The 55199-nt window shown below is 70.8% G+C and carries 57 protein-coding genes, 3 tRNA genes and 1 pseudogene (1 of these 61 running past the window's edge); 21 read left to right on the forward strand and 40 right to left on the reverse strand.

All coding sequences use genetic code 11. From position 1 onward, the window contains the following. Positions 1-64 precede the first annotated feature (64 nt). Positions 65-577 (forward strand): annotated as a pseudogene (locus tag FFS51_RS09155) (transposase); the annotation flags it as partial. Between the two features lie 469 nt (positions 578-1046). Here the strand turns inward: FFS51_RS09155 and FFS51_RS09160 are convergent. The 5 genes from FFS51_RS09160 to FFS51_RS09180 all read right to left on the reverse strand — a co-directional run bounded on the left by FFS51_RS09160 (position 1047) and on the right by FFS51_RS09180 (position 4077). Beyond that, positions 1047-1280, reverse strand: a complete 234-nt coding sequence (locus tag FFS51_RS09160; RefSeq protein WP_212742803.1) for a hypothetical protein — start codon at positions 1278-1280, stop codon at positions 1047-1049. Between the two features lie 172 nt (positions 1281-1452). Then, positions 1453-1529, reverse strand: a tRNA-Met gene (locus tag FFS51_RS09165). A gap of 24 nt (positions 1530-1553) precedes the next feature. Next, positions 1554-1625: transfer RNA gene (locus tag FFS51_RS09170), tRNA-Thr, on the reverse strand. An 81-nt stretch (positions 1626-1706) separates the two neighbouring features. Further along, entirely contained in the window at positions 1707-3044 is a 1338-nt protein-coding gene (locus tag FFS51_RS09175) for a M23 family metallopeptidase (protein ID WP_137878148.1), read from the reverse strand. Between the two features lie 232 nt (positions 3045-3276). After that, complete coding sequence (locus tag FFS51_RS09180; RefSeq protein ID WP_056519350.1) at positions 3277-4077, reverse strand: inositol monophosphatase family protein; 801 nt, start codon at positions 4075-4077, stop codon at positions 3277-3279. A 75-nt stretch (positions 4078-4152) separates the two neighbouring features. Between FFS51_RS09180 and FFS51_RS09185 the strand changes: the two genes are divergently transcribed. Continuing rightward, entirely contained in the window at positions 4153-5718 is a 1566-nt protein-coding gene (locus FFS51_RS09185) for a phytoene desaturase family protein (RefSeq protein ID WP_137878149.1), read from the forward strand. Between the two features lie 105 nt (positions 5719-5823). On the opposite strand, the gene FFS51_RS09190 is transcribed toward FFS51_RS09185, so the two are convergent. The 5 genes from FFS51_RS09190 to FFS51_RS09210 form a co-directional block, all read right to left on the reverse strand. Next, positions 5824-6786 (reverse strand): hypothetical protein, encoded by a 963-nt coding sequence (locus FFS51_RS09190; protein WP_137878150.1) that lies wholly within the window; start codon positions 6784-6786, stop codon positions 5824-5826. Positions 6787-6906: 120 nt separating this feature from the next. Next, a complete protein-coding gene (locus FFS51_RS09195; protein WP_137878151.1) occupies positions 6907-7488 on the reverse strand; it encodes a YdeI/OmpD-associated family protein in 582 nt (193 codons plus the stop codon). A gap of 107 nt (positions 7489-7595) precedes the next feature. Further along, positions 7596-7677: transfer RNA gene (locus tag FFS51_RS09200), tRNA-Tyr, on the reverse strand. Between the two features lie 95 nt (positions 7678-7772). Then, positions 7773-8693 carry a PfkB family carbohydrate kinase gene (locus tag FFS51_RS09205; protein ID WP_137878152.1) on the reverse strand — a complete coding sequence of 307 codons (921 nt, stop codon included), beginning with the start codon at positions 8691-8693 and terminating at the stop codon, positions 7773-7775. Between the two features lie 69 nt (positions 8694-8762). Further along, entirely contained in the window at positions 8763-9242 is a 480-nt protein-coding gene (locus FFS51_RS09210; RefSeq protein WP_045247769.1) for an FBP domain-containing protein, read from the reverse strand. A gap of 72 nt (positions 9243-9314) precedes the next feature. On the opposite strand from FFS51_RS09210, the gene FFS51_RS09215 reads away from it, so the two are divergent. Beyond that, positions 9315-9803, forward strand: coding sequence for a YajQ family cyclic di-GMP-binding protein (locus tag FFS51_RS09215; RefSeq protein ID WP_045247768.1), 489 nt, complete (start codon positions 9315-9317; stop codon positions 9801-9803). Here FFS51_RS09215 and FFS51_RS09220 read toward each other — a convergent pair. Beyond that, positions 9794-10285 carry a hypothetical protein gene (locus tag FFS51_RS09220; protein ID WP_045247767.1) on the reverse strand — a complete coding sequence of 164 codons (492 nt, stop codon included), beginning with the start codon at positions 10283-10285 and terminating at the stop codon, positions 9794-9796. The two genes, FFS51_RS09215 and FFS51_RS09220, sit on opposite strands and share 10 nt — an antisense overlap. On the opposite strand from FFS51_RS09220, the gene FFS51_RS09225 reads away from it, so the two are divergent. Then, positions 10271-11179, forward strand: a complete 909-nt coding sequence (locus tag FFS51_RS09225; RefSeq protein ID WP_045247766.1) for an FAD:protein FMN transferase — start codon at positions 10271-10273, stop codon at positions 11177-11179. The genes FFS51_RS09220 and FFS51_RS09225 overlap by 15 nt on opposite strands. Before the next feature lie 39 nt (positions 11180-11218). Here FFS51_RS09225 and FFS51_RS09230 read toward each other — a convergent pair whose 3' ends face one another. After that, positions 11219-12223 carry an alpha/beta hydrolase gene (locus tag FFS51_RS09230; protein WP_045247765.1) on the reverse strand — a complete coding sequence of 335 codons (1005 nt, stop codon included), beginning with the start codon at positions 12221-12223 and terminating at the stop codon, positions 11219-11221. Positions 12224-12271: 48 nt separating this feature from the next. Here FFS51_RS09230 and FFS51_RS09235 point away from each other — a divergent pair, with 48 nt between their 5' ends. Then, the gene (locus tag FFS51_RS09235) at positions 12272-13546 is read left to right on the forward strand and encodes a low temperature requirement protein A (protein WP_212742804.1); all 1275 of its coding nucleotides are present in this window, start codon (positions 12272-12274) and stop codon (positions 13544-13546) included. On the opposite strand, the gene FFS51_RS09240 is transcribed toward FFS51_RS09235, so the two are convergent. The 4 genes from FFS51_RS09240 to FFS51_RS09255 form a co-directional block, all read right to left on the reverse strand. Continuing rightward, positions 13543-14742: a multidrug effflux MFS transporter gene (locus FFS51_RS09240; RefSeq protein WP_137878153.1), complete on the reverse strand. Its 1200-nt coding sequence runs from the start codon at positions 14740-14742 to the stop codon at positions 13543-13545. The two genes, FFS51_RS09235 and FFS51_RS09240, sit on opposite strands and share 4 nt — an antisense overlap. Continuing rightward, entirely contained in the window at positions 14739-16112 is a 1374-nt protein-coding gene (locus tag FFS51_RS09245; RefSeq protein ID WP_137878154.1) for an FAD-dependent oxidoreductase, read from the reverse strand. The genes FFS51_RS09240 and FFS51_RS09245 overlap by 4 nt, the downstream gene beginning before the upstream one ends. Before the next feature lie 62 nt (positions 16113-16174). Further along, the gene (locus FFS51_RS09250) at positions 16175-17236 is read right to left on the reverse strand and encodes a polyprenyl synthetase family protein (protein ID WP_137878155.1); all 1062 of its coding nucleotides are present in this window, start codon (positions 17234-17236) and stop codon (positions 16175-16177) included. Positions 17237-17323: 87 nt separating this feature from the next. Further along, on the reverse strand, positions 17324-18043 hold the full coding sequence (locus FFS51_RS09255) for a demethylmenaquinone methyltransferase (RefSeq protein WP_283205732.1): 720 nt from the start codon (positions 18041-18043) through the stop codon (positions 17324-17326). Positions 18044-18091: 48 nt separating this feature from the next. Here FFS51_RS09255 and FFS51_RS09260 point away from each other — a divergent pair, with 48 nt between their 5' ends. Beyond that, entirely contained in the window at positions 18092-19378 is a 1287-nt protein-coding gene (locus FFS51_RS09260) for an isochorismate synthase (protein ID WP_431463243.1), read from the forward strand. Between the two features lie 18 nt (positions 19379-19396). Here FFS51_RS09260 and menD read toward each other — a convergent pair whose 3' ends face one another. Continuing rightward, positions 19397-21286 carry a 2-succinyl-5-enolpyruvyl-6-hydroxy-3-cyclohexene-1-carboxylic-acid synthase gene (gene menD / locus FFS51_RS09265; protein WP_137878157.1) on the reverse strand — a complete coding sequence of 630 codons (1890 nt, stop codon included), beginning with the start codon at positions 21284-21286 and terminating at the stop codon, positions 19397-19399. After that, entirely contained in the window at positions 21177-21542 is a 366-nt protein-coding gene (locus tag FFS51_RS09270) for a PLDc N-terminal domain-containing protein (protein ID WP_045247759.1), read from the reverse strand. Before FFS51_RS09270 ends, menD begins: the two co-directional genes overlap by 110 nt. Positions 21543-21647: 105 nt before the next feature. Here FFS51_RS09270 and FFS51_RS09275 point away from each other — a divergent pair, with 105 nt between their 5' ends. Further along, a complete protein-coding gene (locus tag FFS51_RS09275; protein ID WP_045247758.1) occupies positions 21648-21962 on the forward strand; it encodes a DUF4229 domain-containing protein in 315 nt (104 codons plus the stop codon). A 33-nt stretch (positions 21963-21995) separates the two neighbouring features. Here the strand turns inward: FFS51_RS09275 and FFS51_RS09280 are convergent, their stop codons facing one another. The 5 genes from FFS51_RS09280 to FFS51_RS09300 all read right to left on the reverse strand — a co-directional run bounded on the left by FFS51_RS09280 (position 21996) and on the right by FFS51_RS09300 (position 26879). Continuing rightward, entirely contained in the window at positions 21996-22967 is a 972-nt protein-coding gene (locus tag FFS51_RS09280; protein ID WP_137878158.1) for a 1,4-dihydroxy-2-naphthoate polyprenyltransferase, read from the reverse strand. A gap of 25 nt (positions 22968-22992) precedes the next feature. After that, entirely contained in the window at positions 22993-24186 is a 1194-nt protein-coding gene (locus FFS51_RS09285) for an AMP-binding protein (protein WP_137878159.1), read from the reverse strand. Position 24187: 1 nt separating this feature from the next. Then, a complete protein-coding gene (locus FFS51_RS09290; RefSeq protein ID WP_137878160.1) occupies positions 24188-25087 on the reverse strand; it encodes a 1,4-dihydroxy-2-naphthoyl-CoA synthase in 900 nt (299 codons plus the stop codon). Between the two features lie 7 nt (positions 25088-25094). Next, entirely contained in the window at positions 25095-25886 is a 792-nt protein-coding gene (locus FFS51_RS09295) for an LLM class F420-dependent oxidoreductase (protein ID WP_137878161.1), read from the reverse strand. Positions 25887-25958: 72 nt separating this feature from the next. Next, positions 25959-26879 (reverse strand): undecaprenyl-diphosphate phosphatase, encoded by a 921-nt coding sequence (locus FFS51_RS09300; protein ID WP_045247753.1) that lies wholly within the window; start codon positions 26877-26879, stop codon positions 25959-25961. Positions 26880-26933: 54 nt separating this feature from the next. On the opposite strand from FFS51_RS09300, the gene FFS51_RS09305 reads away from it, so the two are divergent. Beyond that, positions 26934-27920, forward strand: coding sequence for an o-succinylbenzoate synthase (locus tag FFS51_RS09305; protein ID WP_137878162.1), 987 nt, complete (start codon positions 26934-26936; stop codon positions 27918-27920). A gap of 12 nt (positions 27921-27932) precedes the next feature. Here the strand turns inward: FFS51_RS09305 and FFS51_RS09310 are convergent, their stop codons facing one another. Continuing rightward, on the reverse strand, positions 27933-28550 hold the full coding sequence (locus FFS51_RS09310; protein ID WP_048808996.1) for a vitamin K epoxide reductase family protein: 618 nt from the start codon (positions 28548-28550) through the stop codon (positions 27933-27935). 84 nt (positions 28551-28634) lie between these two features. Beyond that, positions 28635-29282 (reverse strand): TetR family transcriptional regulator, encoded by a 648-nt coding sequence (locus tag FFS51_RS09315; protein WP_045247751.1) that lies wholly within the window; start codon positions 29280-29282, stop codon positions 28635-28637. A 99-nt stretch (positions 29283-29381) separates the two neighbouring features. Between FFS51_RS09315 and FFS51_RS09320 the strand changes: the two genes are divergently transcribed. After that, the gene (locus tag FFS51_RS09320; RefSeq protein ID WP_137878163.1) at positions 29382-32156 is read left to right on the forward strand and encodes an MMPL family transporter; all 2775 of its coding nucleotides are present in this window, start codon (positions 29382-29384) and stop codon (positions 32154-32156) included. Then, positions 32153-34069: a YhgE/Pip family protein gene (locus FFS51_RS09325; RefSeq protein WP_137878164.1), complete on the forward strand. Its 1917-nt coding sequence runs from the start codon at positions 32153-32155 to the stop codon at positions 34067-34069. The genes FFS51_RS09320 and FFS51_RS09325 overlap by 4 nt, the downstream gene beginning before the upstream one ends. 70 nt (positions 34070-34139) lie before the next feature. Here the strand turns inward: FFS51_RS09325 and ccsB are convergent, their stop codons facing one another. From ccsB to FFS51_RS09360, 7 genes are all read right to left on the reverse strand, one after another. Beyond that, the gene (ccsB, locus tag FFS51_RS09330; RefSeq protein ID WP_137878165.1) at positions 34140-35228 is read right to left on the reverse strand and encodes a c-type cytochrome biogenesis protein CcsB; all 1089 of its coding nucleotides are present in this window, start codon (positions 35226-35228) and stop codon (positions 34140-34142) included. Positions 35229-35238: 10 nt separating this feature from the next. Next, a complete protein-coding gene (gene resB / locus FFS51_RS09335) occupies positions 35239-37107 on the reverse strand; it encodes a cytochrome c biogenesis protein ResB (protein WP_171006153.1) in 1869 nt (622 codons plus the stop codon). Then, the gene (locus FFS51_RS09340) at positions 37088-37828 is read right to left on the reverse strand and encodes a cytochrome c biogenesis CcdA family protein (RefSeq protein WP_045247746.1); all 741 of its coding nucleotides are present in this window, start codon (positions 37826-37828) and stop codon (positions 37088-37090) included. Before FFS51_RS09340 ends, resB begins: the two co-directional genes overlap by 20 nt. Positions 37829-37856: 28 nt before the next feature. Further along, positions 37857-38465 carry a TlpA family protein disulfide reductase gene (locus FFS51_RS09345; RefSeq protein ID WP_045247745.1) on the reverse strand — a complete coding sequence of 203 codons (609 nt, stop codon included), beginning with the start codon at positions 38463-38465 and terminating at the stop codon, positions 37857-37859. Positions 38466-38467: 2 nt separating this feature from the next. Next, complete coding sequence (locus FFS51_RS09350) at positions 38468-39097, reverse strand: histidine phosphatase family protein (RefSeq protein ID WP_137878166.1); 630 nt, start codon at positions 39095-39097, stop codon at positions 38468-38470. A 50-nt stretch (positions 39098-39147) separates the two neighbouring features. Beyond that, on the reverse strand, positions 39148-39867 hold the full coding sequence (locus FFS51_RS09355) for a DedA family protein (protein WP_137878167.1): 720 nt from the start codon (positions 39865-39867) through the stop codon (positions 39148-39150). A 120-nt stretch (positions 39868-39987) separates the two neighbouring features. Continuing rightward, complete coding sequence (locus FFS51_RS09360; RefSeq protein ID WP_137878168.1) at positions 39988-40410, reverse strand: DUF6264 family protein; 423 nt, start codon at positions 40408-40410, stop codon at positions 39988-39990. A 41-nt stretch (positions 40411-40451) separates the two neighbouring features. On the opposite strand from FFS51_RS09360, the gene aspS reads away from it, so the two are divergent. The 5 genes from aspS to FFS51_RS09385 all read left to right on the forward strand — a co-directional run bounded on the left by aspS (position 40452) and on the right by FFS51_RS09385 (position 45905). Continuing rightward, positions 40452-41795 (forward strand): aspartate--tRNA(Asn) ligase, encoded by a 1344-nt coding sequence (aspS, locus tag FFS51_RS09365; RefSeq protein ID WP_056519327.1) that lies wholly within the window; start codon positions 40452-40454, stop codon positions 41793-41795. 168 nt (positions 41796-41963) lie between these two features. Beyond that, entirely contained in the window at positions 41964-43103 is a 1140-nt protein-coding gene (locus FFS51_RS09370) for an ABC transporter substrate-binding protein (protein ID WP_056207748.1), read from the forward strand. Continuing rightward, on the forward strand, positions 43082-44011 hold the full coding sequence (locus FFS51_RS09375) for an ABC transporter permease (RefSeq protein WP_502553419.1): 930 nt from the start codon (positions 43082-43084) through the stop codon (positions 44009-44011). Before FFS51_RS09370 ends, FFS51_RS09375 begins: the two co-directional genes overlap by 22 nt. Next, positions 44008-44802: an ABC transporter permease gene (locus tag FFS51_RS09380; RefSeq protein WP_045247739.1), complete on the forward strand. Its 795-nt coding sequence runs from the start codon at positions 44008-44010 to the stop codon at positions 44800-44802. The genes FFS51_RS09375 and FFS51_RS09380 overlap by 4 nt, the downstream gene beginning before the upstream one ends. After that, positions 44799-45905 carry an ABC transporter ATP-binding protein gene (locus FFS51_RS09385; protein ID WP_137878169.1) on the forward strand — a complete coding sequence of 369 codons (1107 nt, stop codon included), beginning with the start codon at positions 44799-44801 and terminating at the stop codon, positions 45903-45905. The genes FFS51_RS09380 and FFS51_RS09385 overlap by 4 nt, the downstream gene beginning before the upstream one ends. Before the next feature lie 58 nt (positions 45906-45963). Here FFS51_RS09385 and FFS51_RS14680 read toward each other — a convergent pair whose 3' ends face one another. The 5 genes from FFS51_RS14680 to FFS51_RS09405 form a co-directional block, all read right to left on the reverse strand. Further along, positions 45964-46266 carry a Dabb family protein gene (locus tag FFS51_RS14680; RefSeq protein ID WP_045247737.1) on the reverse strand — a complete coding sequence of 101 codons (303 nt, stop codon included), beginning with the start codon at positions 46264-46266 and terminating at the stop codon, positions 45964-45966. After that, a complete protein-coding gene (locus FFS51_RS14685; protein WP_045247736.1) occupies positions 46263-46541 on the reverse strand; it encodes a glutaredoxin family protein in 279 nt (92 codons plus the stop codon). Before FFS51_RS14685 ends, FFS51_RS14680 begins: the two co-directional genes overlap by 4 nt. A gap of 36 nt (positions 46542-46577) precedes the next feature. Beyond that, complete coding sequence (locus FFS51_RS09395; RefSeq protein ID WP_045247735.1) at positions 46578-46871, reverse strand: rhodanese-like domain-containing protein; 294 nt, start codon at positions 46869-46871, stop codon at positions 46578-46580. A 110-nt stretch (positions 46872-46981) separates the two neighbouring features. Beyond that, positions 46982-47080 (reverse strand): 30S ribosomal protein bS22, encoded by a 99-nt coding sequence (locus tag FFS51_RS09400; protein ID WP_003792170.1) that lies wholly within the window; start codon positions 47078-47080, stop codon positions 46982-46984. A gap of 81 nt (positions 47081-47161) precedes the next feature. Beyond that, a complete protein-coding gene (locus tag FFS51_RS09405; RefSeq protein ID WP_137878171.1) occupies positions 47162-47353 on the reverse strand; it encodes a helix-turn-helix domain-containing protein in 192 nt (63 codons plus the stop codon). Positions 47354-47506: 153 nt separating this feature from the next. On the opposite strand from FFS51_RS09405, the gene FFS51_RS09410 reads away from it, so the two are divergent. Further along, positions 47507-47962 (forward strand): hypothetical protein, encoded by a 456-nt coding sequence (locus FFS51_RS09410; RefSeq protein ID WP_137878172.1) that lies wholly within the window; start codon positions 47507-47509, stop codon positions 47960-47962. 10 nt (positions 47963-47972) lie between these two features. Here the strand turns inward: FFS51_RS09410 and FFS51_RS09415 are convergent, their stop codons facing one another. Continuing rightward, positions 47973-48374: an ArsR/SmtB family transcription factor gene (locus FFS51_RS09415; protein WP_045247732.1), complete on the reverse strand. Its 402-nt coding sequence runs from the start codon at positions 48372-48374 to the stop codon at positions 47973-47975. A gap of 64 nt (positions 48375-48438) precedes the next feature. Between FFS51_RS09415 and FFS51_RS09420 the strand changes: the two genes are divergently transcribed. Together FFS51_RS09420 and FFS51_RS09425 are read left to right on the forward strand one after the other, a co-directional pair. Next, the gene (locus tag FFS51_RS09420) at positions 48439-49881 is read left to right on the forward strand and encodes a TrkH family potassium uptake protein (RefSeq protein ID WP_249352697.1); all 1443 of its coding nucleotides are present in this window, start codon (positions 48439-48441) and stop codon (positions 49879-49881) included. After that, the gene (locus tag FFS51_RS09425; protein WP_045247731.1) at positions 49874-50545 is read left to right on the forward strand and encodes a potassium channel family protein; all 672 of its coding nucleotides are present in this window, start codon (positions 49874-49876) and stop codon (positions 50543-50545) included. Before FFS51_RS09420 ends, FFS51_RS09425 begins: the two co-directional genes overlap by 8 nt. 23 nt (positions 50546-50568) lie before the next feature. Here FFS51_RS09425 and proC read toward each other — a convergent pair whose 3' ends face one another. Then, positions 50569-51405: a pyrroline-5-carboxylate reductase gene (proC, locus tag FFS51_RS09430; protein ID WP_137878173.1), complete on the reverse strand. Its 837-nt coding sequence runs from the start codon at positions 51403-51405 to the stop codon at positions 50569-50571. Positions 51406-51536: 131 nt separating this feature from the next. Here proC and FFS51_RS09435 point away from each other — a divergent pair, with 131 nt between their 5' ends. From FFS51_RS09435 to FFS51_RS09445, 3 genes are all read left to right on the forward strand, one after another. After that, positions 51537-52661: an alpha/beta hydrolase gene (locus tag FFS51_RS09435; RefSeq protein ID WP_045247729.1), complete on the forward strand. Its 1125-nt coding sequence runs from the start codon at positions 51537-51539 to the stop codon at positions 52659-52661. A gap of 70 nt (positions 52662-52731) precedes the next feature. After that, positions 52732-53727 (forward strand): cation diffusion facilitator family transporter, encoded by a 996-nt coding sequence (locus tag FFS51_RS09440; RefSeq protein WP_045247728.1) that lies wholly within the window; start codon positions 52732-52734, stop codon positions 53725-53727. Between the two features lie 41 nt (positions 53728-53768). Then, the gene (locus tag FFS51_RS09445) at positions 53769-54692 is read left to right on the forward strand and encodes an LLM class F420-dependent oxidoreductase (protein ID WP_137878174.1); all 924 of its coding nucleotides are present in this window, start codon (positions 53769-53771) and stop codon (positions 54690-54692) included. Between the two features lie 104 nt (positions 54693-54796). On the opposite strand, the gene tadA is transcribed toward FFS51_RS09445, so the two are convergent. Then, on the reverse strand, positions 54797-55199 hold the 3' portion of the coding sequence (tadA, locus tag FFS51_RS09450; RefSeq protein WP_137878199.1) for a tRNA adenosine(34) deaminase TadA. It continues 41 nt past the right edge of the window; only the last 403 of its 444 coding nucleotides appear in the window; the start codon falls outside the window, past its right edge; it ends in the stop codon at positions 54797-54799.

Consider the following 55199-nt stretch of genomic DNA (forward strand, 5'->3'; position numbering starts at 1 on the left):
GACCCGCCCCGGTCGATCAACGCCATGAACTCACGCCGCTGCTGCTCTGTGTACTTCCGTGCCGGCATCCATCCCCCTCGTCATCAGTGTTGCGACGATCGCTGGAATCCAAGCCGGCGAAGGCAAGCTCTACCTCTGCGCAATCAAGGACGTGTTCTCGGGCCGAATCGTGGGGTACTCGATCAGCGACCGGATGAAGGCCCGTCTCGCGGTCGACGCTGTCAACAGCGCCGTCGCACGGCGCGGGAACGTCGCCGGCTGCGTGGTCCACACCGACAGAGGATCCCAGTTTCGCGCGCGGAAGATGGTCCGCGCCCTGCACCATCACCGGATGGTCGGATCGATGGGACGAGTCGGCGCGGCAGGCGACAACGCGGCGATGGAGTCGTTCTTCAGCCTGCTGCAGAAGAACGTCCTCAACCGGCGCGCCTGGGCCACCCGCGACGAACTCCGCATCGCCATCGTCACCTGGATCGAACGCACCTATCACCGACGCCGCCGACAGAAGCGGCTCCACGGTTTGACCCCGGTCGAATACGAAGCAATCATGAACACCGACGTCGCCCTCGCGGCGTGACTAGAAGCCGTCACCTATCGGTGCGGCAGACCCACTGTTCGCCCGTGTCCAACAGGTGATTGATGTGCGGGTGAAACGGGGACAGCTCGATCGCGTTCACAACCACTTCCTGCGGGGAATGCTCCACTGCGGCCGCTGCTACGACGTCGGACAAGAGCACCGACTCATTTTCACGGAAGCGAAGAACCACGCCGGCGACCTCTACGACTACTTTCTGTGCCGCGGAAGGCAAGACGGGGTCTGCGGACTCCCATACCTACCAACGGGAGAGATCGAGAAGGCCGTCGTCCGCGAGTTCACCTCCCTGCACTTCTCCCCATCCCAACTCGAGATCGCCCGTCATCACGTCATGCGCGCCCTCGACCACCTACTCGCGACGCAGAAGGAACAGCAGAGTCGCCTGAGGAAGGAGCTTAAGAAGCTTGAGATCCAGGAAGAACGCCTGCTCGACCTCGCGGCCGACGGATCGCTACCTACCGACAAACTCCGCACCACGCTCCGCGACCTCCACGTCAAGAAGCGCCGCCTCAACGCCAGCCTGGACACCACCGACGAACACCTTCACGACCGCACCACCATGGTGCTCAGTTACCTCGACCTCATGCAGCGGCCAGACGCCCTGTTCACCTCCGCGGACGGACCGGTCAGACGCAAGCTTCTCGCTGCGTTCTTCACCCACATCTGGGTAGACGACAACAGTCATGAGCTCACCATCACACGTGAGTTCCAACCACTCGTCGCAGACCTCCGCGACGCCGTACTGCACGCCGCCGAGAACGCAAAAAGCGTCGGAGACATCTCCGACGCTTCTGCTTCTTCATCTACCGAACAGCTAACCCATCATCTTCAGGTCACTTGTTCGAGTGGGACCACTTTGGTAGCAGGAGCGGGGCTCGAACCCGCGACCTCACGATTATGAGTCGTGCGCTCTCACCAACTGAGCTACCCTGCCGCAACGCATGTCAGACATGCTGCGAGCCCCGAGTCAGGATTGAACTGACGACCCCTTCCTTACCATGGAAGTGCTCTGCCACTGAGCTATCGGGGCGTGCCGCCCTTTCGGGCAACCACACGAGGATATCAGAGCCGCGGCCGGTCACCGAACCGGATCCTCCCCGCGGATGACGGGTCATCCGCCCGCGTGCGAACGCAACCAGGGCAGCGGATCGATGGGAGTCGTGCCGTTCTGCAGCACCTCGAAGTGGAGGTGCGCACCGAACGAGTACCCGGTGTCGCCGACCTGGCCGATGATCTCGCCGACCTTCACGTGGTCACCGGCCTTGACCCGCAGCGAGCCGTACGCCATGTGCGCGTAGCGCGTCGCGACGGGCTGCCCGTCGATCACGTGATCGATGATGATCATCACGCCGTATCCGCCGCCGCTCTCGGTGGCGACGCGCACGACGCCGTCGGCGACGGCCTGGATCTTCGCTCCGGCGCCCGGGGTGAAGTCGAGACCCTCGTGGAACTCACCCGTGCGCCAGCCGAAGCCATAGCTGATCGAGACGCCGACGGCGAACGGCCACTGGATGGGCGAGTTCGGGTTGTTGGTGAAGAAGTTCGAGAAGTGGGAGATGCCGAGCGAGGCCGCCATGTCGGCCTTCGAGCCCGTGGTGTAGTCGCTGCGGTCGAGCGAGGATGTCTGCACCTCGCTGGGTACGGCGAATGCCTGAATCGCACTCTCACCGCCACCGGTGCTGTTCGATGCGGCGAGCGAGACCGCGTTGGTGACAGATGCGGTGCCGGATGCCGCGGCCACCGCCTGGGACGGAAGCGTCATGCCGACCGCGACGAGGCCGACGATGCCCATCGCGCCGACCGAGAACGAGGTGGTGGCGACCCGGCGGAACACGCTCTTGCGCGGCATGGCCGACGACGGAGCAGATGCCGGTGCGCTCTTCGCGCCGCGGCCACGGTGCGCGCGGCCAGTCGGAGCCTCGTCGGCGATGACCTGCTCGGGAGCCGACTCGGCCACAGAGATGATGGGGGTGGGGCCGCTCTCAGCGAATCGGCGCAGAGCCTCAGCGAAGGCGTCGACATCGTCGGCCTCACGCGACGGCGCCGATGCGTCCGCATCTGCTGCGGGGGCATCGGCGCGGGGAGCGGACTCTGCGGCGGTGTGCGCGTGAGCGACCGGTGACGTCGGCAACGCCAACGGAAGCTCGCGCTGCGGACTCGCGACGATCTCGACGACCGTCGCAGCGGCGGGAGCCTGCTCGGCGGCCTCGGGCTCGACGGCGACGAGTTCGACCACCTCGGCGCCGACGACCTCGCTCAGCGCCGGCAGTTCAAGCTCACGGCCGCGCGCAGCGCGGCGGGTGAGGGGAGCGACCACCGGCGCCGCCGCACGAACGGAGCGGCGGGTGAGCGGAGCGACGACAAGAGCGTCAGCGATGGCGACCGCATCGACGATGGATGCCGCGGGCTCGACGGTCGACGAAGTGACGGGCTCCTGAATCTCGGTCACCGACGGCACCGGCGTCGCAGTGCTCGCGGAATCGCGGCGGGAACGACGGGTCGGCAGGCTGTCGGATGCGGGTGTCTCAGAAGTCAAAGCACAAAAGTCTCACGTCTTGTCGCGCCAGCGACGGTCTTGCGTTCGGGTGGTGTTCGTGACTCGGCGGGTACCGGAAGATAACGAACTCATAAACAGTAACCCGATCGCCTGAGGATTGCCAGGGCATGTCGCGGCACGAAACCTAGCCGTTACGCAGGGCCTCGGCGAGCTTCTCGAACAGGGGAGCCGGGGCCGCGATCGAGAGCGGTCGAGCCGCGGCATCCGGACCGCCCTCGCGCCAGAACACGCCGCCCGCTTCTTCGACCAGCAGGGCTCCGGCAGCGACGTCCCACGGCTTGAGTCCGCGCTCGTAGTAGCCGTCGAGCCGGCCGGCCGCGACAGCGGCGAGATCGAGGGATGCCGCGCCCATGCGCCGCAGGTCGCGCGCGAGGGGCAGCACCGCGCCCACGGCGGCGAGGTCGCCGGCGTGGGTGGCGGGGTCGTAGCCGAATCCGGTTCCGAGCAGGGCGCCGGCCGGGCCGATCTCGGGAGATACGTGCAGGCGGTGATCGCCGAGCCAGGCGCCTTCACCGCGCGCGGCTCGGTAGAGCTCTCCGAGCGCCGGGGCGTAGACGACGCCCGCGAGCGATTCCCAGGCGGTCGGGTCGCTGCTGCCGGTCACGATGCCGATGCTGACGGCGTAGATCGGGAGTCCGTACGCGTAGTTGACCGTGCCGTCGATGGGGTCGACCACCCAGACGATGCCGGTGCGGGAATCGGCGCCGCCGGACTCCTCTCCGAGGAAGCCGTCATCGGGGCGGGCGGCGGCGATGCGATCGCGGATCAGCGCCTCGACCTCGCGGTCGGCCTCGGTCACGATATCGGCGAGCGCGGACTTCGTCGCCGCGATCGTCACACCCTCGGCCCGTCGGCGGGCGGCGAGCTCTCCCGCCTCCCGGGCGATCTCGACGGCGAGCGACTGCAGTTCGAGCGGGAGGGTCATACCGCCACGCTATCGCCCGGGCCGCGGCATCCGGCCCGTCGGTGACGCCGCAGGGCGGACCGCTAGCGTGAGGCCATGACCCCCACGCACGATGTCGTGATCATCGGCGGCGGCCACAATGCCCTCGTCGCGGCCGCCTACCTCGGCCGGGCTGGACGCTCGGTCGTCATCCTCGAGCGGCTCGCTCATCTCGGCGGCGCCGCCGTCTCAGAGCGCCCGTGGGCGGGCGTGGATGCCTCACTCTCGCGCTACTCGTACCTGGTGAGCCTGCTCCCCCGCCGCATCGTCGACGACCTGGGCCTGCGCGTCGAGCTGCGACGCCGGCGCTACTCGTCCTACACACCAGACCCGACTGACCCGTCACGGGGCGTGCTGGTCGACACGCAGGATGCCGCGGCCACCGCCCGCTCGATGACCGCCACGACGGGCGACCCGGAGGAGGCCTCCCGCTATCGCGACCTGCTCACCAGGCTCGCGCCGCTCGCGACGGCGGTGTTCCCGACGATGACCGAGCCGCTGCCGACGGCGGCGACGGTGCGCGCGCGGCTCGGCGACGACGAACTGTGGGAACAGGTGACCGAGCGACCTCTCGGCGAGCTCGTGCGCGCGAGTCTCCTGACCGATCTGATGCGCGGGGTCGCTCTCACCGACGGGCTCATCGGCACGTCGTCATGGTCGGACGACCCCTCTCTCGCCCAGAACCGGTGCTTCCTCTATCACGTGATCGGTGGCGGCACCGGCGACTGGGACGTGCCCGTCGGCGGCATGGGACGGGTCAGCTCAGAGATGGAGCGGGCAGCCCGCGAGGCGGGTGCCGAGGTGCGCACGCGCGCGGAGGTGACGAGCGTGTCACCCGACGGCGAGGTGCGCTGCGCCGACGGGCGGGTGCTGCGCGGGAGGCTCGTGCTGTCGGGCGTCGGGGCCGCCGTTCTCGCCGATCTGGTGACGGCCGGCGGGGGCGAGGCATCCGCTGTCTCTCGTCCGGCCGGCGCGCAGGTGAAGGTCAACATGCTGCTGCGTCGACTGCCGCGGCTGCGCGACACATCCGTGGCCCCCGAGGCGGCGTTCGCGGGAACCTTCCACGTGAACGAGCGGATGAGCGATCTGGATGCCGCGCACGCCACGGCGCGCGCCGGTCGCGTGCCCGATCCGCTGCCGGCGGAGATCTACTGTCATTCGCTGACGGACCCGTCGATCCTCGGACCCGAGCTGCGCAGCGCCGGCGCCCAGACCCTGACACTGTTCGGGCTGCAGGTGCCGCACGCGTTGGTGACCGGACGCGACGCCGCGGGCGCGCGCGACGAGGTGCAGTCCGCGGCGATCCGGTCGCTGAACGCGGTGCTTGACGAACCGATCGAGGACTGCCTGTGGATCGCGCCCGACGGGTCGCCGTGCATCGAGGCGCGCACGACCGACGATCTCGAACGCTCACTCGGCATGGTCGGCGGCGACATCTTCCACGGCCCGTTGTCGTGGCCGTGGCTCGATGACGCCCCGGATGCCGCACCCGCCCGCTGGGGCGTCGCGTCAGGCGTCGACGGGGTGCTGCTGTGCGGATCGAGCGCGGTGCGAGGTGGCGCGGTCAGCGGCATCGGCGGTCACAACGCGGCGATGGCGGCGCGGGAGCTGCTCGAGGCCTGAACCAGGTTCAGCCGCGGGCCGCGGTTCCATCGGGTCGCGCGGCCCGTCGCCGAGTCAGGTCACGCGGGGAGGGCGCGATCTGACCGTGGGTGTGCGACCCGGCGGTCACTCCGTGGGCGTCTGCGGCGGCAGCGGAGGGCGCGGCGGAAGCGTCGGGTCCCCGGTCGGCGCAGCGACGGGAGCCGCGGGCGCCGGTGCCGGTGCCGGTGCCGCAGCGGGGGCCGAGCCCGGAGCGGGATAGCTGGGCCGGCCCGTGTAGTACGCGTTCCAGTCCGGCGTGCCGTTCGGCAGCGGAGGCAGCGGCGTGACCCGGTCGGCGTAGGTCGGCCATCCGGGAGGGGGCCCCGCGACCAGGGGCTTGGGAATCCGCGGCGCGAACAGCACGGTCACGAGCGGCACGAGGGCGGTGCCGACGGCGGCGAGGATGGCGACGGCGACCGTGAGGCGCCAGTAGATGTCGTGGAAGCGCAGGAACTCCTGCAGCACGAGCGGGAGCACCAGCAGCACGGCGAGGATGCCGACCAAGGCGAGGGTCGCGAGAGACGTGACCGTGGTGAACGACGTGCGGAACCGCAGCCATGCCTTCACGTAGAGGCGCACGTGCAGCACGGCGAGCTGGAGGATCAGCACCACGAGAAAGAACGAGAAGGTGCGCTGCGCGCCGAGAAGCGGGTCGACACCGTCATACGACGGGACGAGCGGGTTGGAGCCGCTGCCGTATGGATCGTCGTAGCCGCTTTGCGCGGAGCCTGCCGGCATCCAGATGAAGATCGCGCCGATGAGCAGCGTCACGACCCACACCGTCATGCTGACCAGCACGAACCACACCGGACGCCGCGATGACAGCCGCGCCTCGAGGATCGAGACCCCGGCGAATGCGGCGAGCAGGAAGATCGTGAGGAACGCCCGCCCGATGAGGCCGTTCTGGTTGCCCACGAGCACCCAGACGACGCTCACGATCGCTGCGGCGATGAGTGCGCCGATGGCGACCCAGATCGATGCACGCACCAGTGGGGACGAGGTCGACCGGTTCGCGGCGGGCGGGGTGGCGGGCGTCGGCTGCGTCATGAGAGGGATCCGTTCTGCGGGTCGGTCGCGCTGCCCCCATCGTGGCATGCGGCGTCCCCGCGGCCCAGGACGATGACGTCCCGCTGTGGATGACCGCCAGCGGGAAGCCTACGGGGAGGGCTACTGGGGGTGCGGACGCTCACCGCGCGCGAACTGCGCGACCAGCCGGTCGAGTCGCGCGGCGCGGGTCTCGGCCGTGGTGGCGGTCATGAGGCGGTGCAGCACTGCGTAGCGGTTGTTCGCGTTCGCCGTGGCGAAGGTCTCGACGGCGGTCGGGCCGGCCGCGGCGAGCGCGGCGACGAGGTCGTCGGGCACCTCCGCGGTCGCCGCCCCGGCGTATGCGCGATCCCAGCGACCGTCGGACTGTGCCGCATCGATCTCGATCTGGCCACGCGCGCGCATGCGCGCATCGGCGATGAGTCGTTCGACGATCTCGACGTTGCGGGCCGACCACATCGATCGCTTGCGGCGCGGGGTGAAGCGCTGCAGGAAGGTGGCCTCGTCGTTCGAGCGCTTCTGCCCGTCGATCCAGCCGCTGCACAGCGCCTCTTCGAGCGCCTCCTGGTAGACGAGGGAGGTCGGCTCGGTCACGCCCTTCTTGGCGAGCGCCAACCACACCCCGTCGGACTCGTCATCGTGAGCGATCAGCCATTCCCGCCACGCGGCGACGTCGACGACGACGAACACCTCGATGTCGGTCATTGGTCGAATCCGGATGCCGCGGTCACGCGCCCGAGCATACGGGCGGGGCGGGGCATCCGCCCGGAAAAACGAGGAACGGGCCTCGACATGCGAGGCCCGTTCTGGGGTGGCAGGTGAGGGATTCGAACCCCCGAAGGCTGAGCCGGCTGAGTTACAATCAGATCCCTTTGGCCGCTTGGGTAACCTGCCATGGCGCACCCGCCCGGCTTTTTCAGTCGACCGGAGGCGCGATCTCCGATCTTACCCGCGATGCGGTCCGTGTCGAAATCGGCCCGGGTGTGCGCTCAGGTGCCGATGCGGTCGAGGTCGATGCCGCCCAACGACTCGGGGAGGCGCAGCAGGGCGCCCTCGACGCGGCAGGTCGCGGCCGCGACATCCATCGCCCGCTGCAGCACCGCGCGCCACGCGTCGCCGCTCTCCGGACGCCCCTCGATGACGGATGCCGCGACCGACGCGAGCACCGCATCGCCGGCTCCCATCGTGTCGACGATGCGTCCCGGCAGGGCCGAGACGGGCAGCGAGACATCGGCGTCCCCGGCGACGATACGCGCGCCCGCAGAACCGCGGGTCGCGAGCACCGCCGCGACGCCGAGGCCGACGAGTCGGTCGGTGAGCGCATCGAGGGAGGTGCCGTAGAGCAGCTCGGCGTCGTCGTCGCCCACCTTGACGAGGACCGCCCCCGCGGCCGCGCGCTCGAACCCGCGCACGAACTCGTCGCGGTCGTGCAGCATGCCGGCGCGAGGATTCGGATCGATGGCGACGACGGATGCCGCGGCCACCGCGTCGATCAACTCGTCGGTCTGGGCGCGGTCGTCGAACGGCACGCAGCTGATCGCGACGAGCGGCGCGGCGGCGATGGCCGCACGCTCGGCGGCGCCGTAGACGACTCGCCGCTGTTGGGCGGCCGTGTTGAAGACGTAGGTCGGCTCGCCGCCGGCGCTGCGCGTGCTGACCGCGCGCGAGGTGCCGTGCGGCGACGCGGAGGCGATCAGCTCGACCCCGTAGTCGGCGAGAAACCCGCGGATGCGCTCCCCCGGCTCGTCGTCGCCGATCATCGCGATGAGGCTCGTCGGCACGCCGAGACGCGACAGTCCGACCGCGACGTTCAGGGCCGCACCGCCGACGAACTCGCGCACCCCGCTGTCGTCGCGCAGTTCGTCGATGAGCGCGTCGCCGATCACGACGACCCGGGATTCAGCGGCCATGGATGCTCCTTCGCAGTCGTGCCCACTCTGTCAGCGCGGAGCGCAGGGCGCCACCGCACGCGGGGCGTGTCAGACGCGCTCGGCGACGCGGGCGACGAACGACTCCGCCCGCTCCTTCGTGCCGTCGATGCGCACGTCGACGCTCGCCCGGATCTCGCCCGGCGCCAGCGGCGCCGCCAGCCGCACGTTCTCGTGGCAGCTGAGATCGGCGCAGATGTAGGTGCCGACGCTCGACCCCGAGGCATCCGGAAGTCGCGCCGAGAAGAGCGTCACCTGGTTGCCCGGCTGCATCGTGTGGCAGAGGTTGCACAGGCCCACATGTCCGCGTGACGACGAGGATGCCGCGCGCAGCACGACCCCGTGCGGAGAGCCGTCGCGTTCGGCGACGAGGTAGCCGCGGTCCCGGTTCTCGGGGTCGCGCCAGGCGAGGAAGTCGAGGTGGTCCCAGTCGAGGATCGGGAAGTCGTGCGGCAGGGCCAGCAGACGCAGGTCGTCGGTCGAGGCGTTCACGAACGCGGCGCGCAAATCGTTCTCGGTGAGCGCGTGCATGCCGACCAGTCTACGAACCGGGCAGCGCCCCGGCTCGGGACGCCGCCACATGCCGCGGATAGACTCGCGGGCATGGCAGACAGCTCCTTCGATATCGTCAGCAAAATCGATCGTCAGGAGGCCGACAACGCCCTCAACCAGGCGCACAAAGAGGTCGAGCAGCGCTACGACTTCAAGGGCACCGACGCGTCGATCGCGTGGAGCGGCGAGCAGATCCTCATCAAGGCGAACAGCGAGGAGCGCGCGAAGGCCGTGCTCGACGTGTTCCAGTCGAAGCTCATCAAGCGCGGCATCTCGCTGAAGTCGCTCGACTCCGGGGACCCCGTCGCCAGCGGCAAGGAGTACCGCATCACCTCGAGCCTCAAGGAAGGCATCTCGCAGGAGAACGCGAAGAAGATCGGCAAGATCATCCGCGACGAGGGCCCCAAGACCGTGAAGAGCCAGATCCAGGGCGACGAGCTGCGCGTGACCTCGAAGTCGCGCGACGACCTACAGGAAGTGCAGCGCCTCCTCAAGGCCGCCGACCTCGACGTCGACCTGCAGTTCGTCAACTATCGGTGATCGACCGGATGCCGCGGCATCCCGTCACAGCAATCGCATAGCGTTCTCTCCCCGCCCGCCCGGCTCAGACCTCGGGAGCGCATCAGTGCGACGCGCACGCTTCTTTCACAACGGAAGGAGCATCCGATGCGCAGAAGTGAGAAGGCGAAGCTGCGGGCGACCCTCGCGACCGCCGCGGTGATCTCAGCCGGAGCGGGCGTGCTGATCGCCGCCGCCCCCGCGGTCGCGACCGAGTGGAGCGGAACGAGCACGACCTCGACGTCGTCCTCGAGCACGGGGACCTCGAGCACGGGGACGTCGAGCACGGGCACATCCGGATCGAGCACGTCGTCGTCGGGCACCACTAACTCGGGCACGACGTCGTCCGGTTCGAGCTCGAGCTCGAGCAGCGGATCGACCAGCTCGAACTCCGGCTCGGTCTCGAGCGGATCCGGCACCACCTCGCACGGCACGACGTCGGGCTCACGATGACCGCCGCGCACGAGTGGGCGCTGTGGTCGACCGACGCCCGCCTCGTGGTCACCCGCGACGACGCCCTCCCGATGGCGATCGAGGTCGCGCAGCGCGAGCTCGCGATCATCGCCGCCGCGGTCGACCGGTTCGACGCGACATCCGAACTCAACCGCATCTCCGACCGGCTGCCGGACGGAGTGCGTGTGAGCGCCACGCTCGCCGACTTCGTGCGCGCCGCCCTCAAGGCCGCCGAGCTGACCGGCGGACTCGTCGACCCCACCGTGCGCACCGCGATGGACGCCCTCGGCTACGACCGCGACATCCGCCTGATCCTCGACGACGACCGGCCCATCCGCGTCGTCGTGCGTCACACCCCCGGGTGGCGCCGCATCACGCTCGACGGCGACCTGCTGACCGTGCCCGCGCACCTCTCCCTCGACCTCGGCGCGACCGCGAAGGCGCTCGCCGCCGATCGCGTGGCAGCCGCCGTCGCCGTCGCGTACGACTGCGGCGTGCTGCTCTCCCTCGGCGGCGACATCGCCTGCGCCGGCCCCGAGCCGGTCGGCGGCTGGCAGGTGACGGTGCAGGATGCCGCGGGCGAGCCGATCGACCAGGTCACCCTGCGCGCGGGCGCGGGCATCGCGACATCCAGTCTTCTTCATCGCCGGTGGCAGCGGGCGGGACGCGACATCCATCACATCGTCGACCCGCGCACCGGAGAGCCGGCGCCCGAGGTGTGGCGCACCGTGACGGTCGCGGCGCGCAGCTGCGTGGAGGCGAACGCCCTGTCGACGGCCGCGATCATCCGCGGCACCGAGGCGCCCGCGTGGCTCGCCGACGTCGCCCCCGCCCGCCTCGTGTCGGCCGTCGGCGACGTGGTCACGACCGGCGGCTGGCCGGCGCCGACCCGCCTCGCCGCGTAAGTCGAGCGCGCGCGGCCGACCGCCCGTGCGCGACGCCGGCTACGCCCGCGCGAGCACTCCGCCGACCCAGCGCGCGAGACGCGCGTACGCCTCCTCGCGGGCATCGTGGCGCGACAGGAAGACGTCGTGCAACGCACCCTCGATGCGCTCGACCGTCACCGACGAGCCGAGCTGCACCGCCGCACGGGCGATGTCGTCGACCACGAGCACGCTGTCGGCACGGGTGAGCTCCTCGCTCCACCGGGTGGGCACGGCGCTGCGCGCCGACAGCAGCACACACACTGGCGCGTCGATGCGCAGCCCCGCCTCGACGCGCGCGTGCCCCGCGAGAATCGCGTTCAGCCACCCGGTGTGCACCGCCATCGTCTGCTCAGGACGCCAGTCGAGATCGATCGACACCGGATCGGTCGGGTCGGCCACCTCGCGCTGCGCCCGTGTGTAGAAGCCGAGATCCACCTGCGGCACGGTCTCGTATGGACGCATCCGGGCCCCGATGCCGACGACCGGGGCGAGCGCACTGCGCCGACGCCCCGGCAGCTGGAACTCGAGCCACGGACTGTTCAGGATCACGGCTGCCGCCGCCCGCGGATGCCGGTCGGCCCACAGGCTCAGGGTCAGGCCTCCGGTCGAGTGCCCGAGCAGCACGAGCCGGCGATGCGGATGCCGCCCCTCGCCGTCGCGACCCATGGCGCCGAGGGCTGCGGCGATGTCCTCGTCGTAGGTCGTGAGGTCGGTCACGTACCCGGGGGTCTGCCCGGGCCGGAGGCTGCGTCCGTACTTGCGAAGATCCAGGGCGAAGAAGCGGGCACCGCGGGAGGTCCAGAATCGGGCGAGCCTCGTCTGGAAGAAGTAGTCCGACCACCCGTGCACGTAGAGCACATCGACGTCTCCGAGCGGCCTTGCGGCGAACCACGACGCCGGCCCCCGCTCAGGCACCGCACGCACCAGGGTGGCGACCACCGCACCCTCGGAGTCCTCCCCGAGGGGCAGGCTGAGCTGCATGAATCCGTCGCCGAGAATGTCGGCGCCCCACCCGACCGTCATGCCGCCAGCCTACGACCGCCCCGGACCGGCAAGATGATCCCCGTGACGATGAACTCTCCCCCGCACGTCGCCGCAGGATCCGTGACCGCACGCATGCGCCGCATGCTCGGCCGGAACCCCCGCGAGCACGGCCGCGCAGCGACCCCACTCGAACTCCTCTTCGACCTGACGTTCGTCGTCGCGTTCGGCATCGCCGGATCCCAGATGGCGCACGAGATCGCGGAAGGACGTCTCGCCGTCGGGCTCGGCGGATTCGCCTTCGGGATGTTCGCGATTATCTGGGCCTGGATCAACTTCTCGTGGTTCGCCTCGGCGTTCGACACCGACGACTGGGTGTACCGCCTCACGACGATGGTGCAGATGGCGGGCGTGCTGGTGCTCGCCCTCGGCCTCTCCGACGTGTTCCACTCGCTGGAGGGCGGCCACGGCATCGACAACACGGTGGTCGTCGCCGGCTACGTGATCATGCGCGTCGCCATGCTCGCCCAATGGCTGCGCCTCGCAGCCCAGTCGCCCGCGCACCGCCGAACGGCGCTGATCTACGCGACGTTCATCGCGATCGCACAGATCGGGTGGGTAGCCACCGCCGTGCTGCATCTCGAACTCGGCCCCACCCTGGCGTTCGCGGCCGTGCTCTACCTCATCGAGCTCGGGGGTCCGCTGCTCGCCGAGCGGCGGCATCCGACCCCCTGGCATCCGCACCACATCGCGGAGCGCTACGGCCTGCTCGTGCTCATCGCCCTCGGCGAAGGCGTGCTCGGCACGGTGACCGCGGTGCAGCCGATCATCGCCGAGAGCGGCTGGTCGGGCGACGCGATCGTTCTCGTCGCGGCCGGCGTGATCCTGACCTTCGGCATGTGGTGGGCCTACTTCGCGGTGCCGTTCGGCCACCTGCTCGAGCATCGCCCCGGCGGCGGCTTCGTGTTCGGCTACCTGCACATGCTCGTCTTCGCGGCGGTCGCCGCGGCGGGGGCGGGACTCCATGTCGGCGCCTACGTGGTCGAGGGGCAGGCGCACGTCGACTTCGCGGTCGCCGTGCAGGTCGTCGCGATCGCGGTCGCCGTGTTCCTCACGACCTATCTCGCGGTCGCCGCAACGCTCACACGCCGCGTGCGGCGCGCACACGCGGTCGCTCTGACGCTCGCTCTCGTCGTGCTCGCCGCCGCCGTCGTCCTGGCCGAGATCGGCACATCGTTCGCGCTCTCGATCCTGCTCGTCGCCGCGGCACCCTGGGTCGTGGTGGTCGGCGAGGAGCTCACCGCAGGGCGATCGGCCGCGGCATCCGGGCACTCCGAGCGCGGGACTGCCGCCGCGGGCGACTAGGCGGCCGGCAGCGGCCGCGGACGGGTGAGCAGCACGACGACCGCCGCCACCGCCGATGCGACGAGCGCGACGAGCGCCATCGGCACCGCCGTGTCCTCGCCCCACAGGCCGACGAGCGGGGAGGCGATCGCCCCGACGAGGAACTGGCTCGACCCGAGCAGGGCCGCTCCCGCGCCCCGCGCCGCAGCCGCGCGGGCGAGGGCGAGCGCACTCGCGTTCGACATGATAAAACCCGTCGCCGAGGTCAGCACGAACGCGCACAGGATGAACGTCGCCGGCTGCAGCGCCCCCGTGAGCGCGAGCACCGCCAGCCCGACCGAGGCGACGACGGAGAGCGCGACGCCGACCAGCAGTATCCGTCTCACGCCGACTCTCGGCGCGACCCGCGCGTTGACGAGGTTCGAGAGCACGATGCCCGCCGCTCCCGCCGCGAACCCGAACGCATACACGAGGGGCGGCATGCGCAGCACGGTCTGGCCGACGAACGGCGAGGCGGAGATGTAGGCCATCATCGCGGCGAAGCCGAACGCGAACACCGTCACATAGCCGCGCACGCCGCCGTCACGCAGCAGCGTGCCATAGCGGGCGAACGCACCCGCCACCCCTCCTGCGTGTCGCTTCTCGGGCGGCAGCGACTCCGGCACCACCGCCACGGCGAGCACGAACATTGCGACCGAGATCGCGGCGAGCACCCCGAGCACCCCGCGCCAGCCGGCGATCGCCGCGACCGCGCCGCCGATGGGGGGTGCGATGAGCGGCCCGAGCCCGACGAGCATCGCGATGAGGCTCAGCGCCCGCACCGCCGTCTCGCCCTCGCTGAGGTCCACGGCGATCGCGCGGGCGAGCATCATGCCCGCGGCTCCCGTCAGACCCTGCACCAGGCGCAACGCGATGAACACCTCGACGGTCGGCGTGAACGCCATCGCGACACCGGATGCCGCGAACACCGCCAACGCGATGACCAACACGGGGCGCCTGCCGAACCGGTCGGACAGAGGTCCGAGGATCAGTTGACCCACGCCGATGCCGATGAGGAACGCGGTGAGGGTCAGCTGCACGCTCGAGGCGGGAGCGGCGAGCTCGGTGCCGATCTGCGTGAACGACGGAAGGTACATGTCGACCGCGAACGGGCCGACCGCCGTGATGAACCCGAGTGCCGCGAGCAGCCCGGGGGTGAGTCGCCGTCCCGCGGTCATTCGCCGCGGGAGATGCTGATCATCTCGTCGCGCGGAACGACCTTGATGCGCGCACGCTCGTGCGGAGCCCCGAGGGCGATCTCGTGCTCGTCGAGGCGGTGCCAGCCCTCGAGGTCGGTCCAGCGCACACCGCGCTCGGCGAGGAGCGCGGGGATCGCCTCGTCGGACGGGTCCTCGGGCTGCCACCACGACGCCTGGTCGCCCACGAGGTGGCGCACGGTCTCCATCGCGTCGGACTTGGTGTGGCCGATGAGTCCCACCGGCCCGCGCTTGATCCACCCGGTCGCGTAGACGCCCGGAACGATCTCGTTCGAGTCGGGCTCGAGCACCTGACCCTCGTGGTTCGGGATGACCCCGTGACGCTCGTCGAACGGCACCCCCGGCAGCGGCGAGCCGAAGTAGCCGACAGCGCGGTAGAGCTGCCCGATCGGCACCTCGCGCAGCTCGCCGGTGCCGACGACCCCGCCCTGCCCGTCGGGACGGGTGCGCTCGTAGACGAGGGACGCGACCCGGCCCGCGGCATCCGTCGTGACCTCGACAGGCTTCGCCCAGAAGTGCAGGTGCAGGCGGCGCGAGGCGGGCCCGGCAGCACCGTTCGCCGCCGGACGCGTGCGCCACTCCTGCAGCACGCGGTCGATGACCTTGACCTGCTTGTTGCTCGCGATCGCCGCGAGGGAGGCCTCGTCGTAGTCGAAGTCCTCGTCGTAGACGACCATGTCGACGTCGCGCAGCTCACCGAGCTCGCGCAGCTCGAGCGGGGTGAACTTCACCTGCGCCGGGCCGCGGCGGCCGAACACGTGCACGTCGGTGACGGGGCTCGCCTCGAGGATCTCGTAGACGTTGCCCGGCACCTCGGTCGGCAGCAGGTCGATCGCGTGCTTCGCGAGAATGCGCGACACGTCGAGCGCGACGTTGCCGACGCCGACGACAGCGACGGATGCCGCCTCGAGCGGCCAGGTGCGCGGCACGTCGGGGTGCCCGTCGAACCAGCTCACGAAATCGGCCGCGCCGTACGAGCCCTGAGCGTCGATCCCGGGGATGTCGAGGTCGGCGTCACGGATCGCTCCGGTCGCGAAGATGACCGCGTTGTAGTGCTTCTTCAGGTCGTCGAGGGTGATGTCGACGCCGTAGCGCACGTTGCCGAAGATGCGGATGTCACCGCGGTCGAGCACCTCGCGCAGCGCCGTGATGACGCCCTTGATGCGCGGGTGGTCGGGGGCCACGCCGTAACGCACGAGTCCGTAGGGAGCCGGCAGGTGCTCGAACAGATCGATCGAGACGTCGAAGGGCCGCTGTTCCTTCAAGAGGATGTCGGCGGCGTAGATCCCTGCGGGACCGGCACCGACGATGGCCAGCCGGAGCTTGGTCATGGGGGTGTCCTTTCGTGGGGCGCGACGCAGTCGGATGCCGCGGCGCGGCCGGGCGTCGTGGGTCAGCTGCTGCGGTCGACGACCGCGTCGGCGAACCGCGTGAGGCCCTCGCGCACGGGCCCGGCGGGGAGCGGCGCCAGGGCGGCGACCGCGTCAGACGCCCACTGACGGGCGAGCTCGAGCGTGCGGCGGGTCGCGGGGTGCTCGCGCAGCCGGGTGAGCGGCTCGTCGAGGATCGCCGGGTCGGCGCCGTCGGCGATGCGGGCGACGCCCTCGTCGATGCGGGCGCGCAGGTCGACCGAGGCGGCGTCGGTGTCGGCGCCGAGCAGCAGGTAGGGCATGGTCGGAACGCCCGCGCGCAGGTCGGTGCCGGGCACCTTGCCGGTCTCGTCGGCGTCGGCCGAGAGGTCGATGACGTCATCGAGCAACTGGAACGCGACGCCCGCCTTGTCGCCGAAGACCTGCAGCGGCTCGGCGTACTCCTCGGGGCCGTTGCCGAACGTGATTCCGGCCTTCGCGGATGCCGCGATGAGCGAGCCGGTCTTGTCGGCGAGCACCTGCAGGTAGAACTCCACCGGGTCGTCGTCGTCGGACGCACCCACGGTCTCGTGCAACTGGCCGAGCACGAGTCGTTCGAACGTGTCGGCCTGCAGCTGGATGGCGGCATCGCCGTGGCGGGCCATGATCTGGCTGGCGCGGGAGAAGAGCAGGTCGCCGGTGAGGATGGCGATGCTGTTGCCCCACACGGCATGGGCGGCCGGAACGCCGCGGCGCACGTCCGCACCGTCCATGACGTCGTCGTGGTAGAGGGAGCCGAGGTGGGTGAGCTCGAGGGCGGCGGCACCCTCGATGACCGGCTGTGTCGCGCCGTCGCCGAGCTGCGCGGTGAGCAGCGTCAGCATCGGCCGCACCCGCTTGCCGCCGGCCTGGTAGAGGTAGCGGCTGGTGACGTCGGCGAGCCGATCGGTGAACGCGATCTCGGTCGCCAGCTGGGCCTCGACCTGCGCGAGACCCACTTCGACCGTCTTCCACAGGCGACGGGAGGCCGGCCCCGCGAACACCCGCTCCGTCACGCTGAGGTGACCTGCCAGGGGCAGACCGGGCGCGGACGAGGTCGGAGTCACGCAGACAGCCTACCGGCGCTCACTCCACCGGTGGCCGCCGATCCCGTCGGTCGAGAACGCCTCGTAGCCGATGCCCAGGTGCGCCGATCAGGCCTTCACCGCACGGTGCAGCGCGACGATGCCGAAGGTGAGGTCGCGGTAGGCGACATCGGTCCAGCCGGCCTCGCGCACCCATGCGGCGAGCGCGCGCTGGGCGGGCCAGGCCTTGATCGACTCGTTGAGGTAGTCGTACGCATCGGCGTTCGAACTCACCCAGCGGGCGACGGTGGGCAGCACGCGGTCGTTGTAGAAACGGTAGAGCGCCGCGAAAACCGGATTCTGCGGCTGGGAGAACTCGCAGATCACGAGGCGGCCGCCGGGCTTGGTGACCCGCAGCAGCTCGGCGAGGGCGACCTTGGGCTCGGCGACGTTGCGCAGCCCGAACGAGATGGTGACGGCGTCGAACGATGAGTCATCGAACGGCAGCGCCATGGCGTCGGCTTCGACGAAGGAGAGATTCGGGATGCCGCCGTGCCGCCGCGCGCCCTCGGCGATCATGCCGGGCGAGAAGTCCGCGGCGACGACCTCGGCGCCGCTGCGGGCGAGTGCGACGCTCGATGCTCCTGTGCCCGCCGCGAGGTCGAGCACCCGCTCCCCCGGCTGCGGCGCGACGGCGCGGGTCATCGCGATGCGCCAGAGGCGATCGTTGCCGAGGCTCAGCAGCGTGTTGGTGCGGTCGTAGGCCGCGGCCACCTGATCGAACATGCCGCTCACGCGGGCGGGATCCTTGCCCAGGTCGGCGCGGTTGGGCTCGTCGGCGGCGGTCACCCGTCGAGTCTAGGCGGGCCGGGCGAGGCCTAGGCTGGACGGGTGACCCTGCCCGATCTCCCCCGACTGGTGGCGGTCACCCGGGAGACTATCGCGCACGAGGATCTGCTGGCTCTGGCGGACCCGCACACGCCGCTGGTGTGGTCGCGGCGCGGCGACGGATTCGTCGGGATCGGTCGCCCGCTGATCGCCCTCGAGGCATCCGCGGACGCCGCGACCCGGCTCGCGTCGACGTGGCGCGCGATCGCGGATGCCGCGTCCGTCGACGACGAGGTGCACGCCCCCGGCACGGGCCTCCTCGCCTTCGGCTCTCTCGCGTTCGACGAGCACGCCGAGGCGCGCTCCCGTTCGGGTGCGACATCGCGACTGGTGGTTCCGCCCGTCGTCGTCGGCCGCACCGGCGGGAAGACCTGGATCACGCGCATCACGAGGGAGGAGGCATCCGATCAGGGCGAGGATGTCGCCCCGATCCCGTACGGCCCGTACTGGTCGGCCACGCTCGGACCCGGTGCGCAGAGCCCCGAGGACTACACCCGCGCCGTCGCCGAGGCGGTGGCCCGCATCGGCCGCGGCGAGCTCGAGAAGGTGGTGCTGGCCCGCGACCTCGTGGGTTCGGTGCCGGCGGGCGCCGACCTGCGCCGGCTCGTGCGCGCGCTGCAGAGCGGCTACCCCGACACGTGGACCTTCGCCGTCGGCGGCCTCATCGGCGCGAGCCCCGAGACCCTCGTCACCGTGCACGACGGCACCCTCACCGCCCGGGTGCTCGCCGGCACCGCCGCGCGCGGCGCCGATGCCGATCGGGATGCCGCGGCCGCCGTCGCTCTCGCGACCAGCCAGAAGGATCTCGACGAGCACCGCTTCGCCGTGCAGAGCGTGCTCGACGCGCTCGCCGGTCACACGCGCGCGGTGACCGCCGCCGAGACGCCCTTCACCCTGAAGCTGCCCAACGTGTGGCATCTCGCGACCGACGTCGAGGGCGACCTGGGGCACGAGGCATCCGCTCTGGATCTCGTCGCGGTGCTGCACCCCACCGCCGCGGTCGCCGGTACCCCGACGGCGTCGGCCCTCGCGACGATCCGCGAGCTCGAGCCGTTCGACCGCGGACGCTACGCCGGTCCGGTCGGCTGGATCGACGGCGACGGCGACGGCGAGTGGGCGATCGCGCTGCGCTGCGCGCAGTTCGGCGCAGAGTCGTCGTCTCCCACGGCCGAGTATCGCGACGACATCCCGGTGACGGCGTTCGCGGGCGCCGGCATCGTCGCCTCGAGCGACCCCGAGGCGGAGCTGCTCGAGACCCGGGTGAAGTTCCGCCCCATCGTCGACGCGCTCGCCTGAGCGGATGCCGCGGCGCGCTCAGCGCTCGAGAGGCACCTCGATGAGCTGACGTCCGCCCGACGGCGATGTGAGCACCTGATCGAGCGCGGACCGTGTCGTGACGCGGTGGTACTCCCAGCCGTAGGCGAGGGCGAGCTGTTCGAGGCGCACGGTCTGCGGCGTGTACTGCACGCGATCCATCGCCTCGGGGCCTGCGATCTGGGCCACCTCGAGCCCGTCGAAGATCGTGCCGCCGCCGTCGTTGCCGACGATCACCTGGATGCGCGGTTCCGGCTCGCCGGGCGCGGCCAGCAGCGCGCCGACGTCGTGCAGCAGCGCGAGGTCGCCGAGGAGCACCCGGGTGACGCCCGGTCGCCCGTCCGCCTGCGAGGCGGCGGCGACGCCGAGGGCGGTCGCGATCGTGCCGTCGATACCCGCGAGCCCACGGTTGGCGTGCACCCGCACCTTCTTGCCGCCGAGCACCTGGTCGGCGACCCGAACGAGCCGCGACGATCCGAACACGAGTCGGTCGTGCGGCCAGGTGGCGCGCCAGACGGCGTCGACGAGCAGCGTGCGGTCGACCCGCTCCCGCGCGACCGCGAGCTCGGCGTCGATCGCACCGAGGCGGCGCTGGGGCTCGGCGGACGCGAGCGCATCGGCGTCGGGCGCGGGCGGGGTGAGATCGACGGATGCCTCACGCGACGCCCGCAGCCATGCACCGAGCCACTCGCGGTCGGTGTCGCCGGGTTCGACGGCGAGCGCGTCGACGGCGAGGCTCTCACCGTTGAGGTTGAGCGGCTCGCCGGGGCCGCGCAGCGCGACAACCTCGACGTCGGCACGCGAGAGCAGGGCGGTGACCTCGCGGCTGAGAGTCGGATGCCCCAGCACCACCGCCCGCTCGACGGCTCCGCCGAGCGCGGGATCGCGGAGCAGTTCGCGATAGCCGTGCACGAGCTGCCGGCCGAACCGGGCGCCGGAGACGATCTCGGCGACGAGCGGCCAGCCGCCCAGGTGGGCGAGCTGCTCGGCGTCGGGCCCGGCGTCGGATCCGGCGATCACCACGGTGCGCGGACCCCGCACGAGCAGGTGCGGCAGGGGCTCGGGGTCGGTCGCGACATCCGCCTCGCCGATGCCGCCGCCGCCCTGGTAGAGCGCGCCGAACGACTCCTCTTCGCCCTCCTCGGCGGGGGCGGCGGGAACGGGAACGGCCGCAGCCTCGGCCGCGAACCAGGCCGGGAGGGGCCCGGCGAGCGGCTCGCGGTACGGCAGGTTCAGGTGCACCGGGCCGGCGGCGCGGGTGCCGGCACCGATGGCCTCCTCGACGGCCTGGGCGGCCACGGCGCGCAGCATCGCGGTCTGCTCGGCGGTGCCGTCGGGGTCGGTCTCCTCGGGCACCGGAAGATCGGTCTCGTGGCGCGCGGCGAGCGCGAAGAGTCCCGGCTGGCGGGTGGTCTGGTTCGCGCCCACGCCGCGCAGCTCGGGCGGGCGATCTGCGGTGAGCAGCAGCAGCGGCACGCCGGCGTGGTGCGCTTCGAGGGCGGCAGGCAGCAGGTTCGCGACCGCGGTGCCCGAGGTGCAGATGACGGCGGCGGGCATACCGGACTCGCGGCCGATGCCGAGCGCCGTGAAGCCCGCGACGCGCTCATCGATGCGCACGTGCAGCTGGGCGAGTCCGCGGCGGTCGAGCTCCGCGGCGGCGAGGGCGAGGGCCTGGGAGCGCGAGCCGGGGCTGACGACGAGATGCCGCACCCCCTGCGCGACGAGCGCGCCCAGCAGGGCCGCGGCGGCATCCGTCGCCGGAGATCGATCGGTCACGCGGTCAGCCCTTGCGCTTCTCGTCGTCGTCGGTCGTACGGGGAGGGAGGTCGGGGTCGGCGTCCTCCGCGTCGAGGCGTGCCAACTCCTCCTCCAGCCGGCGGATGCGCTCATCCTGGTCGGAGAGATCCGCGAGCGACCCGAGGAACGCGGGGTCGTCGTCGGGGGCGGGCCGTCCGGCGGAACGAAGCCGCGAGCGGCCGATGGTGAACCAGAGCACCCCGCCGATGACCGGCAGGAGCAGCAGGATGAGGATCCACACGGGCTTGGACACGCCGCGGTGCCGGTCGGCCGGTTGCACAGCGCCGTCGATGACGCTGTAGATCCAGAACACGACCGCGAGCACTGCAACGATCAGCACGAGCCGCATGCCCTCATCCTAGGCGCGCCCGCCGGGGAGAGGCCTGGGGAGGACGGCGGGATGACGCATCGGCTCGTTCAGGCGACACCTCACCGGCCGACCTACGATGGAGGGATGTCCGCCCATCCCGTGCGCTCGGCCGTGCTCTACTCGGTGCTGCGTCTGCTCGCATTCGCCGTGCCGTTCGGCCTCATGATGCTGCTGCCGATCTTCCAGCAGTTCGTCTGGCTCGCCGCGATCTTCGCCGCACTGATCGGACTGAGCATCTCGGTGATCTTCCTGCGACGCCCCCTCGACGAGGTCACCACGACCCTCGCCGACAACCGCGAGCGTCGGCGCGCCGCGCGCAGCGGCGACCGCGTGCGCCGCAACGAGTTCGACGAGGACGAGGCGGCAGACGCCTACTTCGGCGACGACGACGCGCGCTGAGCGTCACCCACCGGCCGGGGCGGATGCCGCGGTTCAGGCCGAGAACGCCCAGAACAGCAGTGCGCCGTATGCGAGGGCTCCGAGCGACGTGAGACTGAGGGCGATCACGAGCTCCTGCGGCTTGCCGTACATCCACACGATGAGCAGCGCCGGACCGAGCAGCAGCAGCGACATCAGCGCGAGCCACGCGATCGGGTAGAAGAACCCGAGGAAGCAGGCGATCAGCAGCGCCACGACGACGAACACCGTGTACAGCACCTGTGTGCCGCGCGCACCGATCAGCACGCTCAGGGTGCGCTTGCCGGCCTCACGATCCTGGGGGATGTCGCGCAGGTTGTTCGCGAGCAGCACGGCACAGGCGAGCAGACCCGCTGCGACCCCGCCGAACCAGGCTTCCTGCGGCACGACGCCGACCTGGATGAAGGTCGTTCCGGCCGTGGCGACCAGCCCGAAGAAGACGAAGACGAACACCTCGCCGAGGGCGTTGTAGCCGTAGGGACGCTTGCCGCCGGTGTAGAACCACGCCGCCGCGACGCACACCGCGCCGACGATCAGCAGCCACCAGTGCTGGGTGCGCACCGTGAGCACGACTCCGACGATGCCCGCGAGCGCGAAGAACGCCAGGGCGACAGCGAGGACCGCCTTCGGGGCGGCCTTGCGGGAGCCGGTGAGCCGGCCCGGGCCCACCCGGTAGTCGTCGGTGCCGCGGATGCCGTCGCTGTAGTCGTTCGCGTAGTTCACGCCGATCTGCAGGAAGACCGCGACCGCGAGGCATCCGAGTGCCAGCACCCAGTGAAGGTTCGGGTCGATCACGTGCGCGGCGCCGGTGCCGATGAGCACGGGGGCGATAGCGAGCGGCAGGGTGCGCAGACGCGCGGCGGCGATCCAGTCGCGTACACCCGCGCGACGCGGCGCGGTCGCGGGCGAGCCGGAGCGCTGCGGATTGCCTCGGGGGTGCGTCTTGCGCGCGGGCGCCGAGCGCCGCTTCTTGGTGTTGCCTGCCACGGGGAGCAATCCTAGGGGCGCGCGCTCATGTGCCCGCCGAGAGGGCGGCGCGTGCGTGCGCGGCGAGCGCACGCCGGTCGGGCTTCCCCGATGCGAGCAACGGCATCTCGGCGACGGTCAGCAGGTGCGCGGGGCGCGCTGCGCCGCCCACCTCGGCCTCGACGCGCGCGCGGGCCGCGGCGAGCGCGGCGGCCTCGTCGACGTCCCCCGCGACGACGATGGCGGATGCCTCGCCCCACCGCGCGTCCGGAACCCCGACGACGACCGCGGCGACGAGCGCGGGCACCGTGCGCACCGTCCGCTCCACCCGGTCGAGCGAGACGTTCACCCCGCCCGAGACGATCACGTTGTCGATACGGCCGGTGATGCGCAGCATCCCGTCGTCGACGCTGCCGGAGTCGCCCGTGCGATACCAGCGCACCCCGTCGGCGTCGACCGGGAACACCGCCGCGGTGAGTGCCGGATCACCCAGGTAGCCGTCGGCGAGCGTCGGCCCCGCCACGTGCACCTCGCCCGCTTCGACGCGCAGCCGCACGCCGTCGAGCGGCGCTCCGTCGTAGACGCATCCGCCGGCGGTCTCGCTCGACCCGTAGGTGCGCACGATGCGTACCCCCGCCGCCGCGGCCCGTTCGGCGAGCGCGGGGGCGAGCGCTTGACCGCCGATCAGCACGGCGTCGAAGCTCGCGAGCGCTCGGGCGGCGGCGGCATCCGCGTCGAGCAGGTCGCTCAACTGGGTCGGCACCAGGGCCGTGTAGCGGGGCCCCGGGCCGAGGGCGTCGGTGGCCTCGATGACATCGGATGCCGCGAACCGTCCGCCGTGCGCAATCGATGGCAGCACGACCGGCTCGGTGCCGCTGACGACCGAGCGCACCAGCACCTGCAGGCCGGCGACGTAGGTGGGGGTCAGCGCGAGCAGCCAACGCCCGGCGCCGAGCAGCCCCACGGTTGCGCGCGCCGACGCGAGCAGGGCATCGGCCGACAGCACGACCGACTTCGGATGCCCCGTCGACCCCGACGTCGTGATGACCGCCGCCGCGCCCGGCAACAGGTCGTCGCGCGAGGACAGGGAGCCTTCGCGGGCAACGTCCTGTTCTCGCGCGTTCTCCTGCGGGCGCGCGGCCGGCGCCGCAGCCACCGGCTCGCCGCCGAGACGCAGTGCGGGCCCCGACCCGTCGAGCGCGGCGCGCAGCGCACGGGTCAGGGCCGCGACATCCGTCATCTCAGAAGTGCCAGGGATACGGCGACCAGTCGGGGTCGCGCTTCTCGAGGAATGCGTCGCGGCCCTCGACGGCCTCATCGGTGCCGTAGGCGAGACGCGTCGCCTCGCCCGCGAACAGCTGCTGGCCGACGAGCCCGTCGTCGACCGCGTTGAACGCGTACTTCAGCATGCGGATCGCCGTGGGCGACTTGCCGAGGATCGTGCGTGCCATCGCCACCGCCTCGCGCTCGAGGTCCTCGTGCGCGACGACACGGTTGATCGCCCCGATCTCGTACGCCCGCTCTGCGGAGTATTCCTCCGCCAGGAAGAAGATCTCCCGCGCCACCTTCTGACCCACCTGGCGCGCGAAGTACGCCGAGCCGTACCCCGCGTCGAACGAGCCCACGTCGGCGTCGGTCTGCTTGAACCGGGCGTGCTCCCGCGAGGCGATCGCCAGATCGCACACGACGTAGAGCGAGTGCCCGCCGCCGGCTGCCCATCCGGGGACGACCGCGATCACGGGCTTCGGCATGAAGCGGATGAGCCGCTGCACCTCGAGGATGTGCAGCCGCCCGGCGCGGGCCGGGTCGTGCACCGCGGTCTCGTCCTCGCTGTATTTGTAGCCGTCGCGACCGCGGATGCGCTGGTCACCGCCCGAGCAGAACGCCCACCCGCCGTCCTTCGGGCTCGGCCCGTTGCCGGTCAGCAGCACCACGCCGATGCGCGGGTCCTGACGCGCGATGTCCAGCGCCCGGTAGAGCTCGTCGACCGTGTGCGGACGGAACGCGTTGCGCACCTCGGGTCGGTCGAACGCGATGCGGGCGATGCGCCCGTCACGGCTGACGTGGGCGGTGATGTCGGTGTACGACGCCACCCTCGGGGCATCCGCCCACTCGGACTCATCGAACAGCGGCGAGATCATGCGCGGCTCAGTTCTTGCCGTCGCGCCACTGCAGCCAGCGGCGCACGACGTCGAAGTCCCAGTCGGGTCCGTCGAAGCCGAGCGTGAACAGGCGCACGCCGGCGTCATAGAGCGCGTCGGCGTCGTCGGTCGTGCGGCGCTGCAGCTCGTTCGAGACGACCAGGTTCGACACGTCCGTGCCGTCCTTCGCCGCCCACTCGTCGATGACCGAGATCTTGTGCGCGAGCTCCTCGGGGGTGACGAAGCTGTGCCAGATGTCGGCGTGACGGGCGACGATGCGCAGTGTCTTCTGCTCGCCCTTGCCGCCGATGAGCACCGGGATCTTTCGGGTCGGCACCGGCACCAGCTTCTCCCAGCGCGCCTCGATACGCGGGAGCGCCTCGGCGAGGGCGGTGAGGCGGGTGCCGGGGGTGCCGAACTCGTAGCCGTACTCGTCGTAGTCGCGCTCGAACCAGCCCGAGCCCGTGCCGAAGATGAAGCGCCCCTCGCCGCCCTTGGCCGAGATGTGGTCGACCGTGCGGGCCATGTCGGCCTGCAGGTCGGCGTTGCGGTAGCTGTTGCAGTTCACGAGGGCGCCGAACTCGACCTTCTCGGTCTGCTCGGCCCACGCCGCGAGCATCGTCCACGACTCGAAGTGGCGGCCCTCGGGGTCGCCCGAGAGCGGGTAGAAGTGGTCCCAGTTGAAGAGGATGTCGACGCCGAGGTCTTCAAGGGTGAGGACCGCACGACGGATGTCTTCGTACGAGACGTGCTGGGGACGGATCTGGATGCCGAGACGGACCGGGGTGTCGAGGAGCATGGCATCCAGCCTATTCCTGCCCCGCCCGACGCCGCCGCCCTCGCGGCCGGCCTGGGCGGCGGCGGGCGGTGCTCAGCCGAAGAAGCCGAAGCGGATGATGCTGGCGACCCCGACCACGACGCAGTAGATCACGAACGGGTACAGCGTGCGCGTGTGGAAGTAGCGCGACAGGAACGCCACCGCGGCGAAGGCCGCGACGAATGCGCAGATCGAGCCGACGATGACCTGGCCCATGATGCCGCGGGCGTCGGGCTGCAGCAGGTCGGGGACCTTCAGAACCCCGGCGGCGAGGATGACGGGCGTGGCGAGCATGAACGCGAACCGTGCGGCGCTCTCGTGGTCGAGGCGGCGCAGGAGTCCGGCCGAGATCGTCACACCCGAGCGGGAGATGCCGGGCAGCAGGGCGAGCGCCTGGGTGGTGCCGATCAGGGCTCCCTCGCCGAGGGACAGGTCGTCGATGCGGCGGGCGGCGACGCCGCGGGCCTCCGCACGCGACCCGGCGGCACGGGCGGCCCGCCCGGCGAGGATCGTCTGACGGCGACGCAGCAGCTCGGCCGTCAGCAGCACGAGGCCGTTCAGGGTCAGGAAGACGGCGGCCACGAGCGGGGTCGAGAAGAGCACACGCAGCGGCTTCTCGAGCAGCAGGCCGATGACGCCCACCGGGATCGTTCCGATGATGAGCAGCCACGCCAGACGCGCCTCGCTGCGGCCGAGACTGCGGTGGCTCAGCGACCAGAAGAACCCGCGGATCACCGCGACCCAGTCCCGCCAGTAGAAGACGATGAGCGCGAGCGCCGTCGCAACGTGCAACGCCACGACGAACGCGAGGAACGGGGTGTGCCCCGACGAGTCGCCCTGGGTGACGAGGGACTGCCACTCGCCGCCGATCCACGCGGGGACGAGAATGGAATGCCCGAGGCTGGAGATCGGGAAGAGTTCGGTCACTCCCTGGAGGAGTCCGATGACGACGGCCTGCAAGTAGGTCAGATCCACGCGGGCATAATCGCACACCCGCTCATGGATGACGCTAAGGAAACGGAACGACCGATGCCAGACACCCCGTCGCTCGCCGACATCGCCGCCACGGCGCGGGTCGTCTCATTGCCGATGGCGACCCGCTTCCGGGGCGTGACCGTGCGCGAGGCGCTGCTGTTCGAGGGGCCGCAGGGCTGGTCGGAGTTCTCCCCCTTCGCCGAGTACGACGACGACGAGGCATCCGTCTGGCTGCGTGCGGCGATCGATTACGCCTGGATGCCGCAGCCCGCCGCCCGCCGCGACGAGATCCCGGTGAACGCGACCGTGCCGGCGGTCGCGGCGGACGAGGTGCCCGTCGTGCTGGCCCGCTTCGACGGCTGCCGCACCGCGAAGGTGAAGGTCGCCGAGCGCGGGCAGTCTCTCGCCGACGACGTCGCCCGCGTCGCGGCGGTGCGACGGGCGCTCGGCCCGGAGGGACGCGTGCGCCTCGACGCGAACGGCGGATGGAACGTCGACGAGGCCGAGCACGCCATCCGCGCGCTGGAGCCGTACGACCTCGAATACGTCGAGCAGCCGTGCGCGCGGGTCGACGAGCTCGCCGACATCCGCGCCCGCATGCACGACCTCGACGTGCCGATCGCCGCCGACGAGAGCGTGCGCAAGGCCGAGGATCCCCTCGCCGTGGCCCGCGCGGGGGCGGCCGACATCCTCGTCGTCAAGGCGGCGCCGCTCGGCGGTCTCTCCCGGGCACTGGAGGTCGTGGCCGCGGCGGGGCTGCCGGCGGTGGTCTCGAGCGCGCTCGACACCTCGGTCGGGCTCGGCATGGGACTCGCCCTCGCTGCCGCGCTCCCCGAGCTCGACTACGACTGCGGGCTCGGCACCTCGTCGCTGTTCCTCGCCGACGTCACAGCGCAGCCGCTGCGCCCCGAAGGCGGTGTCATCGCCGTGCGCCGCGTGCAGCCCGACGCGGCGCTGCTGGCGCGGCACGAGGCATCCGACGACCGACGCGACTGGTGGATGTCACGCCTCGCCCGCTGCCACGCGCTGATCGCCGGCTGAGCGAGGCGCGGCTCAGAGCAGCGACTGCAGCAGACCGAGCTGCAGCTGGGCGGTGCCGAAGATGGCGAGGTACACGAGGATCGTGAGAAGCGGGATCCACGGGGTCAGCACGCGGCCGACCTTCGCGAGCGCCGTGCCCGCATAGCCCTCGCGGAACACATGCAGCACGGTGGCGAACCACATGGGGGTCACCGCGAGGTAGACCAGGGCGCACCACGGGCACAGCGTGTGCAGCGAGAAGATGCTCTCCGACGCGAGCCAGAGCACGAAGCCCATCGCGAAGGTCATGCCGGCCAGGAACAGCCACCAGAACCAGGCGGCGAAGCGCGCCCGGGCCAGAAGCCCCACCCCGACCGCGATCGGTGCGGGGAACATCATGAGACCGAGGATCGGGTTCGGGAACCCGAACACGTTGCCCTGCGGCGACTGGATGTTCTTGCCGCACTGGATGAACGCGTTGACCGAGCACGAGAGCGCCGCGTCGGGGTTCTTCAGCAGCGCCAGATCGTCGAGCGTCAGGTTGAACGCCGCGATGAGACCCGCCAGGCCACCGACGATCAAGAGGATCGGGAGGGCGAGCGGGATGCGGGATGCGGGGGCTGCGGCGGCGGTCGGCGTCGGCGAGGTCACCTCGCGAGGCTATCGCGACCGGCGCACGACGGGGTCGCACCGGCGCGGATCCACAGGGTTCCGACGGCTCGACACGGCGGCGGCTCAGCCTGCGGGCGACTCGACCAGCAACGACGCCAGAGCCGCGATGCGCTCGGCGCACTGCTGCTCGGCCCGCTTCGGCGACAGGCGCGCGATCGCCGCGTGCACCGCGGCATCCTCCCACGTGTTCACGAGCATCCGGGCGGCCTCGTCGTCGGGGACGCGCAGCGCGAGACGCGACGTGCGCCGGATCTCGGCGATGATCTGCGCGACCCGGGCGGCCATCGCGCCGTCCCAGGCGAGATAGGCACGGGCCAGGCGCTCGTCGCGCATCGCGTTCGTGCGGATCTCACTCATGAGCAGCACGCCGAGACGGTCGTCGGTGGCGATGTCGAGCACGAAGCGCACGATCTCCGCGGTGCTGCGGGGCACCTCGACGGCGGCCATCTCGGACACGCGGTCCGCGACGCGGGCGAGCTTGGTGTCGGAGACCTGACGGGCGAGTTCGAAGAAGAGATCCTCCTTCGACTCGAAGTTGGAGTAGAAGGCTCCGCGGGTGAAACCGGCGCGCTCGCAGATCGCCTCGACGGATGCCCCGTCGAAGCCGACTTCTGCGAACACCTCGGAGGCCGCCTCGACCAGGCGGGCTCGGGTGTTCTCGCGACTGCGCGTCGTCGGCATCAGCGACGCACCACCTCTCCGTGCGCTCATCCGCCGTTCAGGTTGCGGGGGATGGCGGACTCTACGATACACACCTGTATCGGATACAGTCATGTATCGAACCCCGAACCTCGATTTCGCGGAGGCGTCGTGTCCACACTGCTCTACTCGCTCGGCCGTTGGTCGTTCCGCCACCCGTGGCGGGTGCTGCTGACCTGGGTGCTGCTGCTGGTCATCGCCGGCGGCGCCGCCGCGGTGTTCGGCAAGGGCACCGACAACGCGTTCTCGATCCCGGGCACGGAGTCCCAGGCCGGCCTCGAGCAGCTCAGCCGCACCTTCCCGCAGGCGGCCGGCACGAGCGCGCAGATCATCGTGGTCGCCGCCCCCGGGCAGACGGTCGACGAGAGCGCCTACACGAGCGAGATCGCGAACACCGTCACCGAGATCGGAGCGCTCGACGGCGTGCTGGGAGCGACCGATCCGTTCGGGAAGACCGTCAACGGCCTCGTCTCCGACGACAAGAGCGCCGCCATCATCAGCATGCAGTTCAACGGCCAGGTCACCGACGTTCCAGCGAGCACGAAGACCGACCTGCAGTCGATCACGACCTCGCTGCAGCACGCCCTCCCCCAGGGCGCCACCGCCCAGCTCGGCGGCGACCTGTTCGCCGTCTCGGTGCCGGGCATCAGCATCACCGAAGCGGTCGGGCTCGTGATCGCCCTGCTGGTGCTGCTCGTCACCTTCCGGTCGTTCCTCATGGCCGGCATGCCCCTCGGCAGCGCCCTCATCGGCGTCGCGATCTCTATGTCGCTCATCCTCGGGGCGACGGTGTTCGCCTCGGTGTCCTCCACGACCCCTCTGCTCGCGCTGATGCTCGGGCTCGCCGTCGGCATCGACTACGCGCTGTTCATCGCCGCGCGACATCAGGACCAGGTGCGCGCCGGCGTCCCTCCGGAAGAGTCCGCCGCCCGCGCGACCGGCACCGCCGGCTCCGCCGTCGTCTTCGCCGGCATCACCGTGCTCATCGCGCTCATCGGCCTCGGCTTCGCGAACATCCCGTTCCTGACGACGATGGGCATCGCGGCCGCGCTCGCCGTCGCGATCGCGGTGATCGTCGCGATCACCCTCACCCCCGCCTTCCTCGGCTTCGCGAAGGGCCGGGTCGTCGGCTGGTCGCGCCGCCCGAAGGCCGCCGCGAAGAGATCGGATGCCGCACCCCGCCGGTCGTTCTCCACCCGCTGGGCGGGCGTGGTGACGAAGCATCCTCTCGTCACGACCATCGCGGTCATCGTGACGCTCGGCGTGCTGGCCATCCCGGCGGCGAGCCTGCAACTGGCCCTTCCGAACGCGGGCGTCCTACCGAAGGACAACGAGGCGCGCAAGACCTACGACCTGATCTCCGAGCACTTCGGACCCGGCTTCAACGGCCCGCTCATCATGACCGGCACGATCGTCACCTCGACCGATCCGCTGAACCTCATGAAGAAGATCGGCGACGACGTCGCCACCCTGCCGGGGGTCAAGACCGTCGCCCTCGCGACCCCGAACGAGACCGCCGACACGGGCATCGTGCAGATCATCCCCACGACGGCGCCCGACTCACCCGAGACGGCCGCACTCGTGCGGGAGCTGCGCGCGCAGCACGACCACATCCTCGACACCTACGGCGTCGACATGAAGGTCACCGGCTTCACCGCGGTCGGCATCGACATCTCCGATCGCCTCGGCGGCGCGCTGCTGCCGTTCGGCATCTTCGTCGTCGGGCTCTCGCTCGTGCTGCTCATGGTCGTGTTCCGCTCGATCTGGGTGCCGATCAAGGCTGCGCTGGGCTACCTGCTGTCGGTCGGCGCCGCGTTCGGCGTCGTGTCGGCCGTGTTCGTGTGGGGCTGGGGCGCCGACCTCATCCACGTCGCGAAGGTCGGCCCCATCATCAGCTTCATGCCGATCGTGCTCATGGGCGTGCTGTTCGGCCTGGCGATGGACTACCAGGTCTTCCTCGTCTCGCGCATGCGCGAGGACTTCGTGCACGCGAAGGCCGACGGCCGCACCCGCCGCGAGGTCGCGATCGACGCCGTGCGCAGCGGCTACACCGGCTCCGCCCGCGTCGTCACGGCGGCGGCGACCATCATGTTCGCCGTGTTCGCCGCGTTCATCCCCGAGGGGGACTCGAGCCTCAAGCCCATCGCACTGGGGCTCGCCAGCGGCATCCTGTTCGACGCGTTCCTGGTGCGCATGACGCTCGTGCCGGCCGTGATGGCCCTGCTCGGCGCGCACGCCTGGTGGATGCCGCGCTGGCTCGGCAAGCGCCTGCCCCACTTCGACATCGAGGGCGAGGCGGTCGAGCGCGAGATCGCGCTGGCCGACTGGCCCGACGACGCCGACCGCTACGCCGTGGCCGCCGACGCGCTCGAGCTCGACGACGAACGGCGTCGCGTCTACACCGGCGTCGACGTGAGGCTCGCGACCGGCGACGGCCTGCTGGTCACCGCGGAGGACCCGCGGGCGACCCGCGCCCTGCTGCTCACGATCGCCGGACGCCTCGAGTCGACCGGCGGGCGCCTGCGCGTGGCGGGCCACCTTCTCCCCGGACGCAACGCCTGGGCCCGTCGACACAGCGCGTTCGTCTCGCTCGGCACCAGCGAGGCGCCGCTCACCGACCTGCGCCGTGGCCTGCGCCGCGCCAGCATCGTCGTGATCGACGGCATCGACCGGCTCGAACGCCTCACCCCCGCCGACCGCGACCAGGCCCTCGCCCTGCTGCGCGAGGGCGCCGGCGACGGCCGCGTGACCCTCGTCGCGTCGGCGCCACCGACCTCCGTCGACGATCTCGGCGCCCTGCTGCGGGGCGCTCGCATCTCCATCGCGCCCGCACTGCGCATCCGCACGACGCTCTCCGCGTCCGACGTCGCCGAGGTGACCGCATGACTCTGCTCGAACGCTCCCGCACCCTGCGCCCGGTGACATGGCTCGCCGTCATCGGCGTGATCCTGCTGCCCGTGCTCGTCGGCGCCGTGCTGGTCGTGTCGCTCTACAACCCGACCGACCGGCTCGGCAACATGACCGCGGCCATCGTCAACAACGACAAGCCGGTCACCCTCAACGGCCAGACGGTGCCGCTCGGACGTCAGTTGACCGCCGGCCTCGTCGAGGGTTCGAAGGACCTGCCCTCGAACCTCAACTGGGTGATCTCCAACACGGATGACGCGGCCTCCGGTCTCGCCGACGGCACGTACGCCGCGGTCATCACCATCCCCGACAACTTCTCCGCCGCCGCCACCTCCACCGCCCCGGGCGGCACACCCGAGAAGGCGACGATCTCGATCGCGACGGCCAACGACGCGAAGGTCGTCGACTCGGCGATCACCGCGCAGATCGCGCAGACCGCGACATCCGTCATGGGACAGCAGCTGTCGCAGAACTACGTCAAGAACGTGCTGCTCGGCTTCACGACGCTCAACACGCAGCTCGGACAGGCCTCGAGCGGTGCCGAGCAGCTCGCCACGGGCGCCGCCACCGCCGCGAGCGGTGCGGCCGCCCTCCCCTCCGGCATCGGCCAACTCGCCTCCGGGGCGAACCAGCTGACCTCCGGCGCGAACCAGCTGTCATCGGGCGCCGGCCAGCTCGCGAGCGGACTGGAGACCGCTGCCGCGCAGGTCGCGAGCCCGTCGTTGAACTCGGCCGCCGCCACCACGTCCCAGTACGCGGCCAGCGCGGCCAGCCAGACGACAGCGGTCGCGACGACCCTCGGCGCCCTCGCCCAGGAGTGCGCGCAGCTACTGCCGCCGCACGCGCTGCCGAACACGAACACGGCCGCCATCGCGACGCTGTGCGAGAAGCTCGGCACACTCGTCGGCTCCCCGACCGACCCCGCGAACGACACGGCGATCGGGGCGGCGACGGCCGCCGGCTACGCGGCGGGCTACGCGTCCGGCACCCAGACCGGCGTGTCCCAGCTGACGTCGCAGACCTCGGCCGGTCTCACGCAGTCGGCCGCCGCGGCGCACCAGCTGCAGTCCGGAGCATCCGGCATCGCCGCCGGCTCGGCCGCGCTCGCGTCGGGCGCCACCCAGGCGTCGTCCGGGGCGACCCAGCTCGTCGCCGGCGTGGACCAGCTCGCCACCGGCGCCTCGTCGCTCTCCGACGGCCTGAAGACGGCCGTCTCATCGATCCCCACCTACAGCGACACGCAGGCGGCGACCCTCGCCGACGTCGTCGCGAACCCGGTGACCGCCAACGGGGTCTCCACGAACCTGTTCGGCGGCTCCGCCATCCCGCTGCTGTCGACCCTCGTGCTCTGGTTCGGGTCGCTGGCGACCTTCGTGGTGCTGCAGGCGGTCTCGCGTCGTGCGCTCGCGAGCCGTCTGCCCTCGGTCGTGCTGGCGCTGCGCTCCTTCGCCCCCGCCGCCGTCATCGGTGCCCTGCAGGGCGTGCTCGTCGCCATCGTCGTGCAGATCGCGGCGAACTACGACACCGGATCGTGGCTCGCGTACGCCGGGCTGAGCGTCGTCGCCGGCATCGCGTTCGCCGCGGTCAACCAGGCGCTCGTCGCGCTCTTCCGCGGCACCGGCCGCCTCATCGCCGCGATCGCCGGAACACTCGCCATCGCCACGTCGGTCGTCTCGACGACGCCGTCGGGGCTGACCTGGCTCGCCGGTCTCATGCCGACCGCGCCGGCCTACAACGCCGCCCTCGGGGTGCTCGCGAGTGCCGGTGGCGTCGGATCCGCCGTCGCCGGCATGGTCGTGTGGACGGTGCTGGGTCTGCTCGCCACCACCTTCGCCGTGTGGCGCCACCGCACGTCCTCGGTGCGGGCGGTGGTCGCCGGCACGACGGCCTGACCCGCGTCCGTGCGACATGACGAGGGGGTGGATGCCGCGGCATCCACCCCCTCGTCATGTGCCGGTCGGCTCAGCTGCCGCCGGTGGTGAGCCCGCTGTAGGCGTGCAGGCCCTTGAAGAACATGTTGACGATCGTGAAGTTGAACATCACCGCGGCGAAGCCGACGATCGACAGCCACGCCGACCGCGTGCCGCGCCAACCGCGCGTCGCACGCGCGTGGATGTAGCCCGCGTACAGGACCCAGATGACGAAGGTCCAGACTTCCTTCGTGTCGAAGCCCCAGTAGCGTCCCCAGGCGTCGTTCGCCCAGATGGAGCCTGCGATGAGGGTGAACGTCCAGAAGATGAAGCCGATGATCGCGAATCGGTAGGCGAGCGACTCGAGGTTCTCGGCCGACGGCAGCAGCCGCAGGAATCCGGGACCCGTCTTCGCACCGGCGGTGCCCGCCTCGGCGGCGGCGAGCGCGCGGCGCTCGCGGCGGATCTGCATGAGCTGCAGCACCGAGAGCGCGAACGCGAGGGCGAACAGCGCCGTCGCGAGAGAGGCGACGAACACGTGCACCACGAGCCACACGCTCTTCAGCGGATCGGCGAGGGGCGTGATCTCGCGGTAGAACGCGACTGCAGAGCCACCCATGAGCAGCACGATGAGGCCCGTGATGAAGGAGCCGAGGAAGCGAAGGTCGTAACGGAAGAGCACCGCGAGGTACACCGCGACGATCAGCAGGGTTCCGGTGAGGGCGAACTCGTACATGTTCGACCAGGGCACCCGGCCCGAGGCGATTCCGCGCGTGACGTCGGCCGCGAGGTGGAAGAGGAAGCCGAGCCAGGTCAGCGTCGTGCCGATGCGCGCCCACACGGGGCGGTCGCGACGCGATCCGCGGGCCGTCAGCGCCTCGGCGGCGCGCTCCTGTCGCGCACGCACCTCATCGATGGTCTCGACCGAGCCGCGGGAAGAGGCCGACGACGAGGCCGTCGCCGCCCCCACGCCGACGAGCTCGCGCACATCCTCGGTGGCGGCATCCTTCGCGTCGATGGCGGCCACCGAGCGTCGGGAGAGGTCGATCGTGTAGGCGATGAACGCGAGCGCGTAGATGGCGATCGCCGTCCACACGAGCAGGACCGAGGCGGAGTCGAGCGAGAAACCGGTGGAGGGCATGGCGGTGATTCTACGCGCGGCCGTTGTGGGCTTCGCCGGGAGTCGCGTCGTCGCCCGCGGGGGCATCGGAGGCGTCCGTCGACGCCTGCGGCGCCGTCTTCGCCGCCTTTGCGACAGACTTCGCATGGCGCTCGGCGAGCTGGGTCACCGCGACGGCGATCGCCGGGTCCTCGCCGCGCGCGAGCCCCGCGTACTCCAGGCGCAGCGCGCCGTCCTTCGGAGTGACCCGCACCCACATGCGGCGGCGCGGAACGAACAGCGCGGCCAGAAGCCCCGCCACGGCGAGCCCGGCGAACACCAGCACCCACACCGACGAGGCGTCGTGGTGGATCGACAGCGACACGAAGCGCTTCACCGACGCGGAGTAGTCGGTGCCGACCGCCTGCATCGTCTTCGAGGCGTCCAGGCTCCCGGTCACCAGGGTGGATGCCGACGGGTCGGCCTCGTTCACGAAGGTCACCGTGCCCCAGTCGTTCGGGAGCTTCGCGGTCTGCCCCGGCATGAGCTCGAGCGAGTTCACCCCGGTGGTGCCGCCGGTGAGCTGGGTCATGCCGGTCGGGTCGAGGGTGTACACCGAACGCGGTGTTCCGTCGTTGATGCCGAGGTCGCCGGCGTAGACGTTGAGGGTCAGCACCGGGTAGATCAGGTCGGGGTAGACCGAGCTGAACGCTCCCGTTGTCAGCGGCTGCATCATCGGGTAGAAGAACCCGACGAGACCGAGCTGCTGCGGCAGCCCGTCGGGGATCTTCACGACGCCCAGCGAGGTCATGTTGTTGTCCTGCGGCAGGAACGGCACCGACTCGTTGTAGATCACCTTGCCGGCGGAGTCGCGCACGATGATCGTCGGCGCGTAACCGTTGCCCATCAGATAGACCCGGTCCCCGGCGACCTCGAGCGGATGGTTCACCCGCACCTCGTCCTGCTGGGCGGACCCGCCCTCGGTCTTGGTGGTCAGGTGGGCGACGAAGTCGCCGGCCTGGCCCGCGCCCGTGTCGCTGGCGGGCGTATAGGTCACGTCGAACTTGTCGAGGGTGAGCGAGAACGGGTCGAGCGCGTTGCCGTCGACGAAGCGTCCCGGATTGAACGACGAGTAGTCCTGCAGCTGGTTGACGAAGGTCGTGCCCTGCACGATGACCCGCTGCCCGGTGTAGGTGAACGCCCCGCCGACGCCGACCGCGATCAGCACTCCCACCAACGCGATGTGGAAGAGGAGGTTGCCCGTCTCGCGCAGATAGCCGCGCTCGGCCGACACGGAGTACGAGCCGCGGCCGTCGTAGCGGTGCACCCGGTAGCGGGCGCCACGCAGCATCCGCTCTGCGGCGTCGATCGCGTCCGCCGCGGCGGTCGTCGCATCGACGCCGTCGGCGAGCGTGAGGGTGGCGGCGCGGTGGTCGTCGAGGCGGGAGAGCCGAGCCGGCGTGCGCGGCGGGAGCGCCCGCATCGCCTTCCAGTGGTGCTTCAGACGCGGGATCACGCAGCCGATCAGCGAGATGAACAGCAGCAGGTAGATCGCCGAGAACCACGCCGACGAGTAGACGTCGAACAGCTGCAGCTTGTCGAGGATCGGGAACAGATCGGGGTGGTCGGTCTGGTACTGCGTGACGCCGTTCGGGTCCGCCGTGCGCTGCGGCACGATCGATCCGGGCACCGCGGCGATCGCCAGCAGCAGCAGCAGGATCAGGGCCGTGCGCATGCTCGTGAGCTGGCGCCACGCCCACCGCGCCCAGCCGAGCGGACCGAGTCGCGGCGAAGTGACGGCGGATGCGGCATCCTTCGCGTCGACGGAGCCGACGGCGTCGGCCTCGTCGGCGCCGTCGATGTGGTCGGACGGACGCAACGGGTCGGCGTCGCGACCGGACTCAGAGCGGGAGCGGGACACTCGAGAACACCCCCTGGAGGTGGGACATGAGGTCGGTCCACAGACCCGTGACCATGGCGAGGCCGACGAGGATGAGGAGCACGCCTCCGATGATGTTGACGACGCGGATGTGGCGGCGGATGAACGCAACGGCGCCGGCCGCCCAGCCGAAGCCGAGGGCGATGAGCAGGAACGGGATGCCGAGCCCGAGCGAGTAGGCGAGGCCGAGCACGGCCCCCCGCCCCGCGGAGGCCTGCGTGAACGACATGCCGAGGATGATCGCGAGGGTCGGGCCGATGCAGGGCGCCCAGCCGATGCCGAGGGCCAGCCCCAGCAGCGGCGCCCCGATGAGGCCGAGGTTGCCGCGCACCACCGGCTTCAACGTGCGCTGCGCGAACCCGAACAGCCCGATGAACACGAGGCCGAGCAGGATGATCGCGACTCCCAGCACCCGCGTGATGATCGCGTTGTACGAGATGAGGAACGCGCCGAACGTGCCGCCGAGGATGTTCATCGCCATGAAGATCACGGTGAACCCGGCGATGAAGAGCACGACACCCAGCACGAGGCGTCCGCGCGTGGCCTGCCCGCCACCGCGGCGCGGAGCGACGGCGCCGCCGATGAATCCGAGATAGCCCGGCACCAGCGGCAGCACGCACGGCGAGAGGAAGGAGACGAGCCCTGCCAGCATCGCGATCGGAATCGCGAGCCAGAGGGCGCCGCCGGCGACGATGTCGCTCATGCGTGCCCCCGGGTCCGGCGGGCGCGGGTCACGACGTCTGCCCCGCCGTGGTGATCAACGAGGTGAGGATCGATGCGTCCGAGAGCTGACTCACGATGCGCGAGGACACGCGACCCTGCTTGTCGAGAACGACCGTGACCGGCACGGCGCTCAGCGGCACGTACTTCGCGAACGACATCTTGATGTCGCCGTTGTTGATCGCGATCACGCTCGGGTAGCTCACCCCGTAGGTCTGCGCGAACGAGCGCGACGTCTCGGCCTGGTCGTAGATGTTGACGCCGAGGAACTCGACGTCCTGCCCCTTCACGTCGGTGAACGCCTTCTCGAGCACGGGCGCCTCGGCGCGGCACGGGCCGCACGCGGCGTACCAGAAGTTCACGACGACGACCTTGCCGAGGTACTGGCTGCTCGTGACGTCGGTGCCCTGATCGGTCGTTCCCGAGAAGGTCACCGCGTCGCCGCGCTGGTCGGCGGGGATCTCCTGCACCTGGAAGTCGCCCGAGATGAAGCCCTTGTTGTCGCCGGCGCGGTACTGCGCGGCGAGCGAATCGTTGCTGCAGCCGGCCAGCACGAGGGCTGCGGCCGCGACGACGGCGGCGGCGATGACGCGGATGCCGCGGCGGTTGGGTCTGGTCATCGTCACACTGCTCCCACATCCACGGCGCCCGACAGCGACGCCGGCTCGACGTAATCGATCTCGACCCAGCGCTCGCCCCGTCGCTCGAAGCTGGTCACGCTGGAGAGCCCGCAGCGGCGCGACCGGGGGTCGTGCCGGAACGGGAGGCCCGCGACGGCGAGGTGCGTCACCCAGATCGGAAGCTGGTGCGAGACGACGACCACGTCGCCGGCGGCGGTCAGGTTCCACGCCTCGGTCATCGCGTCATCCATGCGCGCGGCGACCTGGGCGTAGGGCTCGCCCCAGCTCGGCAACGAGGGTCGCACGAGATGGCGCCAGTTCAGCGGGTTGCGCAGGGCGCGCGACATCCGCCGGCCCTCGAACACGTTCGTCGGCTCGATCACGCGCTCATCGACGCGCGGCTCGATGCCGAACAGCTCGGTGAACGGCTCGGCCGACTCCCGGGTGCGCTGCAGCGGCGAGCACACGAGCGCCCCGACCGGGCGCCCCAGCCCGTGCACGTACTCGGCGGCGCGGCGGGCCATGACCCGACCGTCGGCGCTCAGCCGGAAGTTCGGCAGACGTCCGTACAGGACGTGATCGGGGTTATGGACCTCACCGTGACGCACGAGATGCAGTCGGTCGGCGGACACCCGCACAGTTTACGGGCGCTGCTTCTGTGTCTGGCCTGAGCGGCGGGCGCTCAGGCCTCGTCGACCGACCCGCGTCGGGTGCGCAGCAGCTGGCGCACCCGCACCCACCCGAACCAGGCGACCCCGATCACGACGGCGGCGATCACGACGTATTGCAGGATGTCGGCGTACTGCTCGATGACCGGCCACGACTCGCCGAGGAAGAATCCGGCGAGAACGAACGCGGTGTTCCAGATCGCGCTGCCCGCGGTCGTGAGCAGCGTGAACCGCCACAACGGCATGCGGGTGACACCGGCCGGGATGGAGATGAGGCTGCGGAAGATCGGGATCATCCGCCCGAAGAACACCGCCTTCGCCCCGTGTCGGCCGAACCACTCCACGGTGCGGTCGACGTCCTCGACGTGCAGCAGCGGCACCTTCGCCGCGACGCGGCGGAGCCGATCCAGCCCGAGCCATGCTCCGATGCCGTAGAGGATGAGCGCACCGACGACCGAACCGAGCGTCGTCCAGACGAGCGCATCGGCGAGCGTGAACATGCCGCGGTTGGCGGCGAACCCCGCGAGCGGAAGGATCGCCTCGCTCGGCAGCGGCGGGAAGAGGTTCTCGAGCGCGATCGCGATGCCCGCGCCGACCGGGCCGATGACGTCCATGAGTGAGACGACCCACTCGACGAGGGCGCCGAGCCACGAGTCATCCGGTTCATCGGATGCCGCGGCCCGCAGTGTCGCGGCGGGACGGAAGGGGGGAGCGGCCAGGGCGGCGTCGGTCATCGGACATCCTCGGGGTCGGCAGTGTCGGCCATGCGGAACGGTGATCGGCGCGCCGCGAGGCGCACTCGTCCGACCCTATGAAGCCGACATCCCAAAGGGCTGGGAGCCCCTGCGGCGCGGTCAGCGCAGGTTCGCCGACCCGAACACGATCGCCGCGCCGCCACACCACGCGAGCGCCATCAGCACGAGCGCGACGAGCGGAACCCAGAACGCCGGCCGCCGCCGCACGAGCAGCACGATCGCGACCACGGCCGCCACGACCAGCACGGCCCACGGTGCGATCATCGCGACGAAGAAACCGGCGGTGCCGAGGCCGTCGTTGCAGGTGTCGCTCGAGCACGCGTCGAACGCGAACACGAGGAACACCGCCATGTACGAGGCGATGAGCGCCGGCACGATCAGCAAGACCAGCGACACGATCGTCAGCACCAGGTCCCAGGTGCGGCGCACCCCCGGCGCGGTCACCGCGACCGGCGCGGGCGGCAGCGGCGACCCGGCGGGCGGTTGCGGAGGCTCCGCGGGCGGCACCGGCGGCTGGCTCATGCCGTCATGCTAGAGGCGGGCTGCACGTAGACTGAAGGTTTGTGAGCGAACGCGTCCTCGTCAAGCAGCTGAAGTCCCTCCCCGAAGGACCGGTCCGGGTGTCCGGCTGGGTCGAGACGGTGCGCGATCAGAAGAAGGTGCAGTTCGTCATCCTGCGCGATGAGACCGGCGCCGTGCAGCTGGTGAACCCCGCAACCCGCGAGGTGACCGACGATGCGGATGCCGCGGCATCCGTCGCCCTCGCCCTCACCGAGGAGATCTCGGCGCTCGCGAGCGGCACGTTCCTCACGGTCACGGGAGAGCTGAAGCACGACGAGCGGGTGAAGCTCGGCGGCGTCGAGATCAAGATCGCGACGCTCGAGGTCGCGGCGGCGGCCAACCCCGAGACCCCGATCGCCGCCGACAGCGGCCTCGACAAGCGCATGGACTGGCGCTTCCTCGACCTGCGCCAGGCCCGCAACAACCTCATCTTCCGCGTGCAGACGACCTTCGAGCACGCGCTGCGCACCTACTGGGTGGAGCGCGACTACATCGAGATCCACTCCCCGAAGCTGATGGCGAGCCCGTCGGAGTCGAACGCGGAGCTGTTCTCCCTCGACTACTTCGAGGACAAGACCGCCTACCTCGCCCAGAGCCCCCAGTTCTTCAAGCAGATGGCGCAGTCGGCCGGCTTCGGCAAGATCTTCGAGATCGCGCCGGCCTTCCGCGCCGACCCCAGCTTCACCAGCCGCCACGCCACCGAGTTCACCTCGGTCGACGCGGAGATCAGCTGGATCGACTCCCACGAGGACGTCGCCCACATGCAGGAGGAGCTGCTGCAGACCGCGTTCCAGGCGGTCAAGGACACGCACGGCGCCGAGATCGAAGAGCTGTTCGGCATCGAGGTGCAGGTGCCCGCGGTGCCGTTCCCGCGCATCCCCCTCGCCGAGGCCCGCCAGATCGTCGCCGACCGGGGCTACGAGATCCCCCGCACCGACGGCGACCTCGACCCCGAGGGCGAGCGCCAGATCTCCGCCTACGTGCAGGAGACCTACGGCCACCAGTTCGTCTTCATCACCGACTACCACCCCGAGATCCGTGCGTTCTACCACATGCGCGACGCCGAGACGGGGCTCACCAAGTCGTACGACCTGCTGTTCAAGGGCGTCGAGATCACGACCGGCGCGCAGCGCGAGCACCGCGTCGACGTGCTCATCGAGCAGGCGAAGGAGAAGGGGCTCGACCCCGCCCACCTCGACTTCTACCTCGACTTCTTCCGCTACGGCGCCCCGCCGCACGGCGGCTTCGGCATGGGCCTCGCCCGCGTGCTCATGCTGCTGCTGGGCGAGGCGTCGATCCGCGAGGTCACCTACCTCTTCCGCGGTCCCACGCGCCTCGCGCCGTAATCACGGCGCGGTGAGCGCCGACACCGGATGCCGCGGGCATCCGGTGTCACCGACCCGTCACCTGACGGACACCTGACGCTCTCACCGGCGCCACTCGCCGCACGTACGTTCCTCTCGTCCCGGTGCGGGGTTCCCGAACCCCCGCCACACCATCCGAGAGGAACTGACATGACCCACACGCGCGCACTCCTGCGCCGTGCCGGCGCCGGCATCGCCGTCGCCGCAGCCGCTTCCGTCGTGCTCGCCGGCTGCGCCGGCGGCAGCTCGTCGACGAGCTCTTCGGGCGGCGTCGACGCGAAGACGGCGACCAGCATCTCCGACTTCGGTTCGCTCGCCGCCCTCGAGGCCGCTGCCAAGGCCGAGGGCCAGCTCAACGTCATCGCACTCCCCCACGACTGGGCCAACTACGGCGCCGTCATCGACGCGTTCAAGAAGAAGTACCCCGAGATCACCGTCAACGAGGCCTCGCCCGACGCGTCGAGCGCCGAGGAGATCCAGGCCGCGACCTCGAACCAGGGCCTGGACACCGCGCCCGACGTGTTCGACCTCGGCCTCACTGTCACGCTGCAGAACACGGACAAGTTCGCCCCTTACAAGGTGCAGACCTGGGCGGACATCCCCGACACCCTCAAGGAGTCGTCGGGGCTCTACTACGGCGACTACGGCGGGTACATGGCCATCGGCTACGACTCGTCGAAGTACCCCGCCCCGACCTCGCTGAACGACCTGCTCGGCTCGGCGTACAAGGGCGCGGTCGCCCTCAACGGCGACCCGACCCAGGCGGGCGCGGCCTTCGCCGCGGTGGGTCTTGCCACCGTGCAGTCGGGCGGCACGCTGGATGACTACCAGGCGGGCATCGACTTCTTCCAGAAGCTCAACAAGGCCGGCAACCTGCTCAAGGTCGACGTGACCAGCTCCACGGTCGCCAGCGGCGAGACCCCCGTCGTCTTCGACTGGGACTACCTGAACCTCGCCCACAAGAAGGACAACGCGAACTGGAAGGTCGCGATCCTTCCCGGCACCGGCTACGCCGGCTACTACAACCAGGCGATCAACAAGGATGCCCCGCACCCGGCGGCTGCGCGCCTGTGGGAGGAGTTCCTCTACAGCGACGAGGCGCAGAACCTGTGGCTCGCCGGCGGCGCCCGCCCGGCCCGCATGGCGGCCATGACCACGGCCGGCACGATCGACGCGACCCTCGCGGCGGAGCTGCCGACCGCGCCCACCCAGAGCGTCGTGCCGACCGCGGCCCAGAGCACGGCTGCGGGCACCCTGCTCGGCGCCAAGTGGGCGGCGGCCGTTCAGTGACGTCAGTCGCTTCGGCGACACGGACCGCCGGGCCTGGCGCACTCGCGCCGGCCCGGCGGCCCCGTCGGGACTGGGCCTGGATCGGCCTGGTCCCGTTCGCCGCATATGTGCTGATCTTCCTCGCGCTGCCGACGGTGCTCGCCATCGGCTCCGGCTTCTTCACGAAGAAGGGCGCGTTCACCCTCGACAACATCGCCGCACTCGGCGACCCGGTCATCCTCGCGACGTTCTGGAACTCCACGTGGGTCTCGGTGCTCACCGCGCTGGTCGGAGCGATCGTCGGCGCACTCGCCTGCTACGCGATGCTCGGCCTGTCGGAGTCGGGTGTGGTCCGCACCTCCGTGAACGCGGTGTCGGGCACGTTCGCACAGTTCGGCGGCGTCACGCTCGCGTTCGCGATGATCGCGACGATCGGTCTGCAGGGAGTCGTCACGAAGTTCCTCGCGACGACCTTCGGCATCGATCTCTACGCCGGCGGCGCCTGGATCTACGGCCTGCCCGGCCTCATCCCCGCCTACCTCTACTTCCAGATCCCGCTCATGGTCATCACGTTCATGCCCGCCCTGTCGGCACTGCGGCCGCAGTGGGTCGAGGCGAACCTCACCCTCGGGGGCACCCGTGCCGGATTCTGGCTGCACGTGGGCTTCCCGGTGCTGGCCCCGAGCTTCCTCGCCAGCCTCCTGCTCCTGTTCGCGAACGCGTTCTCGTCGTATGCGACGGCCGCGGCCCTCGCCAGCCAGGGCTCGCAGATCGTGCCGCTGCAGATCCGCGCGGCTCTCACGAGCGAGACCGTGCTCGGCCGCGAGAACCTCGCGGGTGCGCTCGCGCTCGGCATGATCGTCGTCGTGGGCGTCGCGATGGCCGTCTACAACGCGGTGCAGCGGCGGGCAGCGAGGTGGCAGCGATGAAGGGCCTCGCTCCGCACCCCGTCACCCGCTGGGTCATCGGCATCCTCGTGGGGCTGTTCTTCGCCATCCCCATGGTCGCGACTCTGCTCTACACGCTGCGCGACGGCGACGGCTATTCACTCGTGCACTGGGCGACCCTCTTCGATCCCGCGAGCGCATACCTGCTGCGCCCGTTGTGGCTCGCGATCGGCAACTCGCTCATCATCGCGGTCGTCACGGTGGTGATCGTGCTCGTGTTGCTCGCACCCACGATCGTGCTCGTGAACCTGAAGTTCCCCCGCCTGCGCCGGGTGTTCGAGTTCGTCGCGCTGCTGCCGATCTCGATCCCCGCGATCGTGCTCGTGGTGGGGCTCGTGCCGGTCTACCTGCAGATCGGACGCACCATCGGCACGGCCCCGTGGACGCTCGCGTTCGCGTACGGCATCACGGCGCTGCCGTTCGCGTTCCGCTCGATCCAGGCGTCGGTCGACGCGATCGACCTGCGCACCCTGACCGAGGCCGCGCGCACGCTCGGGTCGGGGTGGCTCACCGTGCTCCTTCGCGTGCTCGCGCCGAACCTGCGTCCGGGGCTGCTCGCGGCATCCCTTCTCACCGTCGCCGTCGTGCTGGGCGAGTTCACGATCGCGTCGATCCTGAACCGCCAGGTGCTCCAGACCGCGCTCCTCGTGGTCGGAAAGACCGACGCCTATCTGCCGGCGATCTTCACCCTGCTCTCGCTCGCAGCCGTGTTCGTGCTGCTGCTCGTCATCGGCCGCGTCGGACGCGACCGTTCCGAAAGGACCCGCTCATGACCTCCGATCTGCGAGCACTGCCGCGCACCGGCGACAATCTGCTCCTCGCCGCTCAGGGCGATGGCACCCGCGTCGAGTTCCGCGGCGTCACGAAGGACTACGGCACGACGCGCGTACTGCACGGGGTCGACCTCGACATCGCGCCGGGCGAGTTCGTCTCCCTGCTGGGTCCCTCGGGATGCGGCAAGACGACGGCCCTGCGGGTGCTCGCCGGCCTCGAGCGTGAGACCTCGGGGGCGGTTCTGCTGGGCGAGAAGGATGTCTCGTCGGTGCCGACCAACAAGCGCGACATCGGCATGGTGTTCCAGGCCTACAGTCTCTTCCCGCACCTGCGGGTCGTCGAGAACACGGCCTTCGGCCTGCGCCGCCGCGGCGTGGGCAAGGCAGAGGCGACGCGACGCGCGACCGACGCGCTCGCGCTCGTCGGGCTCGACCACCTCGCCGATCGCTTCCCGCACCAGCTGTCGGGCGGTCAGCAGCAGCGCGTCGCGCTCGCCCGCGCGCTGGTCACCGAGCCGCGCGTGCTCCTGCTCGACGAGCCGCTGTCGGCGCTCGATGCGAAGGTGCGCGTGCAACTGCGCGACGAGATCCGCCGCATCCAGTTGCGCCTGGGCATCACGACGCTGTTCGTGACGCACGATCAGGAGGAGGCGCTCGCCGTCTCCGATCGCATCGCCGTGATGAACGCGGGTCGCATCGAGCAGGTGGGCACGCCTGAGGAGCTCTATCTGCGCCCGGCGAGCGCGTATGTCGCCGGCTTCGTCGGCCTGTCGAGCGCCGTTCCGGGCCGCGCGACCGGCACGAGCGTCGATGTGTGGGGCATACAGCTTCCGGTACAGGGCGAGCCCGTCGTCGGCGAGGTCGACGTGTTCGTGCGCCCCGAGAACGTGCGGCTCGTCGCCCCCGGCGACCATGCGGTGCCGGCGATCGTGCAGGAGAGCACGTTCCTCGGGAGCTTCCGCCGCACCCTCGTGCGCACGGCCGACGGCTCCCTCGTGCGCCTGCAGCATTCCGCCGGCGACCGCGTGGAGTTCGACGAAGCGGTGCATCTGACGATCGACGCCGTCCCGGTGTCGGTGCGGACGGCGGCCCCCGACGCGTGAGACGCCGTCCGTCGCCGCGTCGGGTGCACGGCGCGGCGGCGGGCGCGGTACGCGCGGGTCAGACCTCGAAGTCGACCGAGAGCCGGGAGGCCACGACGCTGCGGATGTAGCCCGCGGCCTCCTGGTGGGCGGGGTGCGTCTGATACGCCTCGAGTCCGGCGAGATCGTCGACGTCGATGACGACGGCGACATCGGCGTTCACATCGGCGTAGGCCACGTTCGGTCCGGCAGAGATCGCCCGGATCGAGGGAACCACCCCGTCGAGGGCGAGCAGGCGACGCGCGACCTCGGCGGCCTGCTCCGCACGCTCGGCGGGATCTGTCGCCGCGAGCGTCCAGGCGACGACATGCCGCAGCGTCACGAGGCGCTCACCGCGTGGAGCGACTCGGTCACCGCGTCGCGCAGCCGCTCCGGCGCGACCCGCCAATGGGCGTGCACGCGGCCGTCGATCAGCACGACCGGGATCTTCTCCCACCAGAGGTCGAACAGCTCGGGATTCTCGAGAATGGATGCCTCGGCCACCACGACACGGTCGGCGTCGGCGTCGGGCAAGTCGGCGACGACCTGCTCGATGACGCCGCGAGCGACGTCGCAGAGGTGGCATCCGTCTTTGCCGATGAGGGTGATCTCGGTCACGGGGTCATCCTAGGAAGAGGGGCGGACAGTGCCCGGTCACTGCTCCACGGCGAAGCCGGCCGAGACCCACTCGCCCGTGCCGCCCTCGACGTTGGTGGCATCGTAGCCGCGTGCCTCGAGCGCCTGCACCGCGCGGGCGGATCGGCCGCCGAGCTGGCAGATGACGTTGAACGCACCGTCGGGCAGCGCGTCGAGGTTGTCGCCGAGCGTGGACAGGGGGATGTTCACGGCGCCGGGCACGTGGCCGGCGGTGAACTCGTCGACCTCTCGCACGTCGACGAGGGGCACGTCGGACTGCTCGTGGAGCTGCTGCACGGTGATGGACTTCATGCTCTGAAGCGTACTGGGCGCGTGCGCCCGGGAAGGCCGCCCGGAGCAAACACGAAGCGCCCATCCTCACGGACAGGCGCTTGTGTCAGTACCGCTGGTGCGGCGGCCGCTCACTTCTTGTTGCGGCGCTGGTGGCGAGTCTTGCGAAGCAGCTTGCGGTGCTTCTTCTTCGCCATGCGCTTGCGGCGCTTCTTGATGACAGAACCCACGGAAAACCTCACTGGTCGGCGGTTTGGGTGCGCCCGATGCGCACCCGGGAACGGGCAATCGAAAAAATGCCTCGGATCAGTCTAGCCGACGTCGGCCGCGGGACGCGTCACGGCCTCGTCGACGGCGCTCGCGGGCACGCGGAAGCTGCGCCCGAAGCGCACCGCGGGAAGCTCTCCGGAGTGCACGAGGCGATAGACCGTCATCTTCGAGACCCGCATCACGTCGGCGACCTCGGCGACCGTCAAGAACTGCACGTCGGGCAGCCCCGTCATGGTTTTCCCTTCCCCCCAGCAACACGCGTCACACGCGTAACGCACATCGTAGGGGTCGCGCGACTTCCGTGTAAACACGGGAGACGGCGGATCCCCAGCGACTTCATCGACGCATGATGAGCGGCATCCACCTCCGGCGCGCATCATGCCGCCATGTCCGACTCGACGACCCCCGATCAGCCCACCGTGCCGCTGCCCGCGAACCACCACGCCGGCGGTGCCGCCCGCGAGCTCACCCCCTCGTATGCAGCGGATGCCGCGGCATCCGCACCGCCCGCACCGCCCGCGGCGACGGGTTCGGCGACGGGTTCGGCGGCCACGCCGCCACCCGCCCGCAGCCGCCGCGGGTGGATCATCGGAGGCTCGATCGCGGGCGGCCTGATCCTGCTCGCCCTGACCTTCGGCGGCGGCGTCGCGGTCGGATGGGTCGGAGCACACATCCAGGTCGCCGTGTCGAACTCGATGCACACGCGCGGCGGTCAAGGCGGGATGATGCCCGGCTACGGCTACGGCAACGGGAGCGGCGGCCAGGGCGGCTACGGCCCGTTCGGCCACCAACGCGGCAACGGGTCCAACTCGAGCAACGGCAACGGCTCGAGCAACGGCTGAGCCGAGCGGCTCAGCGGCCGGGGAGCTTCTTCAGCGCCGTGGTCACGACGTGACCGACGGATGCCGCGGCGCGCCCCACGACCTCCGCCGCGTGCGCGGCAGGCTCGGGCAGCACGGCGCTCAACGCCTCACCCTCGGGCAGATCGAAGAACGGCAGCAGCCAGTCGTCGACCTCGTCGAGGGGTGACGCCGACAGGCTGTAGTAGCGGTGCTGGCCGTCTTCACGCACCGAGACGAGCTCGGCCTCGCGCAGCACCTTCAGGTGCTTGGACACCGTCGGCTGGCTCACCCCGAGCTCCTGCACGATCAGCGAGACACTCGTTCCGGTCTCGGCGGTGCGCGACCGCTCGAGAAGGAACGAGAGGATGTCGCGCCGGGTCGCGTCCGCGATCACGCCGAAGATGTCCGCCATGTGCCTAGGTTAGCCGGGGCTCGTGGCCGCTACCATGACAGGCGCGGCGACGAGAGGGGCAGCGGTGGCAGGCGAGGTGTCCACACCCGGCCCCGCACGCGCCCTCGGCACCTGGATCGCCCGGTTCGCCCGCGACATCCGCGATCTGTCGACCGCCTCTCCCGCCCGTTTCGCGGTGCTGGTGTTCACCGCCCTGATCCTCGTGTTCACGGGTCTGCTGTCGCTCCCGGCCGCAGCGGCCGACGGACGCGCGACCCCGTTCGTCGACGCGCTGTTCACCGCCGTCTCGACAGTGTGCGTCACGGGGCTCGCCACCGTCGACATGGCCGCACACTGGTCGGCGTTCGGCCACGTCATCATCTACGTCGGCGTCAACGTCGGCGGGATGGGTGTGCTGACTCTCGCCTCGATCATGGGGCTCGTGATCTCGAAGCGGCTGGGGCTGCGCGCCAAGCTCATCGCCGCGAGCGACACCAATCCGCTCCGGGCCCACGCCGGCCCCGTCAACGAGGGCCAGACCGTGCGGCTGGGCGAGGTGGGCCAGCTGCTGCGCACCGTCGCACTGTCGACGCTGGTGATCGAGGCGGCCATCTCGGTGCTGCTCTATCCGTCGATCCTGCTCGCGGGCATCGACCCGCTCACCGCGTTGTGGCAGGCGCCCTACTACGCGGCCATGTCGTTCACGAACACCGGCTTCACCCCGAACCCGGGCGGACTCGCCCCCTTCGCACACGACTACGTCTTCCTCACGACCCTCATGGTGAGCGTGTTCCTCGGCAGCATCGGCTTCCCCGTGATCTACACGCTCGCCCGGCACCGCTGGCACGTGCGCCGATGGTCGCTCCACGCGAAGCTCACCCTCATCACGACCGTGGTGCTCTTCCTCGCCGGCGCGGTGGTCTTCCTCACGCTCGAGTACGCCAACCCGAAGACGTTCGGCAGCATGGACGCCTTCGACACGACCTTCCAGTCGTTCTTCCTCTCCGCCATGACCCGCTCCGGCGGCTTCTCCGTGGTGAACATCGGGGATCTCAACGGGTCGTCGCTCGTGGTCGGGTCGATGCTGATGTTCGTGGGCGGCGGCTCGGCCTCGACCGCCGGCGGCATCAAGGTCACGACGCTCGCAGTGCTCGCCCTCGCGGTGTGGTCGGAGGCACGCGGACGCCCGTCAGTGAACGCGTTCGGCCGCCGTATCCCGAGCGACGTGCAGCGGGTCGCGCTCTCGGTCGTCGCCTGGGGCGCGACGATCGTCGCCGCCTCGACGATCACGATCGCGCAGATCACGCAGGCCCCGATCGCCGATGTGCTCTTCGACGTGATCTCCGCATTCGGCACCGTGGGGCTCTCGACGGGGCTCACCGCCGAGCTCCCCGACCCGGCCGCCTACGTGATGGCGGTCACGATCTTCATGGGCCGCATTGGTACAGTCACACTGGCCGCGGCCGTGGCGGCGTCGTCGCGCTCGCAGCTCTACACGTTCCCCACCGAGAGGCCGATCGTTGGTTGAAAAGGTGCGCAGCGATGCCCCGGTGCTCGTCATCGGGCTCGGCCGGTTCGGGGCCGCGTGCGCGGGTGAGCTCGACCGACTCGACCGTGAGGTGCTCGCGATCGACGACAGCGCGGAACTCGTGCAGAAGTGGTCGGACCGGGTCACCCACACCGTGCAGGCCGACGCCCGCAACATCGACGCCCTGCGGCAGATCGGGGCGCAGGACTTCCAGGTGGCCGTCGTCGCCGTCGGTTCTCTCATCGAGGCGTCCGTGCTCATCACCGCGAACCTGGTCGATCTGAAGGTGCCGCAGATCTGGGCGAAGGCGGTGAGCCAGTCCCACGGCAAGATCCTCGCCCGCGTCGGGGCGAACCACGTCATCTACCCCGAGCGGGAGGCCGGCGAGCGCGTCGCGCACCTCGTCAGCGGCCGGATGCTCGACTTCATCCGCTTCGACGACGACTTCGTGCTCGCCAAGCTCTACCCGCCGAAGTTCCTGCGGGGAGTCGCCCTGAGCGCCTCGGGCGTGCGCACGAAGTTCAACGTCACCGTCGTGGGCGTGAAGTCGCCCGGCAAGCCGTTCCGCTACGCCGAGGCCGACACCGTCGTCACCGCGCACGACCTGGTGATCGTGTCGGGCACGAACGGCGACGTCGAGAGGTTCGCGGCGCTCGAGCGCTGACGGATGCCGCGGCATCCGCTCTCTCAAGCGCCGGCGGCGAGCTCCCAGGCACGGGCGAGGGCGGCATCGGTCGCACGACCGAGCAGCTCGTCGAGATGGGCGTCCTGCAGCACCGCGATCGCCCGCTCGGTCGTGCCCTTCGGGCTCGTCACCTGGCGGCGCAGCTCGGCCGGATCCTCGCCGGTCGCCGCGAGCAGCGCCGCAGCACCGATCACCGTCTGCTCGGCCATGAGCCGCGCATCCGCGGGCGAGAATCCCTTGGCGAGCGCGGCCTTGGTGAGCTCCTCGACGAAGAGGAAGAGGTAGGCGGGCCCTGAGCCCGAGATCGTCGACAGGGCGTCGATCTCGTCCTCGGGCACCTCGACGACGGCCCCCACGGTCTCGAAGAGCCGTCGCACGAGCGCGACGTGCGCGGCATCCGCCGTCGTGCCCGCGGCGAGTCCGGTCACCGCCCGCCCGACGGTCGCCGGGGTGTTCGGCATCGAGCGCAGCACCACGACGCCGTCACCGAGGATGCGCTCGAACGTGGCCACAGTCACGCCCGCCGCGAGGCTCACGACGATCGTGCCGGGGCGCAGCACGGGGGCGACGGCCTCGAGCAGGTCGGGCACCATCGCGGGCTTCACGCCGATCAGCACGATGTCGGCGCCGGCGGCCGCGGTGAGGTTGGCGTCGGGATGCGCCTCGAGGGCGATCGATGCGAGCCCCGCGATGCCGTCGAGCGTCGCGGCCTTCGCCGCCGAGCGGTTCGTGACGACGATGCCACGGCAGGATCCGGATGCCGCGACTCCGCGGGCGATCGCACCCCCCATCGAGCCTGCTCCGAGGATGGCGATGGGGGGAAGCTGCGCGTCGACCATGTCGCCATCCTAAAGTTCACGCGGCAGGACCGATGATCGACCTGAAAGTTCATTCACATGGCGGCACGGCGCGACTATCATCGGCAGTGCCGGGGCGGTGCCGCCTCGGCTGAGCCGCGGAGGGACGCCCGATGACCACCCAGCCCGATCTGTTCGACGGAATCGTCGCCCGCACCGTCGCGACCGACCGCCTCGCGGTCAACGTGCTCCTGCGCGAGGACGACGACCCGACCACTCCCGCCGATCGCACCGTCGTGCTGGTGCACGGCAACGTGTCGTCCGCGCTGTTCTGGCAGGAGATCATGCAGGACCTCCCCGGGGACGTGCGGGTGATCGCCGTCGACCTGCGCGGGTTCGGCGGGAGCGAGAGCCTGCCCATCGACGCGACCCGCGGGGTGCGCGACTTCAGCGACGACGTGCATGCGACGCTCGAGGCCCTCGGGGTCGCCGCGCCCCACCTCGTCGGCTGGTCGATGGGAGGCGGCGTCGTGATGCAGTACGCGATCGACCACCCCGTGGCATCCCTCACTCTGCAGGCACCGGTCTCTCCCTACGGCTTCGGCGGCACCCGCCGCGACGGCAGCCGCCTGACCGACGACGACGCCGGCACCGGCGGCGGCGGCGCGAACCCGGACTTCGTGCAGCGCCTCACCGACCACGACACCAGCGCCGACGCCCAGACGTCGCCGCGCAGCGTCTTCCGATCCGGATACGTCGCCCCGGGCTTCGAGAGCGAGCACGAGGACGCCTGGGTCGCCTCGATGCTCACGACCTCCACCGCCACGGGCAACTACCCCGGCGATGCCGTGGCGAGCGAGAACTGGCCCGGATTCGGGGCCGGCCGCATCGGCGTGCTGAACACCATGGCGCCGGGCTACTTCAACACGTCCGGCATCGTCGGTCTCGCCGTCAAGCCCCCGGTGCTGTGGGTGCACGGCGACGCCGACGCCATCGTGTCCGACGCGTCGTTCTTCGACCTCAACCACCTCGGGGCGCTCGGCATCATCCCCGGCTGGCCCGGGGCGGACGCCGCGCCCGCCCAGGAGATGGTCTCCCAGACCCGTGACGTGCTCGAGGCCTACGCCGCCGGCGGCGGCGAGGTCACCGAGCTGCTGCTGCCCGGCGTCGGCCACTCGCCGCACCTCGAGCGCCCCGCCGAGGTGCGGCGCGCACTCCTCAGTCACATCGGCTACGTGGGCCGACCCGTCGACCCGGCGCCGCCCACCGAGACGATCGTGCTGCGCTCGGCCGACTGACCGGGCCCGGGGCGCCCGGAACGGCGAGGGATGCCTCCGGCCCGGGACGGGGCATCCCTAGACTGACGCCATGAGCGCATCCGGCGGCAACAGGGCGGTCATCGCGGCACTTCTCGCGAACCTCGGCATCGCCCTCACCAAGTTCCTCGCGTGGGCCTTCTCGGGGTCGGCGTCGATGCTCGCCGAGGCGATCCACTCGCTCGCCGACTCGGGAAATCAGCTGCTGCTGCTCTTCGGCGGCCGCCAGGCCCGGCGCCGTGCCGACGCTGAGCATCCGTTCGGCTACGGCCGTGAACGGTACGTCTACGCGTTCGTCGTGGCGATCATCCTGTTCTCGATCGGTGGGGTGTTCTCGGTCATCGAGGGCATCGACAAGTTGCAGCATCCGCACGAGCTCGAGAACCTGTGGCTGCCGCTCGTCGTGCTGCTGCTCGCCATCGGTCTGGAGTCCTTCTCGCTGCGCACCGCCATCCGCGAGTCGAACCACCACCGCGCCGCCGGGGAATCGTGGTTCGGGTTCATCCGGCACGCGAAGGCACCCGAGCTGCCCGTCGTGCTGCTCGAGGATGTCGCGGCCCTCACCGGTCTCGTGTTCGCCCTGTTCGGCGTCGGGCTGTCGGGACTCACCGGCAACCCGGTGTTCGACGCCCTCGGCACCCTGTTGATCGGCCTGCTGCTGATCGCGGTCGCGATCGTGCTCGGCATCGAGACGAAGAGCTTGCTCGTCGGCGAGGGCGCGCGCCCCGCCGACCAGCGGGCGATCGAAGCGGCGATCACCGGCGGCGGCGAGATCTCGCACCTCATCCACATCAAGACCCTCTATCTCGGACCCGACGAGCTGCTGGTTGCGGCGAAACTCGGCTTCGCCGCCGACCTGCCGCTCGCCCGCGTCGCCAGCGACATCGACGCGATCGAGGCGCGCATCCGCGCCGCCGTGCCGATCGCGCGGGTCATCTACCTCGAGCCCGACCTCTACCGGGCGCACGGCGAGCCCGAGGCATCCGCTCGACGGCAGATCACCCCGCCACCGCCGACCGCCGAGGTCATCGTCGCCTCGTCCGACTGACCGCTCTCGCCCACCGCGTGCCGGAGCGGCAGACTGGGGACATGGAGTACTGCCTGTTCACCGAGCCCCAGCAGGGGGCGTCGTACGCCGACCAGCTCGAATTCGCCCAGGCCGGTGAGCGGCTCGGGTTCGACGGGTTCTTCCGCTCGGACCACTACCTGCGCATGGGCGAGGGCGACCCGCTGCCCGGTCCGACCGACGCGTGGACGACCCTCGCCGGCCTCGCCCGAGAGACCTCGCGCATCCGGCTCGGCACCCTGGTCTCCTCGGTGACCTACCGGGTTCCCGCGATCCTCGCCATGCAGGTCGCGCAGGTCGACGCGATGAGCGGCGGCCGGGTCGAGCTCGGGCTCGGCACGGGCTGGTTCGAGGCCGAGCACACCGCCTACGGCATCCCGTTCCCGCCCCGCCGCTTCGACCTGCTCGAGGAGCAGCTCGCCGTGATCACCGGGCTGTGGGAGGCATCCGGATCGTTCTCGTTCGACGGCGCCCACTACCGCCTCGAGAACGCACCCGCCCTGCCGAAGCCCGTGCAGGGCCGAGTGCCGGTGATCGTCGGCGGCGGCGGACCTAAGCGCACCCCCGCGATCGCGGCGCGGTTCGCGACCGAGTTCAACATCGGGTTCCAGCCCGAACAGGTCATCGCCGAGAAGTTCGCGGGCGTGCGCGCCGCGTGCGCCGAGATCGGCCGCGACCCGAGCACGCTCAAGCTGTCGGTGGCACTCCCGACACTCGCCGCCCCCACCGAGGCGCAGCTCGAGCGCCGTGCGGCGGCCATCGGCCGCGACCTCGACAGCGTGCGCGGCGACACCAACATCGTCGGTGGGCCGGATGAGATCGTGGCGAAGGTCGAGCGCCTGCAGGCCCTCGGCGCCACGCGCGTGTATTTCCAGCTCATGGACCTGCGCGACATCGAGCAGGTCGAGTACCTCGGCTCGACGGTGCTCCCCCGCCTACCCCGCTGAGGCTCTCGTCGCGGCGGCGGGCGCTGCGGCCCGGCGTCCGGGCGGCGCGGCCGCCGCCGGCCCGCCCGCCGCGCAACGTCGGAACCCTTTCCCGACACGCCGTGTCAGAAGGCGTCGGGTCGGCGCGCCTCGAAGAAGTTCCGAAGCTGCGCCTGCGCCTCGGCGGCGAGCACCCCGCCCACGACCTCTGCGCGGTAGGGCAGACGGCGGTCGCGCACCACGTCGTACATCGACCCCGCTGCACCCGCCTTGTCGTCCCACGCGCCGAACACGACCCGCGACACACGCGCTTGCAGCAGCGCCCCCGCGCACATCAGGCAGGGCTCCAGGGTGACGACGAGCGTGCACCCCTCGAGGTTCCACGACCCGATGGATGCCGCGGCCTGCCGCAGGGCGACGACCTCGGCGTGCGCCGTGGGATCCCCCGTCGCCTCGCGCAGATTGCGCCCTTCGCCGATCGGAGTGCCCGCGGCATCCACCACGACCGCACCCACGGGAACATCGCCC

The organism is Microbacterium sp. 4NA327F11, assembly GCF_005503465.1.
GTDB lineage: Bacteria > Actinomycetota > Actinomycetes > Actinomycetales > Microbacteriaceae > Microbacterium > Microbacterium ginsengisoli.

What these genes read in the sequence shown, in the direction of transcription:
- FFS51_RS09160 (WP_212742803.1), bottom strand. Translation starts at nt 1,280, where the DNA reads ATGACTGTTGTCGTCTACCCAGATGTGGGTGAAGAACGCAGCGAGAAG.
- FFS51_RS09180 (WP_056519350.1), bottom strand. Translation starts at nt 4,077, where the DNA reads ATGACCCTCCCGCTCGAACTGCAGTCGCTCGCCGTCGAGATCGCCCGG.
- FFS51_RS09185 (WP_137878149.1), top strand. Translation starts at nt 4,153, where the DNA reads ATGACCCCCACGCACGATGTCGTGATCATCGGCGGCGGCCACAATGCC.
- FFS51_RS09190 (WP_137878150.1), bottom strand. Translation starts at nt 6,786, where the DNA reads ATGACGCAGCCGACGCCCGCCACCCCGCCCGCCGCGAACCGGTCGACC.
- FFS51_RS09195 (WP_137878151.1), bottom strand. Translation starts at nt 7,488, where the DNA reads ATGACCGACATCGAGGTGTTCGTCGTCGTCGACGTCGCCGCGTGGCGG.
- FFS51_RS09205 (WP_137878152.1), bottom strand. Translation starts at nt 8,693, where the DNA reads ATGGCCGCTGAATCCCGGGTCGTCGTGATCGGCGACGCGCTCATCGAC.
- FFS51_RS09210 (WP_045247769.1), bottom strand. Translation starts at nt 9,242, where the DNA reads ATGCACGCGCTCACCGAGAACGATTTGCGCGCCGCGTTCGTGAACGCC.
- FFS51_RS09215 (WP_045247768.1), top strand. Translation starts at nt 9,315, where the DNA reads ATGGCAGACAGCTCCTTCGATATCGTCAGCAAAATCGATCGTCAGGAG.
- FFS51_RS09225 (WP_045247766.1), top strand. Translation starts at nt 10,271, where the DNA reads ATGACCGCCGCGCACGAGTGGGCGCTGTGGTCGACCGACGCCCGCCTC.
- FFS51_RS09230 (WP_045247765.1), bottom strand. Translation starts at nt 12,223, where the DNA reads ATGACGGTCGGGTGGGGCGCCGACATTCTCGGCGACGGATTCATGCAG.
- FFS51_RS09235 (WP_212742804.1), top strand. Translation starts at nt 12,272, where the DNA reads ATGAACTCTCCCCCGCACGTCGCCGCAGGATCCGTGACCGCACGCATG.
- FFS51_RS09240 (WP_137878153.1), bottom strand. Translation starts at nt 14,742, where the DNA reads ATGACCGCGGGACGGCGACTCACCCCCGGGCTGCTCGCGGCACTCGGG.
- FFS51_RS09245 (WP_137878154.1), bottom strand. Translation starts at nt 16,112, where the DNA reads ATGACCAAGCTCCGGCTGGCCATCGTCGGTGCCGGTCCCGCAGGGATC.
- menD (WP_137878157.1), bottom strand. Translation starts at nt 21,286, where the DNA reads ATGAGCGCATCCGCCGGCTGGAGGAGGAGTTGGCACGCCTCGACGCGG.
- FFS51_RS09270 (WP_045247759.1), bottom strand. Translation starts at nt 21,542, where the DNA reads ATGCGGCTCGTGCTGATCGTTGCAGTGCTCGCGGTCGTGTTCTGGATC.
- FFS51_RS09275 (WP_045247758.1), top strand. Translation starts at nt 21,648, where the DNA reads ATGTCCGCCCATCCCGTGCGCTCGGCCGTGCTCTACTCGGTGCTGCGT.
- FFS51_RS09285 (WP_137878159.1), bottom strand. Translation starts at nt 24,186, where the DNA reads ATGACGGATGTCGCGGCCCTGACCCGTGCGCTGCGCGCCGCGCTCGAC.
- FFS51_RS09290 (WP_137878160.1), bottom strand. Translation starts at nt 25,087, where the DNA reads ATGATCTCGCCGCTGTTCGATGAGTCCGAGTGGGCGGATGCCCCGAGG.
- FFS51_RS09295 (WP_137878161.1), bottom strand. Translation starts at nt 25,886, where the DNA reads ATGCTCCTCGACACCCCGGTCCGTCTCGGCATCCAGATCCGTCCCCAG.
- FFS51_RS09305 (WP_137878162.1), top strand. Translation starts at nt 26,934, where the DNA reads ATGCCAGACACCCCGTCGCTCGCCGACATCGCCGCCACGGCGCGGGTC.
- FFS51_RS09315 (WP_045247751.1), bottom strand. Translation starts at nt 29,282, where the DNA reads ATGAGCGCACGGAGAGGTGGTGCGTCGCTGATGCCGACGACGCGCAGT.
- FFS51_RS09325 (WP_137878164.1), top strand. Translation starts at nt 32,153, where the DNA reads ATGACTCTGCTCGAACGCTCCCGCACCCTGCGCCCGGTGACATGGCTC.
- ccsB (WP_137878165.1), bottom strand. Translation starts at nt 35,228, where the DNA reads ATGCCCTCCACCGGTTTCTCGCTCGACTCCGCCTCGGTCCTGCTCGTG.
- FFS51_RS09340 (WP_045247746.1), bottom strand. Translation starts at nt 37,828, where the DNA reads ATGAGCGACATCGTCGCCGGCGGCGCCCTCTGGCTCGCGATTCCGATC.
- FFS51_RS09345 (WP_045247745.1), bottom strand. Translation starts at nt 38,465, where the DNA reads ATGACCAGACCCAACCGCCGCGGCATCCGCGTCATCGCCGCCGCCGTC.
- FFS51_RS09355 (WP_137878167.1), bottom strand. Translation starts at nt 39,867, where the DNA reads ATGACCGACGCCGCCCTGGCCGCTCCCCCCTTCCGTCCCGCCGCGACA.
- FFS51_RS09360 (WP_137878168.1), bottom strand. Translation starts at nt 40,410, where the DNA reads ATGAGCCAGCCGCCGGTGCCGCCCGCGGAGCCTCCGCAACCGCCCGCC.
- FFS51_RS09370 (WP_056207748.1), top strand. Translation starts at nt 41,964, where the DNA reads ATGACCCACACGCGCGCACTCCTGCGCCGTGCCGGCGCCGGCATCGCC.
- FFS51_RS09380 (WP_045247739.1), top strand. Translation starts at nt 44,008, where the DNA reads ATGAAGGGCCTCGCTCCGCACCCCGTCACCCGCTGGGTCATCGGCATC.
- FFS51_RS09385 (WP_137878169.1), top strand. Translation starts at nt 44,799, where the DNA reads ATGACCTCCGATCTGCGAGCACTGCCGCGCACCGGCGACAATCTGCTC.
- FFS51_RS09395 (WP_045247735.1), bottom strand. Translation starts at nt 46,871, where the DNA reads ATGAAGTCCATCACCGTGCAGCAGCTCCACGAGCAGTCCGACGTGCCC.
- FFS51_RS09405 (WP_137878171.1), bottom strand. Translation starts at nt 47,353, where the DNA reads ATGACGGGGCTGCCCGACGTGCAGTTCTTGACGGTCGCCGAGGTCGCC.
- FFS51_RS09410 (WP_137878172.1), top strand. Translation starts at nt 47,507, where the DNA reads ATGTCCGACTCGACGACCCCCGATCAGCCCACCGTGCCGCTGCCCGCG.
- FFS51_RS09415 (WP_045247732.1), bottom strand. Translation starts at nt 48,374, where the DNA reads ATGGCGGACATCTTCGGCGTGATCGCGGACGCGACCCGGCGCGACATC.
- proC (WP_137878173.1), bottom strand. Translation starts at nt 51,405, where the DNA reads ATGGTCGACGCGCAGCTTCCCCCCATCGCCATCCTCGGAGCAGGCTCG.
- FFS51_RS09435 (WP_045247729.1), top strand. Translation starts at nt 51,537, where the DNA reads ATGACCACCCAGCCCGATCTGTTCGACGGAATCGTCGCCCGCACCGTC.
- FFS51_RS09440 (WP_045247728.1), top strand. Translation starts at nt 52,732, where the DNA reads ATGAGCGCATCCGGCGGCAACAGGGCGGTCATCGCGGCACTTCTCGCG.
- FFS51_RS09445 (WP_137878174.1), top strand. Translation starts at nt 53,769, where the DNA reads ATGGAGTACTGCCTGTTCACCGAGCCCCAGCAGGGGGCGTCGTACGCC.